General features: G+C 55.0%; 59 protein-coding genes and 1 tRNA gene. 34 read left to right on the top strand and 26 right to left on the bottom strand.

The annotated features are described in order from the left end of the window. Window positions 1-41: 41 nt before the first annotated feature. Together VGM55_RS12650 and VGM55_RS12645 are read right to left on the bottom strand one after the other, a co-directional pair. Window positions 42-665 carry a LysR substrate-binding domain-containing protein gene (locus VGM55_RS12650; protein ID WP_331635642.1) on the bottom strand — a complete coding sequence of 208 codons (624 nt, stop codon included), beginning with the start codon at window positions 663-665 and terminating at the stop codon, window positions 42-44. Beyond that, the gene (locus tag VGM55_RS12645; RefSeq protein ID WP_331635641.1) at window positions 649-978 is read right to left on the bottom strand and encodes a LysR family transcriptional regulator; all 330 of its coding nucleotides are present in this window, start codon (window positions 976-978) and stop codon (window positions 649-651) included. The genes VGM55_RS12650 and VGM55_RS12645 overlap by 17 nt, the downstream gene beginning before the upstream one ends. A 156-nt stretch (window positions 979-1,134) precedes the next feature. On the opposite strand from VGM55_RS12645, the gene VGM55_RS12640 reads away from it, so the two are divergent. Continuing rightward, on the top strand, window positions 1,135-1,821 hold the full coding sequence (locus VGM55_RS12640) for a glutathione S-transferase family protein (protein ID WP_331635640.1): 687 nt from the start codon (window positions 1,135-1,137) through the stop codon (window positions 1,819-1,821). Between the two features lie 41 nt (window positions 1,822-1,862). On the opposite strand, the gene VGM55_RS12635 is transcribed toward VGM55_RS12640, so the two are convergent. Next, complete coding sequence (locus tag VGM55_RS12635; RefSeq protein ID WP_331635639.1) at window positions 1,863-2,216, bottom strand: hypothetical protein; 354 nt, start codon at window positions 2,214-2,216, stop codon at window positions 1,863-1,865. Window positions 2,217-2,398: 182 nt separating this feature from the next. On the opposite strand from VGM55_RS12635, the gene VGM55_RS12630 reads away from it, so the two are divergent. After that, complete coding sequence (locus tag VGM55_RS12630; protein ID WP_154185295.1) at window positions 2,399-2,737, top strand: DUF1294 domain-containing protein; 339 nt, start codon at window positions 2,399-2,401, stop codon at window positions 2,735-2,737. Between the two features lie 327 nt (window positions 2,738-3,064). On the opposite strand, the gene VGM55_RS12625 is transcribed toward VGM55_RS12630, so the two are convergent. Both VGM55_RS12625 and VGM55_RS12620 read right to left on the bottom strand, forming a co-directional pair. Beyond that, window positions 3,065-3,637 (bottom strand): hypothetical protein, encoded by a 573-nt coding sequence (locus VGM55_RS12625; RefSeq protein WP_331635638.1) that lies wholly within the window; start codon window positions 3,635-3,637, stop codon window positions 3,065-3,067. Between the two features lie 187 nt (window positions 3,638-3,824). After that, a tRNA-Arg gene (locus VGM55_RS12620) sits at window positions 3,825-3,901 on the bottom strand. Between the two features lie 196 nt (window positions 3,902-4,097). On the opposite strand from VGM55_RS12620, the gene folD reads away from it, so the two are divergent. The 5 genes from folD to VGM55_RS12595 all read left to right on the top strand — a co-directional run bounded on the left by folD (window position 4,098) and on the right by VGM55_RS12595 (window position 9,232). Beyond that, window positions 4,098-4,964 carry a bifunctional methylenetetrahydrofolate dehydrogenase/methenyltetrahydrofolate cyclohydrolase FolD gene (gene folD / locus VGM55_RS12615; RefSeq protein WP_154185293.1) on the top strand — a complete coding sequence of 289 codons (867 nt, stop codon included), beginning with the start codon at window positions 4,098-4,100 and terminating at the stop codon, window positions 4,962-4,964. Between the two features lie 2 nt (window positions 4,965-4,966). Then, entirely contained in the window at window positions 4,967-5,179 is a 213-nt protein-coding gene (gene ybcJ / locus VGM55_RS12610; protein ID WP_038474910.1) for a ribosome-associated protein YbcJ, read from the top strand. A 295-nt stretch (window positions 5,180-5,474) separates the two neighbouring features. Next, window positions 5,475-6,974, top strand: coding sequence for a PTS transporter subunit EIIC (locus VGM55_RS12605; RefSeq protein WP_154185291.1), 1,500 nt, complete (start codon window positions 5,475-5,477; stop codon window positions 6,972-6,974). A 70-nt stretch (window positions 6,975-7,044) separates the two neighbouring features. Then, the gene (gene malI, locus VGM55_RS12600) at window positions 7,045-8,061 is read left to right on the top strand and encodes a Mal regulon transcriptional regulator MalI (protein ID WP_154185290.1); all 1,017 of its coding nucleotides are present in this window, start codon (window positions 7,045-7,047) and stop codon (window positions 8,059-8,061) included. 178 nt (window positions 8,062-8,239) lie between these two features. Then, window positions 8,240-9,232, top strand: a complete 993-nt coding sequence (locus VGM55_RS12595) for a lysozyme inhibitor LprI family protein (RefSeq protein ID WP_154185289.1) — start codon at window positions 8,240-8,242, stop codon at window positions 9,230-9,232. A 451-nt stretch (window positions 9,233-9,683) separates the two neighbouring features. Here VGM55_RS12595 and VGM55_RS12590 read toward each other — a convergent pair whose 3' ends face one another. The 7 genes from VGM55_RS12590 to VGM55_RS12560 are packed head-to-tail and all read right to left on the bottom strand — an operon-like array spanning window position 9,684 to window position 15,805. After that, a complete protein-coding gene (locus VGM55_RS12590) occupies window positions 9,684-11,783 on the bottom strand; it encodes a flagellar biosynthesis protein FlhA (RefSeq protein ID WP_331635637.1) in 2,100 nt (699 codons plus the stop codon). Beyond that, complete coding sequence (gene flhB, locus VGM55_RS12585; protein WP_331635636.1) at window positions 11,770-12,909, bottom strand: flagellar biosynthesis protein FlhB; 1,140 nt, start codon at window positions 12,907-12,909, stop codon at window positions 11,770-11,772. The genes VGM55_RS12590 and flhB overlap by 14 nt, the downstream gene beginning before the upstream one ends. Further along, a complete protein-coding gene (gene fliR, locus VGM55_RS12580; protein ID WP_154185286.1) occupies window positions 12,909-13,682 on the bottom strand; it encodes a flagellar biosynthetic protein FliR in 774 nt (257 codons plus the stop codon). The genes flhB and fliR overlap by 1 nt, the downstream gene beginning before the upstream one ends. 3 nt (window positions 13,683-13,685) lie before the next feature. Next, entirely contained in the window at window positions 13,686-13,958 is a 273-nt protein-coding gene (fliQ, locus tag VGM55_RS12575; protein ID WP_154185285.1) for a flagellar biosynthesis protein FliQ, read from the bottom strand. Window positions 13,959-13,960: 2 nt separating this feature from the next. Next, entirely contained in the window at window positions 13,961-14,731 is a 771-nt protein-coding gene (gene fliP / locus VGM55_RS12570) for a flagellar type III secretion system pore protein FliP (protein ID WP_154185284.1), read from the bottom strand. Continuing rightward, the gene (gene fliN / locus VGM55_RS12565; RefSeq protein WP_154185283.1) at window positions 14,728-15,129 is read right to left on the bottom strand and encodes a flagellar motor switch protein FliN; all 402 of its coding nucleotides are present in this window, start codon (window positions 15,127-15,129) and stop codon (window positions 14,728-14,730) included. Before fliN ends, fliP begins: the two co-directional genes overlap by 4 nt. Continuing rightward, window positions 15,116-15,805, bottom strand: a complete 690-nt coding sequence (locus VGM55_RS12560) for a FliM/FliN family flagellar motor switch protein (protein WP_331635635.1) — start codon at window positions 15,803-15,805, stop codon at window positions 15,116-15,118. The genes fliN and VGM55_RS12560 overlap by 14 nt, the downstream gene beginning before the upstream one ends. Before the next feature lie 704 nt (window positions 15,806-16,509). On the opposite strand from VGM55_RS12560, the gene VGM55_RS12555 reads away from it, so the two are divergent. Genes VGM55_RS12555 through VGM55_RS12515 form a run of 9 tightly spaced genes read left to right on the top strand, consistent with a single transcriptional unit; the run spans window position 16,510 to window position 25,526 of the window. Then, window positions 16,510-17,553, top strand: coding sequence for a sigma-54 interaction domain-containing protein (locus VGM55_RS12555; RefSeq protein ID WP_154185281.1), 1,044 nt, complete (start codon window positions 16,510-16,512; stop codon window positions 17,551-17,553). 19 nt (window positions 17,554-17,572) lie between these two features. Then, entirely contained in the window at window positions 17,573-17,935 is a 363-nt protein-coding gene (gene fliE / locus VGM55_RS12550; protein ID WP_154185280.1) for a flagellar hook-basal body complex protein FliE, read from the top strand. Window positions 17,936-17,945: 10 nt separating this feature from the next. Further along, window positions 17,946-19,616, top strand: a complete 1,671-nt coding sequence (gene fliF, locus VGM55_RS12545) for a flagellar basal-body MS-ring/collar protein FliF (protein ID WP_414648260.1) — start codon at window positions 17,946-17,948, stop codon at window positions 19,614-19,616. Further along, window positions 19,585-20,619, top strand: a complete 1,035-nt coding sequence (locus VGM55_RS12540; protein ID WP_154185279.1) for a flagellar motor switch protein FliG — start codon at window positions 19,585-19,587, stop codon at window positions 20,617-20,619. The genes fliF and VGM55_RS12540 overlap by 32 nt, the downstream gene beginning before the upstream one ends. Window positions 20,620-20,621: 2 nt before the next feature. Then, window positions 20,622-21,368, top strand: a complete 747-nt coding sequence (gene fliH, locus VGM55_RS12535) for a flagellar assembly protein FliH (RefSeq protein WP_154185278.1) — start codon at window positions 20,622-20,624, stop codon at window positions 21,366-21,368. Then, window positions 21,361-22,680: a flagellar protein export ATPase FliI gene (fliI, locus tag VGM55_RS12530; RefSeq protein WP_154185277.1), complete on the top strand. Its 1,320-nt coding sequence runs from the start codon at window positions 21,361-21,363 to the stop codon at window positions 22,678-22,680. Before fliH ends, fliI begins: the two co-directional genes overlap by 8 nt. A gap of 6 nt (window positions 22,681-22,686) precedes the next feature. Further along, window positions 22,687-23,124 (top strand): flagellar export protein FliJ, encoded by a 438-nt coding sequence (gene fliJ, locus VGM55_RS12525; protein WP_154185276.1) that lies wholly within the window; start codon window positions 22,687-22,689, stop codon window positions 23,122-23,124. 10 nt (window positions 23,125-23,134) lie between these two features. After that, window positions 23,135-24,547, top strand: coding sequence for a glycosyltransferase family 2 protein (locus VGM55_RS12520; RefSeq protein ID WP_154185275.1), 1,413 nt, complete (start codon window positions 23,135-23,137; stop codon window positions 24,545-24,547). Between the two features lie 34 nt (window positions 24,548-24,581). Continuing rightward, complete coding sequence (locus VGM55_RS12515) at window positions 24,582-25,526, top strand: hypothetical protein (RefSeq protein ID WP_154185274.1); 945 nt, start codon at window positions 24,582-24,584, stop codon at window positions 25,524-25,526. A 50-nt stretch (window positions 25,527-25,576) separates the two neighbouring features. On the opposite strand, the gene VGM55_RS12510 is transcribed toward VGM55_RS12515, so the two are convergent. The 5 genes from VGM55_RS12510 to flgA form a co-directional block, all read right to left on the bottom strand. Further along, window positions 25,577-26,239, bottom strand: coding sequence for a glycosyltransferase family 25 protein (locus tag VGM55_RS12510; protein WP_331635634.1), 663 nt, complete (start codon window positions 26,237-26,239; stop codon window positions 25,577-25,579). A gap of 14 nt (window positions 26,240-26,253) precedes the next feature. Continuing rightward, window positions 26,254-27,402 carry a hypothetical protein gene (locus VGM55_RS12505; RefSeq protein ID WP_331635633.1) on the bottom strand — a complete coding sequence of 383 codons (1,149 nt, stop codon included), beginning with the start codon at window positions 27,400-27,402 and terminating at the stop codon, window positions 26,254-26,256. An 8-nt stretch (window positions 27,403-27,410) separates the two neighbouring features. After that, window positions 27,411-27,848 carry a flagellar export chaperone FlgN gene (gene flgN, locus VGM55_RS12500; protein ID WP_154185271.1) on the bottom strand — a complete coding sequence of 146 codons (438 nt, stop codon included), beginning with the start codon at window positions 27,846-27,848 and terminating at the stop codon, window positions 27,411-27,413. A 3-nt stretch (window positions 27,849-27,851) separates the two neighbouring features. Beyond that, the gene (gene flgM, locus VGM55_RS12495) at window positions 27,852-28,124 is read right to left on the bottom strand and encodes a flagellar biosynthesis anti-sigma factor FlgM (protein WP_154185270.1); all 273 of its coding nucleotides are present in this window, start codon (window positions 28,122-28,124) and stop codon (window positions 27,852-27,854) included. A gap of 138 nt (window positions 28,125-28,262) precedes the next feature. Next, a complete protein-coding gene (gene flgA / locus VGM55_RS12490; protein ID WP_331635651.1) occupies window positions 28,263-28,610 on the bottom strand; it encodes a flagellar basal body P-ring formation chaperone FlgA in 348 nt (115 codons plus the stop codon). Between the two features lie 255 nt (window positions 28,611-28,865). On the opposite strand from flgA, the gene flgB reads away from it, so the two are divergent. Genes flgB through VGM55_RS12430 form a run of 12 tightly spaced genes read left to right on the top strand, consistent with a single transcriptional unit; the run spans window position 28,866 to window position 38,621 of the window. Beyond that, a complete protein-coding gene (gene flgB, locus VGM55_RS12485) occupies window positions 28,866-29,216 on the top strand; it encodes a flagellar biosynthesis protein FlgB (protein WP_038474859.1) in 351 nt (116 codons plus the stop codon). Window positions 29,217-29,238: 22 nt separating this feature from the next. Next, a complete protein-coding gene (gene flgC / locus VGM55_RS12480) occupies window positions 29,239-29,664 on the top strand; it encodes a flagellar basal body rod protein FlgC (RefSeq protein ID WP_154185267.1) in 426 nt (141 codons plus the stop codon). Window position 29,665: 1 nt separating this feature from the next. Continuing rightward, the gene (gene flgD, locus VGM55_RS12475; protein WP_331635632.1) at window positions 29,666-30,340 is read left to right on the top strand and encodes a flagellar hook assembly protein FlgD; all 675 of its coding nucleotides are present in this window, start codon (window positions 29,666-29,668) and stop codon (window positions 30,338-30,340) included. Window positions 30,341-30,374: 34 nt separating this feature from the next. Further along, window positions 30,375-31,568, top strand: a complete 1,194-nt coding sequence (gene flgE / locus VGM55_RS12470) for a flagellar hook protein FlgE (RefSeq protein ID WP_331635631.1) — start codon at window positions 30,375-30,377, stop codon at window positions 31,566-31,568. Then, on the top strand, window positions 31,568-32,299 hold the full coding sequence (locus tag VGM55_RS12465) for a flagellar basal body rod protein FlgF (RefSeq protein WP_176982998.1): 732 nt from the start codon (window positions 31,568-31,570) through the stop codon (window positions 32,297-32,299). The genes flgE and VGM55_RS12465 overlap by 1 nt, the downstream gene beginning before the upstream one ends. Before the next feature lie 18 nt (window positions 32,300-32,317). Further along, a complete protein-coding gene (gene flgG / locus VGM55_RS12460) occupies window positions 32,318-33,103 on the top strand; it encodes a flagellar basal-body rod protein FlgG (RefSeq protein WP_154185263.1) in 786 nt (261 codons plus the stop codon). A 27-nt stretch (window positions 33,104-33,130) separates the two neighbouring features. Beyond that, window positions 33,131-33,796: a flagellar basal body L-ring protein FlgH gene (gene flgH, locus VGM55_RS12455; RefSeq protein WP_154185262.1), complete on the top strand. Its 666-nt coding sequence runs from the start codon at window positions 33,131-33,133 to the stop codon at window positions 33,794-33,796. A 12-nt stretch (window positions 33,797-33,808) separates the two neighbouring features. Next, entirely contained in the window at window positions 33,809-34,900 is a 1,092-nt protein-coding gene (locus VGM55_RS12450) for a flagellar basal body P-ring protein FlgI (protein WP_154185261.1), read from the top strand. Between the two features lie 9 nt (window positions 34,901-34,909). After that, a complete protein-coding gene (locus tag VGM55_RS12445) occupies window positions 34,910-35,299 on the top strand; it encodes a rod-binding protein (protein WP_154185260.1) in 390 nt (129 codons plus the stop codon). A gap of 3 nt (window positions 35,300-35,302) precedes the next feature. Next, on the top strand, window positions 35,303-36,673 hold the full coding sequence (gene flgK, locus VGM55_RS12440) for a flagellar hook-associated protein FlgK (RefSeq protein ID WP_331635630.1): 1,371 nt from the start codon (window positions 35,303-35,305) through the stop codon (window positions 36,671-36,673). A 20-nt stretch (window positions 36,674-36,693) separates the two neighbouring features. Beyond that, window positions 36,694-37,611 (top strand): flagellar hook-associated protein FlgL, encoded by a 918-nt coding sequence (flgL, locus tag VGM55_RS12435; RefSeq protein ID WP_154185258.1) that lies wholly within the window; start codon window positions 36,694-36,696, stop codon window positions 37,609-37,611. A gap of 2 nt (window positions 37,612-37,613) precedes the next feature. Continuing rightward, window positions 37,614-38,621, top strand: coding sequence for a hypothetical protein (locus VGM55_RS12430; RefSeq protein ID WP_154185257.1), 1,008 nt, complete (start codon window positions 37,614-37,616; stop codon window positions 38,619-38,621). Window positions 38,622-38,696: 75 nt separating this feature from the next. Here the strand turns inward: VGM55_RS12430 and VGM55_RS12425 are convergent, their stop codons facing one another. From VGM55_RS12425 to VGM55_RS12410, 4 genes are all read right to left on the bottom strand, one after another. Continuing rightward, complete coding sequence (locus VGM55_RS12425) at window positions 38,697-39,488, bottom strand: phosphate/phosphite/phosphonate ABC transporter substrate-binding protein (protein ID WP_154185256.1); 792 nt, start codon at window positions 39,486-39,488, stop codon at window positions 38,697-38,699. Beyond that, window positions 39,481-40,482 (bottom strand): fatty acid desaturase, encoded by a 1,002-nt coding sequence (locus tag VGM55_RS12420; RefSeq protein WP_414648259.1) that lies wholly within the window; start codon window positions 40,480-40,482, stop codon window positions 39,481-39,483. The genes VGM55_RS12425 and VGM55_RS12420 overlap by 8 nt, the downstream gene beginning before the upstream one ends. Window positions 40,483-40,670: 188 nt before the next feature. After that, window positions 40,671-41,090: a VOC family protein gene (locus VGM55_RS12415; protein ID WP_331635628.1), complete on the bottom strand. Its 420-nt coding sequence runs from the start codon at window positions 41,088-41,090 to the stop codon at window positions 40,671-40,673. A 162-nt stretch (window positions 41,091-41,252) separates the two neighbouring features. Continuing rightward, complete coding sequence (locus VGM55_RS12410; protein WP_034809523.1) at window positions 41,253-41,426, bottom strand: YfgG family protein; 174 nt, start codon at window positions 41,424-41,426, stop codon at window positions 41,253-41,255. A gap of 358 nt (window positions 41,427-41,784) precedes the next feature. Here VGM55_RS12410 and VGM55_RS12405 point away from each other — a divergent pair, with 358 nt between their 5' ends. Continuing rightward, a complete protein-coding gene (locus VGM55_RS12405; RefSeq protein WP_154185253.1) occupies window positions 41,785-44,043 on the top strand; it encodes a sensor domain-containing phosphodiesterase in 2,259 nt (752 codons plus the stop codon). A gap of 4 nt (window positions 44,044-44,047) precedes the next feature. Here VGM55_RS12405 and ppx read toward each other — a convergent pair whose 3' ends face one another. The 4 genes from ppx to purM all read right to left on the bottom strand — a co-directional run bounded on the left by ppx (window position 44,048) and on the right by purM (window position 49,676). Further along, complete coding sequence (gene ppx, locus VGM55_RS12400) at window positions 44,048-45,589, bottom strand: exopolyphosphatase (protein WP_154185252.1); 1,542 nt, start codon at window positions 45,587-45,589, stop codon at window positions 44,048-44,050. A 23-nt stretch (window positions 45,590-45,612) separates the two neighbouring features. Continuing rightward, entirely contained in the window at window positions 45,613-47,673 is a 2,061-nt protein-coding gene (gene ppk1, locus VGM55_RS12395) for a polyphosphate kinase 1 (protein WP_331635627.1), read from the bottom strand. A gap of 327 nt (window positions 47,674-48,000) precedes the next feature. Then, a complete protein-coding gene (gene purN, locus VGM55_RS12390; RefSeq protein ID WP_331635626.1) occupies window positions 48,001-48,639 on the bottom strand; it encodes a phosphoribosylglycinamide formyltransferase in 639 nt (212 codons plus the stop codon). After that, window positions 48,639-49,676 (bottom strand): phosphoribosylformylglycinamidine cyclo-ligase, encoded by a 1,038-nt coding sequence (gene purM / locus VGM55_RS12385; RefSeq protein ID WP_331635625.1) that lies wholly within the window; start codon window positions 49,674-49,676, stop codon window positions 48,639-48,641. Before purM ends, purN begins: the two co-directional genes overlap by 1 nt. 224 nt (window positions 49,677-49,900) lie before the next feature. Here purM and upp point away from each other — a divergent pair, with 224 nt between their 5' ends. From upp to VGM55_RS12370, 3 genes are all read left to right on the top strand, one after another. Further along, complete coding sequence (upp, locus tag VGM55_RS12380) at window positions 49,901-50,527, top strand: uracil phosphoribosyltransferase (RefSeq protein WP_038480095.1); 627 nt, start codon at window positions 49,901-49,903, stop codon at window positions 50,525-50,527. Between the two features lie 84 nt (window positions 50,528-50,611). Then, window positions 50,612-51,898, top strand: a complete 1,287-nt coding sequence (gene uraA, locus VGM55_RS12375) for a uracil permease (RefSeq protein WP_331635624.1) — start codon at window positions 50,612-50,614, stop codon at window positions 51,896-51,898. A gap of 97 nt (window positions 51,899-51,995) precedes the next feature. Next, window positions 51,996-52,697, top strand: coding sequence for a DnaA inactivator Hda (locus tag VGM55_RS12370; RefSeq protein WP_218167095.1), 702 nt, complete (start codon window positions 51,996-51,998; stop codon window positions 52,695-52,697). A 31-nt stretch (window positions 52,698-52,728) separates the two neighbouring features. On the opposite strand, the gene VGM55_RS12365 is transcribed toward VGM55_RS12370, so the two are convergent. After that, window positions 52,729-53,889 carry a pyridoxal phosphate-dependent aminotransferase gene (locus tag VGM55_RS12365; RefSeq protein WP_331635623.1) on the bottom strand — a complete coding sequence of 387 codons (1,161 nt, stop codon included), beginning with the start codon at window positions 53,887-53,889 and terminating at the stop codon, window positions 52,729-52,731. 149 nt (window positions 53,890-54,038) lie between these two features. Here VGM55_RS12365 and mtnC point away from each other — a divergent pair, with 149 nt between their 5' ends. Together mtnC and VGM55_RS12355 are read left to right on the top strand one after the other, a co-directional pair. After that, entirely contained in the window at window positions 54,039-54,722 is a 684-nt protein-coding gene (mtnC, locus tag VGM55_RS12360; protein WP_154185247.1) for an acireductone synthase, read from the top strand. Next, the gene (locus VGM55_RS12355) at window positions 54,719-55,261 is read left to right on the top strand and encodes a 1,2-dihydroxy-3-keto-5-methylthiopentene dioxygenase (protein ID WP_038480110.1); all 543 of its coding nucleotides are present in this window, start codon (window positions 54,719-54,721) and stop codon (window positions 55,259-55,261) included. The genes mtnC and VGM55_RS12355 overlap by 4 nt, the downstream gene beginning before the upstream one ends. Window positions 55,262-55,829: the final 568 nt, after the last annotated feature.

The following is a 55,829-nucleotide window of genomic DNA, read 5'->3' as shown; positions in this document are numbered from 1 at the left end:
GGCTTCGTGCATGAGTCACTGGCTTAGGGGAGTCACTTTTGTTAACGGGGCTGTTCCGCCAGAAAATCATCGGCACTAATACCGTTTCGCAGGTGCGCGGTGGCATAGTTAACAAAGGCTTTTAGCTTAGGCAGAGACTGGTGGCGGCTGGGGTAATAAATACTGAGTCCCGGCACGCTACGGGCGTTGCTTTCCAGTACGGTTTCCAGCTGCCCTTGCGCCAGGTAGTGGGCAACCAGCGAACGCACCGTGTAGATCATCCCGACCCCGCGCAGGCCCGCCTGAATCAGACTTAGCGGATCGTTAATGATAAGCGGGCCATCCACTTTCACCTTAATTGGCTGACCATTTTGGGTCAGTGTCCAGCTGTGTACGGTCTGATTATGACGACTGATCAAGACGGCCGGCAGCTTCTGAAGATCTTCTATTTTCTGCGGTTTGCCGTAACGCGCAAGCAGGGAAGGGGCACAGACCACGAGGTATTCGTCCGGCGGTGTCAGCCAGACAGAAACCATATCCATTTCCACCACGTGACCGAGCCGGATCCCGGCATCAAAGCCGCCCTCGACGATATCAATAAACTCATCCTCGGCCCGAATTTCCAGCCGGATGTTCGGGTACTGCTCGTGAAATCCGGGCAGCAGGCGGTTAATCAGCAGCGGCATGCTGGGACGGGTCGTGTTTATGCGTAGGTTGCCGCCCGGCTTGTTCGCTCAGCTCCCTTGCAGACTCCAGCCCGGCCAGAAACATATCTGCCGCCGGTTTCGCATGCTGAAGCAGGCGCTGACCGGCCTCGGTTAAGCCAACGCTGCGCGTGGTGCGAGAGAACAGCGGGGCGCCAATACGCTTTTCCAGGCTGCTTATCTGCTGGCTGACCGCCGAGGCAGTCAGCCCAAGGCTACGGGCCGCGGAGCGAAATCCCTGGTGTTCCGCAACCGCAAGAAAAATGGCGATACCGTCCAGCTCTGTTCTCTTCATTGTTAATCCTTGCTGCACAAGCCGATCACATTGTGGAATATTATCAAACAGTCTGATGGGTGTAATACTCCTCTGCACCTACAAAAGGAATACCCCCTTACGCGATTCCTTATCGGGCTTACGGTTTGCCGTTAAGCATAAACAGAAGAGTCAATCATGAAACTATACGATCGCCCTGGTTTTCCAAATCCTGCACGAATCCGCGTTGTCATCGCTGCAAAACGGCTTGAGTCTGCCATTGAATTTATTTCGGTGGATTTAATTGGCGCTGAACATAAACAGGCTGAATTTCTTAAAAAGAACCCTCTCGGCGTATTACCGGTACTGGAACTGGATGATGGCACGTTAATTAGTGAGTGTACGGCTATCACCGAATACCTCGATAATATTGACCAGCGGCCTTTATTAACCGGAAAGACGGCCAAAGAAAAAGCCGTTATTCATATGATGCAAAAACGGGCTGAAGCAGGGGTGATGGATCCGATTGGCCTGTTCTTCCACTATGCGACGTCCGGACTGGGTGAGGCATTACAGGTTTTTAAAGAGCCGGACTGGGAAGCTCGTAAAGCGCTGGGATTACGGGCCGGAGAGCAGATAAAAGCGGGGCTGAAATATTTTGACCAGCTATTAAGCAACCAGCCCTTCCTTGCCAGTAACGCATTTTCAATGGCCGACATTACGCTTTATTGTGGCCTGACGTTTGCCGATGTGCTTGGTTTTGTCAGCGAGGAATTTAGCACATTAAAAACATGGATGAACAACATCGCAGAAATACCCTGCGTGCGGCAACGCAGCGGCCAGCAGTTTGTTTATGACGATCTCATACGCATGGGGTTGGTCTGAATCCATGAGCGTGCAGCAAAGGCAATTGCACATGTATTGATTTACGCCAGTATGGTTTGCACCCAGTCTTCCCAGCAGGTGCAGTTCAGTGCCGATTCCAGTGTACCCGGGCGGGATGCAATCGACCCTGCTTTGACCTCGGCATATTCTGTTTCGTTAAGAGAAAAAGGGCGCCACTGATCCATTCTTCCGTCCTGGTCGCACGGATCGGAACCCGCCATTAAAAACGTGTTCAGAAAGACTAATGGCGGGAAGTAGCCCGAGGCATCAATCATGCCAAAAAGGCCATAAAGCACGTTTGTGTTCTCTCCCGGTATCTGCTGCGCTTTGGTTGCATTATTCAGCGCCAGCCTTTCTTCACGCTGGCGCTTTAGTATTTTGTAGAATTCAATCATTGTGTTTATTTCGCCGCCGTGGCTGTTGGACGCGATTGCTGACTCAGCGGGTTGCAGCGGTTAAAAAACGGTGCAACCTTTGTTGCTTTCGCAGGATTATTACATAAAACACCGAGCTATCCGGGGGCCGTATTAGGTATAATTCCGCACCTTCTCTGACGGTATGTCCTGCGGCTAATCTGATGAATCTTAATCGTTTTTGTTATTTACTTCTGATACTGGCTGCTTCAGGTAGCGCGTTTATGCCAAACCCTTTCGTTATGTGGTTTCTGCTGGTGAATGTGCTCACCATGGCCGTTTACGGTGGGGATAAGCTGGCAGCGGTTAAATCCTGGCGGCGCGTGCCGGAAGCAACCTTGCTGACGTTTGGCATCGTGGGGGGCTGGCCGGGGGCAATTATCGGACAGCGACTCTTTCGCCATAAAACTCATAAGCAACCGTTCAGAACAGGGTTTGCGGTTAGCGTGATAGTGAATTTGGTCGCCGTTTCAGCGGCGGTATACTGGATTTGTTTTCGTTGAGTGGTCAAATAATATTCGACTTTCTGGTCATTAATTTTGAATTTGTATTCTTTGGGAAATAGCCATCGGGATCGTTAGGGCTAGCGAAATACGTGGTAATAACGCCATGGTCACATTGCTGCTCTCAATTTCTGATCCGCAATACTATCAGCCACTGAAAATAACCGTTACGAAGGCGCTAACGCCATGAGGTTTGAGGAATATTAGCGATGGCCGGTGTCGGCCCGTTATTGACTCTGTTTTCAGGGGGAGCGGTGAGGGTTCCTGCGCCGGCTATGAGAGGCGGAATGGAACTTAACTTTTTTGCTATTTCAAAATGTTGAGTGCTTAAATCGAAGTGTTATGCGTTCTATTCCCTGCGCTTCGACGGATGGCGCTTAGCATTCGTAATCTGATCAGCCCGCTTACCGGCCGGATTAGATACCAATATGGCGCAAGCTTTCTTCGTGCTTCTTTATCCAGGCAGAGCACGCGCGTTTCTGTCGTTAATTGGGTATGGGTTTCATCCAGCTTCTCTGCCGTGAAGCTAAGCACTAACTTTGCAGCTGATGGCGCGGAAAAGGCCAGGAATGCCTCGGCGTCTATTACTTTCTCTTGCCCGTAGTCAGACTTCCAGAATCTCCCGGCTAAGCCGAATGCCAGTTCCTGATTATCTCTTTGCTCAAGTAATGTGAAGTTATCCATGCCGAACGGCTGTCGGGGCATACCCGTTCGACGCTGCATCCGGTCTAATATTCGTATGGGTAACTCGCGGAGGATGATTGCACATCGGAAGAACGGGTCTTCCCCCGGTTGATAATCCCGTACTGCAGCCATGACGTCCGCTTGTGTCGCGGAAATGTTGAGCGCATGCTTTTCGCTGAAATGATAGATGGGCAGATATTTTTCGTTAAGATGCAAAAAAATACACTCCAGAGTCACCGGCTCATACTGTTTTATAGCAAAGAACTTACAGCGAAGACAGAAACAACAGCATTGTGGCTTTAAGCTGGTCGAATAACGGATGTTATGATTGAGCAGGTAGCGAAAACATCAACGCGTTTCAGGGAATATAAAGTAGGTAACGTGGGGGAGGTTGACATCGAAATGGTACGCCCTACAGGGTTCGAACCTGTGACCTACGGCTTAGAAGGCCGTTGCTCTATCCAGCTGAGCTAAGGGCGCACTGAGTAATGTCGATGTACATTACGGCTTGATGCGGGTTGGATTATACGGTCAGCACCTTTCGAGTCAATGGCTTTTCAACCACCTGCGCGACAATTGAGCATAAACCCACATCAGAGCCTGACAGCGGGGCGCGCATCTGACAAAATAGAAGCAACCCCCTTCCTTTAAGTTTACAGATGGAATTCTCTCTCTGATGGCAGCAAAGATTATTGACGGTAAAACGATTGCGCAGCAGGTACGGCTTGAAGTTGCTGAAAAAGTAAGAGCCCGAATTGCCGCAGGAAAACGTGCCCCTGGTCTGGCCGTTGTATTGGTGGGAGCGAACCCTGCATCCCAGATTTATGTCGCGAATAAACGCAAAGCCTGCGAAGAGGTGGGGTTCGTTTCCCGCTCTTACGATTTGCCGGAAACCACCAGCGAAGCGGAGCTGTTAGGGCTGATTGATGACCTGAACGCCGACGCTGAAATTGACGGTATTCTGGTGCAGCTGCCTCTGCCTGCCGGCATTGATAACGTCAAAGTCCTTGAGCGTATCGATCCGGATAAAGACGTTGATGGTTTCCATCCGTATAACATTGGTCGTCTGTGCCAGCGTGCGCCGCGCCTGCGTCCGTGCACGCCGCGCGGCATCGTTACGCTGCTTGAGCGTTACAACATTGATACCTACGGCCTGAACGCGGTGATCATTGGCGCGTCCAACATCGTGGGCCGCCCAATGAGCATGGAGCTGCTGCTGGCCGGCTGCACGACCACCGTGACGCACCGCTTTACTAAAAACCTGCGTCAGCACGTTGAGAACGCTGACCTGGTGATTGTGGCGGTGGGCAAACCGGGCTTTATTCCGGGCGAGTGGATTAAAGAAGGCGCTATCGTGGTGGACGTCGGCATTAACCGTCTGGAAAGCGGGAAAGTGGTTGGCGACGTGATTTATGATGAAGCGGCCGCCAAAGCCTCGTATATTACGCCGGTTCCGGGTGGCGTTGGCCCAATGACGGTTGCCACCCTAATCCAGAATACCTTGCAGGCCTGCGAGGAATATCATGATGTCGATGGAGAGTAATAATGGCGACCTTCTCATTAGGTAAACACCCCCACGTTGAACTGTGCGACCTGCTCAAGCTGGAAGGCTGGTGCGAAAGCGGCGCACAGGCAAAAGCGGTGATTGCCGAAGGCCTCGTGAAGGTGGACGGCGAAGTCGAAACCCGCAAGCGCTGCAAAATTGTTGCGGGTCAGACCGTAACGTTTGAGAGCCTGAGCATTACCGTTCAGCCTTAAGCCCGTCCGGCCCTGCCCTGAGCGGAAAGGGCTGGAATCGACTCTCCTTGCCGCGTCAGGGAGGAGAGTTGAACGAGCCTTCGTTCTTCAGCAAAAATCCCTGTCAATACCAGGCTTAAAAACCTGCGTCACTTCAAATATTCGATAACAATATGGCAACAGCGCAGATTTCAGTTGCGGGGCAAAAACCGTTTCGGCACTCTAGGTAGAACGTTCTAGTAGAACGTTCTACCTACCATAAAAACGCGTAAATAGACAAAGCGCGGTTACTGCGTCTGCACCGGGGGAAACGTCCATGAGTCTGTTGTCCAGTGTTGTAAAATCGTTATCAAAGCTTTCCATGATTGGCCGCGCGTTGATGCTGCCTATCTCTCTGCTGCCCGCCGCAGGCTTACTATTGGCATTCGGTGATAAGTTTCACTTACCGCTGATGATGAACGCGGGTGGGGTCATCTTTGATAACCTGCCAATGCTGTTTGCCATCGGTTCGGCCGTTGGCCTGGCCTCGGAGTCCGGAATTGCCGCGCTATCCGCGGCGGTTTCGGTGTTTATCATTAACATCACCATCGGCACCGTAATGCACATTACGCCGGAAATGGCCTCTGCGGGCGGTAAATACGCCATGGTGGTCGGGATCCCGACGCTGCAGATGGGCGTGTTCGGCGGGCTTATCTCCGGTATCCTGGCGGCGTGGTGCTACAACAAGTTCCACACCATGCAGCTGCCGGAGTTTCTGGGCTTCTTCTCCGGTAAACGGTTTGTCGCCATTGCAACGGCGTTTCTCTCGTTCCTGCTGGGGATGCTGCTGCCGTGGGTCTGGTCATACATTCAGTCCGGCATTGATGCGCTGTCGGTGGTGGTGAACGGCGATAACCAGGCCGCATCGACCTTTATCTTTGGCCTGGTCGAACGTGCGCTTATCCCGCTCGGCCTGCACCATATCTGGTATCCATCCTTCTGGTACTCCTTCGGGGAATACACCACCCACACCGGGCAGGTTATTCACGGTGACCAGACTATCTGGTTCAAAATGCTGGAAGAGGGCGTGAAGTCCTTCAGCAGCGACAGCTACCACAATGCCGGTAAGTTCATGCAGGGCGAGTTCCCGCTGATGCTGTTCGCGCTGCCAGCGGCCTGTCTGGCGATGTATCACGAAGCCAACACCAGGAATAAGAAAATTGCCTCCGGTATTCTGTTCTCCGCGGCGCTGACCTGCTTCCTCACCGGGATAACGGAGCCGGTAGAGTTCACCTTTATCTTCGTCGCCCCGATCCTGTACGTGTTCAACGCGGTGATGGCCGGCTTGTCCTATATGTGTATGTACCTGCTGCATGCCCATATTGCCAAGTCGTTCTCCGCCGGGATGATCGACTACATCTCCTTCGGTATCTTGCCGTCCTTCAACGGCTACCAGACTAACTTCCTGATGGCGGTCGTGGTCGGCGTGCCGATGGCGCTGATTTACTACTTCACCTTCCGCTTCGTGATTCGCCGTTTTGACGTGAAAACGCCGGGCCGTACCGAAGTGACCGCTAACGCCGGGGATAAAACCGATACCGAACTGGCCGGCGATATCATCGGCCTGCTGGGCGGAGCGCCAAACATCAACTCCGTAGGTTCCTGCATCACCCGCCTGCGTCTGGAAGTGGACGACAGCTCGATGGTCGACAAAGATGGGCTGAACAGCCTGGGCGCACGCGGCGTAGTGTTTGTCGGCGATTCGGGTATCCAGGTGATATTTGGTGCCAGAGCGCAATTTATTGCGCAGACAATGTCGACGATGATCGGTAAATAATGTAATACCTTTCAGCCTCCTGTATGTTTCAGGAGGCTGAAATTTATGGATGTGCGGTTGCAGGGGTGGAATGAAAAAGGTCAACATCATTGATGTCGCGGAGCTGGCGGGCGTATCGGTCTCGACGGTTTCGCTGGTGCTGCGCCAGAAAGGCAAGATCTCTGAGGCAACCATCGAGAAGGTCAACGCCGCCATCAAAACGTTGGGCTACGTGCATAACGTTGCCGCGGCTAACCTGCGTTCCAGCACGTCTAACCTGATTGGCCTGATCATCCGCGACTTCAACGACTCCTTCTCGGTCAACGTCACCGCAAGCGTCGTTCAGCAGCTTGAGAAACAAGGTTATATGGTGTTTCTCGGCCAGCCACGTGACGACGAGCAGCAGTTGTGTAACTGTCTGACGTCGTTTAGCCAGCAGGGCGTCGCCGGGGTGATTTATCTGGCTGCCGATTGCCATTCGGCTGAGGTGCCACAGGCGATTACTGAATGCCCGTTGCCCACGGTGGTTATCTCTGAATCAACCATCACCAGCACCCGCGATGTTATTGGTCGCGATAATCGCCAGGCCGGTAACCAGGCCACGCGCTTTCTTATTGAGCGCGGGCACCGCAATATTGCCTGGCTTGGCGGCACAAAAAACTGCCTGATCCGCGGTGAAAGGCTGTCAGGCTATCGCAGCGCATTACAGCAATATGGCCTGCCGTTCAGAGCTGAGTGGGCGCCGGAATGTGCGGACGATACCTCGGCGTCGGCGTTTGCCACGCGACTGATGCTGGAAAAGAGCAACCAGATTACCGCGATGCTGTGCCATTCTCCGGCGGCCATTATTGGGGCGATTACCGGTATTCAGCAGGTCGGCCGCACGGTTGGGAAGGATGTCTTCTTAACCCAGCAGGTCTCGCTGATTGGCTTCGAAGATATGATGTACATTAATCTCACTTCGCCGAGTTTTACCTATGTTTCTGCATCAAGTGAAGAGACCGGGCGGCAGGCTGCCTCATTGATTGTCAGCAAAATCAAACAGCCGGATTTACCCGCGCAGCGAATTATTATTTCCGGCGAACTGGTCCCGCGTGAATCCGCGTAGTGGGAATATTAATCATTTCTTAGTCATTATTCTGTTATTAATCTTTTCATAGTTAATGGATTTTATTAACGCATTATTTTCATTTTAATTTCAATTAATGATGAAATCAGCTTGAGATTGCAAAATAAATATATTCTGGTCAAAATAGCATCCCCTGATCCGGAATTTTTTATTAAATATGCTAAAGCGCATTCTTTTCACCTTATTGTTTCTACTGGGTTTTCATACCGGTAGCGCCGTGGCGGTCAATTGCCAGCGTGCTGCTACGCCGCTGGAAAATACTATCTGCAATAATGACAACCTGCACTGGCTGGACAGTACAATGAGCGTGATTTATCGCGCAATGCTGGTGAAATACGACGCGCCATCGGTGCATAAAGAGTATCAGGAATGGGAAAAATCGCTTGAAAGCTGCACGTCGGACAGCTGTATTGAACGTGCTTATTATGAAGGCATCAGCCGAATTTCCGGTGTGAATGAGGACTTTGACTGGCAGGGGAAATGGTGGAATACGGTGGCGGCAAACCGTAGCGGCGGCACATTAACCTTTAGCCGTAATGCCGAATGGTCATTAACCGTTGACATCCGCGCCTGGGCGGGGGCGAATCATGATGATTTCACCGCAGAAGCCAGGAAAATCTATGGTATGGCGGTTGTGGAAAAAGTTCAGGACACCAGTAACTGCAAGCTGCTGTTCATTCCGCGTCAGGATGGCTCCATTCAGGTACACAGCAACGCAGACTGGGGCTGTAGCCTGTCGATGCCTACCGGTGTCTTTGTTGATGGCCGCTATGTCAAAAGCCCAACGGACCCGCGGCCTAAGGCCACGCTGCTGTCAATCGGCGTATTCCCTGATGCTGCGACCGATGCACGTTTCAGAGAGATGGTGGGGAACGACTATCAAAACTTTGTGGATGCAGCGAATGTGTATATCTATCAGGATGATATTGACAATATTGGCGCGAAGGTCATTGCCATGTGGGTGCGTGGAGAAGCTAACCGCCATACGGCTATTGTGATGTATACGCCGGAAGGGAAAATGTGGGCGGCGCGGACTTCTCCGGGCAAGAACGGTATTCAGGAAGCGAAGTTTTACCGCTCGAAGGGGAATGAGAATGGTCCACTTCCGCGTACGCTTCAGAGCTGGAAGCTACGGTTTTTAGATAAGTAGTTTTGCTCGCGCTAGTTCTTTCCGAGGGGAAGTGTCCCTGATGCATAAACACTGACGACTATATACAGTCAGAGATGATTCCGTTCACTTCCAGTCCTGCTTCACATGCCACCACAGAACTTGTGAACGACTCGGGGAAGTCACCGTCACTTCCCCGAGACCCCGGACTCCCGGCGAAATAAATCGACCGCTGAAGCGGCAGACCTCCGTTTTATCTCCCAGTCCTGGGTCGGCTGAGATGCGTTCCCGACGCTCTCAGCCTCCGGCCAGTCGGAGAGAAAACGGAGGCGATTTAAGCCGGAACCGTGCCACGCTTTTCACCCGCAGCCACACATAACGTCACAGTCGCTTCAAATCTCACAGCCACGTTCACCGTGCTCTGGTCGTAAAGGGAGAGCCAATTTACAGGTGAACGGAAAACGGCAGGCTAATAAATTCACTTTTACCTCTGTCACGCTAATGTCCCGACAATCTTCAAATCGCTGTCGTCCGGCACCTCATTATACGAAAGCACATGTAGCCCGGCGCTGAACAGGCGGCCATAGCGTGCCAGAATCGGGCGCAGCTGGGGCGCGACCAGCAGCAGCGGCGGCAGGCTTTTCGCCTTCATCTGCTCGTAAATCATCGGCATCGTATTTTGCAGCTGAGTCAGGATATTCGGGTCGACCGGGAAGCTGTCCAGCGCCACTTTTCCCGCCTGCTGAGCCTGGTTCAGGGCGTTTAGCAGCAGGTTCTCCAGCGCGTTATCAATGGTGTAGGCGGCAAGCTGCCTGCGGTCGCCGTTGATGTTATGCAAAATGGCGCGGCGCAGCGCGTAACGCACATCGGCACAGAGCAACTGGGGGTCTTTGGTCACCGCAGAGCTTTCCAGCAGCGTGGCGGCAATCGTGACAATATCTTTCAGCGACACCTGCTCCAGCAAAAGCTGGCGGTACACTTTCAGCAGTTGGCTGAAATTCAGCGCATTGTTTAAATCTTCCGCAAGCTTAGGCGCCTGCAGCGCAAGACGTGCATGCAGATGCGTAATATCGTCATAGTTGAACAGGTCCGGCAGATGTTGACGCGCCACCTTGTTCACGTGGGTTGCCACCACGCTGGCACAGTCCACCACCTGATAGCCGAGATTTAACGCACGCGCCTTTTGGTCAGGATCAATCCAGACGATGGCCATGCCGTAGGCCGGGTCGGTGTCCAGTACGCCGTCTATCTCGCCGTACAGTTCGGTGCCGGGGATCGCCATCAATTTTTCCGCGTTCACCTCGCCCAGTGCCACGCGAATGCCGTTGATGTGGATCGCGTACTGGGCGGGCTTGAGGCGGAAGTTTTCGCGAATGCGGATCTCCGGCAGCAGCACGCCGCAGGTTTCCGAGATAACCTGCCTTGCACCGCGAATGCGCTGCGAAAGCGGGCTACCTTTGGCGGCGTCGACCAGTGAAACCAGCTTGTAGCCAAGGTTCAGGCCAATCGGCTCGACCAGAGGAATGCTCTCCCAGCTGACGCTCGGCTCCGTGTCCGGGGCGAGTGCTTCCTGAATGGCCTCCATGTCGTCATCCTGCTGCGTTGCAGGCTGTACCACTTTGCTTTGCCGCCAGGCTGCAAACAGTAACAGCGCGGTGAAGCTCAGGAAGGCAACGTGCGGCATCCCTGGCACAATGGCCAGGATGAACATTACAAACGCGGCGGTATACAGCACGTTCGGGCGAGCGAGCAGCTGAGTCTTAATTTCATCGCTGACGTCACCGCCGTCGCTAACGCGGGTCACGATAATGGCCGCGGCGGTCGCCAGCAGCAGGGATGGGATCTGTGCGACCAGGCCGTCACCGATGGTCAGCAGCACGTATTGCTGGAAGGCGTGGCTGGCATCGAGATCGTATTTGAAAATACCAATACAGATCCCGCCGATCACGTTGATGATAAGCACCATGATCCCGGCGATAGCATCGCCGCGCACAAACTTTGAGGCCCCGTCCATCGCGCCGTAGAAGTCGGCTTCGTTCGCCACGTCCTTACGCCGCGTTTTAGCCTGCTGCTGATTGATTAAGCCGGCGTTCAGGTCAGCATCAATCGCCATCTGTTTACCGGGCAGGGCGTCGAGGGTAAAACGTGCGGAGACTTCGGAGATACGCTCGGCACCTTTGGTGACGACCACGAAGTTGATGATCATCAGAATCACGAACACCACGAAGCCGACCACAAAGTTCCCGCCGATAACCACCTGGCCGAAGGCCTCAATCACCTTACCGGCTGCGCCTTCACCTTCATGGCCGTGCAGCAGCACCACGCGCGTGGAGGCCACGTTGAGCGTCAGACGCATCAGCGTGGTGATAAGCAGCAGCGTAGGGAAGACCGCAAAATCCAGCGGACGCTTACTGTTTACCGCCACCAGCAGCACGATGACCGCCAGCACGATGTTAAAGGTAAACAGGATATCCAGCACCAGCGGTGACAGTGGCAAAATAATCATTGCCAGCACGCTGAGCAGCAGAACAGGCACGCCAACGTGCGTTTGCCTTAGCAGGGTAACGGCCTGGGTTAACTTACTGTTCGCCATTGGTTTTTAATACCTCTTTTGGAATATCGATCTGCCTGTTAAGGCGGGGTTTTTGCTCAACGTTGCCCGCACGCCAGGCTTTCACCTGCATCACGTAAGTCAGGACATGAGCAATGGCGCGAAACAGCTGCGCCGGAATTTGTTGGTTAACGCGGGTGGTGTAGTAGACCGCACGGGCGAGCGGCGGGAACTCGACGATCTCCACGCCGTGGTTCTGCGCGACTTCACGGATAAACATCGCCACGTCGTCAACGCCTTTCGCCACGATGTAGGGCGCTTCGGCTTTGTTCGGGTCGTACTTCAGGGCGACAGCATAGTGGGTCGGGTTGGTGACGATAACGTCTGCCGAAGGCACCGTTTTGTTGATTTGCCCCATCGCCATCTGGCGCTGGAGCTGGCGAATACGCCCTTTAATTTGTGGGTTGCCGTCATTGTTCTTATGTTCTTCCTTCACTTCCTGCTTGGTCATGCGCATTTTTTTGGTGAACATAAATTTGCTGAGCGGCACGTCCAGCAGGGCGAAGATAACGATGACCGCGACAAAGTAGCTGATGACATGGTGAAAAATATCAAAGCCGTTGCTGATGGCCTGGCGCAGGTAGAGCTGCTGCAGGTAAAGCAGCCCGTCCAGCGAGTCGTTCACCATGGTGTAAAGCACGGCAAGGATCACGCCGCACTTCAGCAGCATCTTGCCGACCTCGACATAGTGGCTGCCGGACACCATGCGTTTAAATCCACCGATCGGGCTGATTTTTTTAAAATCCGGCAGCAGCTTGTTGGGGGTAAAGATCCAGCCGCCTGGGATCAGGCTCGAGAGGACGCAGGCTACCGGAATGGGCACCAACGTTGCGATAAATTTCAGAATAACCAGCACGTTAAGCATCATGAACTGGCTCAGCGCGCCGCTGTCATCCAGCCATCCGGCCATGCGGCCCACGGATAAAAACGACTCGCTTATCAGCGACTTGTAATAGGGGAAGAAGCTGCTGATGGTCACGAAAGAGGCCACCAGCCCCACGGCCATCGTCAGGTCTTTTGAGCGTGGAATATCCCCTTTCTGGCGGGCTTTACGCAGCTTGCCTGCCGTGGGTTTTTCACTCTTATCTCCGCTTGAGGATGAGGACATCACTGTACCCTTATTGCGTCAAGCCGGGCGAGGATCTCATTGGTCAAATTGAGGTAATGCTCCGGAATATGAGAAACGATCATCGTGATGCACAGCAGGCCGAACAGCATGCTGATTGGAAAACCGAGCGAAAACAGGTTCAGGGTCGGCGAGACCCGGTTCAGCAGACCAAAGCCGCCCTGGACAATCAGCATCACAAAGGTGGTTGGCAGCGCAATTAGCGTGGCGGACGCCATGATCCAGCCCAGACTCTGTGCCAGTTGTTTAAGCGTGGGTTCGTTAATGGCCTGGCCGATGGGCCAGTAGCTAAAGCTCTTAAACAGAATGGTCACCACCAGCAGGTGGCCGTCCATAATGAAGAACAGCAGGGCGCAGAAAATAAAGATGATCTGCGAGATAACCGTGGTGGAGCTGCCGTTGACCGGGTCGTTCATCATCGCCATCCCCAGGCCCATATTCATTGACAGAATATGGCCGGCGGTTTGCAGCGCGACAAACACCAGCTGCAGCGTCATGCCGAACAGTAATCCCCAAAGCAGCTGCTCACCGATGAGTAAAATGGCGCGCATAGACACCAGTTCGTTGAGGACAACGGTGTGCGGCAGCATCGGAGTAATCAATGCCGTCAGCGTCAGCGCGGTAGCGATTTTAATGCGCCGGGAGAAGGCTTTGTTGTCCAGCACCGGACAGAAATGCACGAATGCCAGAATGCGCACAAACGGCAGGATCATCGCCATCAGCGGATTAAGCAGATCGTGAATGTTAATTCCCATGCGTCAGCCAACCAGCGAAGAGGCCTGATGGAAGATTTCCGTGGTGAAGTCCACCAGTCGGGTCAGCATCCATTTACCGCCAAAAATCAGCACCAGCAGCGTGACGACAAGACGCGGCAGGAAGCTCAGGGTCTGTTCATTAATCTGGGTGGTTGCCTGGAAAATACTGACGCACAGGCCAACCAGCAGGCTCGGCACGATGGCCACGGCGGAGATCAGCAGTACCAGCTGAATGCCGGAGGCCATGATGTCACCGGCGGTATCCATGTTGATCATCGCTAAAGCCCCTGGACGCTTGAGGTCAGGGTGCCAACAATCAGCGTCCAGCCGTCGCACAACACGAACAGCATCAGCTTAAACGGCAGCGAGACAATCAGCGGCGACAGCATCATCATCCCCATGGCCATCAAAATACTGGCAACAATAAGGTCAATGACCAGAAAGGGGATGTAAATCATAAAGCCAATCTGGAAGGCCGTTTTCAGCTCGCTGAGCAAGTAGGCAGGCGTGACGACCGTTAAGTCCTGCTCACGCGCGTCGCCGGAAACCCCGGCAATGCTCATCATCTGCGACATTGCCTTGTTGTTGGTCTGCGCCAGCATAAACGTCTTTAGTGGCACTTCGGCGGTGGCCAGCGCCTGGTTCAGGGTGATTTTGTCGTTCTGAAACGGTACCACGGCGTCGTTATACACCGTGGTCCACACCGGACGCATTACCAGTAGCGTCAGGGCAAGGGCGATGCCGGTAAGGATTTTGTTTGGCGGACTCTGCTGCAAACCCAGCGCCTGGCGCAGAATAGCCAGCACGATGATAAAGCGGGTAAAACAGGTCATCATCAGTACCATGATCGGCAGCAGGCCGAGCAGGGTCATCAGGATCAGGATTTCAATTTTAACGTTATAGTCCTGGCCCGCGTCGGTGTTATTCGCGCTGAATAAGGTCACCTCGCCGTTGGCGGCGAACAGCAGCGGTGAGAAGCACAGGCCGAGCGCCAGCAGCGCCGCCAGGCCGCTTTTTCTGCTCGTCAGGCTGCGTAGCAGGCGCTTCATCCTGCCAGCTCACCCAGGTTTTTGTTGTTGAACTCGATGATGCGCAGCCCATATTTGTCGTTCAGCACCACGACCTCACCTTTGCCAAACAGAATGCCGTTGACCTTAATATCCAGCGGTTCACCGGCGAGTTTGTCCAGCTCAACGACCGAATCATTGGTCACCGACATTAAATCTGCCAGAGAGATTTCCACCGACGCCACTTCCAGGGTAAGCGTGACGGGAATGCGGCTAAACAGCGACATTTTGCGGATCTGGTCCATGGGATTCGCGCGCGGCGTATTGTCCTGCAGATCCATGCGGATGTTGCCTTCCACCGTCTCTTCCTGCGGGGCTTCACCGAAGTTCAGGTCGTCCAGATCCAGCGTCTGGCTCAGGTCTTGATCAATTTGACTCATAATGCTTCTCGACAGTCTTATCGTTAAATTCACTCAGCAGCAGCTTGCCGCGATCTTCCGCAATTTCTGCGGTAAAAATCTGTTCTTTGCCAATAAATACCGGCATAGGTTGGTTCAGTGAGATCGGAATGATGTCCCCTGGTTCAATATCGGCAATTTGCGCGACGGTGAGGTTCAGCGAGGCCAGGCGGCCATTCAGCTTCAGCGGCAAATCGTAGAACAGCCGTTCGATTTGCCCGGCGCTCAGCACGGGCTCTTTCTCGCCTTCTCCACCATCCGGTGCTCTCAGCTTCGCCAGCATACGATCGACATGCAGGTGGTCGAGCAGGATAGTGAACCCACCTTGCTCGTAACCTTCCAGGCTGAACGTAATGCACCAGGACCACTGGCTAATGACCGTGGAATAGTCATTCTTTATATCCAGGTCCTCACCGAAGGTTTCTTTATTGACGATCAGCGCAGTCAGTTCCTGGCCTAATTTATTTTTTAGCCGTTCTTCCGTTTTTGAAATCGGCTGAGATAAATCCGGTACGACATGGGCGCTGTCTTTACTCAGGCCATAGTAATCATGAAGAATATTCAGCAACAAAACACGATCAATATCAAAAGCGAGATTGCCGTAGGCGGTAGAGAATATTTGTGTGTTTTTATAATTTTTATCGATAGCAAATGTCATATTCTTTAACATGACATTAACTCTAAATTTTTTGAGGAAATAAATGCTCAGCCTTGCATCGAGTATATCGAAGCAATCATTCATTATTTTTGGCAGCTTATGCCATGGACGGCCAAGTTTATTTACTTCCAGCTTCACCAGGTCGGGAAGCCGATCGCGGTGATGGATTCTGAGTCGTTGTATTACAGGCTGCATAATTCTTCCGCATAACCATGAAATCTGGCGATGTTAGCGATGAGCTTCACTATTGATTCATCGCTCGCCAAAGAAAAATTTTACCTGGACATTTAAGTTACGAGAATGAGGTGGCGCTCTTTGTTAGCAGCGGGTCAATAATTTGAAAGCATCTCATCACTTTTTTTCAGGAAGGTGATTAGACCTGCTTATGCGTACTGTTGCAATAGCGGTGGGCTTATTAATCTGTTATTTAAAAACTGCATTGTCGATTGATATTTCATCATAACTATTTGTATTTTAATGATTAATGTTTTAATACCCATTAAAAAAGAGACAATGTAGACTCCCTCCGTATACTCGTTCTCACTGATGGCCGTAGTTCTGTTTTACCTGCGGCTAAATAGCCTGGCGAATGACGCTGAATTTAAACGGCCTTAATGTTTGCTTTCTTCTTTATGAATAAAGGACACATTAAGTCGGTTTGCTGTCCTCGTTAGTCAGATTCTACTCTAAGTTGGTGAGGCATAATGAATATGTTTATGGATCATAGTGCAGGCAATATGAATGGTTTTGTTGCCAGTGCGCCTTCCAGTGTTAGTGTATTTGCGCTGGCGCGCCGTGTGGCAAATTTTAATGTTTCAGTGTTGGTGACCGGTGAAACGGGTACCGGTAAAGAATGTGTGGCTAAATATATTCATGAACAGGCTACGGGAAGTGATGCGCCGTATATAGGTGTGAACTGCGCAGCCATTCCTGAAAGTATGCTGGAAGCGATTTTATTTGGCTACGAAAAAGGGGCTTTTACCGGTGCGGTGGCAAGCGTTGCCGGTAAATTTGAACAGGCTAACGGTGGCACATTATTACTTGACGAAATTGGTGATATGCCGCTGGCGCTGCAGGCGAAGTTATTAAGAGTACTGCAGGAGCAGGAGGTTGAGCGTCTGGGAAGTCATAAAAAAATCCCACTTGATATTCGGCTTATTGCCTCTACGAATAAAGACTTGCAGCTTGAAATTGCCGAGGGCCGTTTCCGCCAGGATTTGTTTTACCGTATTTCCGTGGTGCCTATTCATATTACGCCGTTGCGTGAACGTCAGCAGGACATCATCCCGCTGGCACAGCGTTTTATTACCAAATATCACGCTTTTCACCAGGGCAAAATCCAGCTGGCTGACGATGCCCGCCACGCGCTCTTGAGCTACAACTGGCCCGGCAACGTACGTGAGCTGGAGAATGTTATTCAGCGAGGCTTAATTCTCTGCAACGGCAGCGAGATTACGGCAAAAGACTTCGGCCTTACCCCGGTAGCACCGCCGCAAAGCGTCGGCGTCGGCGTGATGCCAGCCTGGCATGAAACCACTCGCCGTGCTGAGAGCGGCGCACCGGCGGCAATACGTAACGTTAAGCTGCATGGCCGTATGGCGGAGTATCAGTACATTATCGACCTGTTGAAACGCCATCAGGGTAATAAATCGAAAACGGCCCAGTTCTTAGGCATTACGCCGCGCGCGCTGCGTTATCGACTGGCTTCGATGCGCGAAGAGGGCATTGATATTGAGTGTTACTCCTGAAAGGGGAAAGGAGACCGCAATGGATAAGATTTCAGGATTGGGCATGCCGATGGGGCAACAGGAAATGCTGATGCGGCTGCAGCACACGGCGGCAAGCGCCGGTGCCGGGGCTATCGCTGCACCACAAACGCTCGCGCCCTCTCTTACCGGCGCGGCACAGCCCGTCTCATTTGGCAACGTTCTTAACCAGGCAATTAACAGTGTTGACCAGATGCAGCACGTTGCCAGCGCCCGCCAGGCTGCGATCGACACCGGCCAGAGCGACGATTTAACCGGCGCGATGATCGAAAGCCAGAAAGCCAGCGTGGCATTTACGGCAATGATGCAGGTGCGCAACAAGCTCACCACCGCGCTGGATGAAGTGATGAATATTGCGCTCTAAGGGTCTTACCGTGTTAATCAAAACTCAGCTTGCGGCGATGCCGTTGCCGCAGGGAAAACATAAAAAATGGCTTATGGGCGCCGCAGCCGTGTTGCTGACCGGCGCCATTGTTGCCTCACTGTGGCGCAGCGGTGGCGGCTATGTCGCGCTCTATGGCGCTCAGGAAAACCTGCCAACCGCCCAGGTTGTAGAAGTGCTGGGCGCAGAGAACATTGCCTATCGGATTAACCCGGACAACGGGCAAATTCTGGTGGCCGAAAACAAACTGTCGAAGGCGCGCATGGCGCTGGCAGCAAAAGGCATCAGTGCGGCATTGCCAGAAGGCTACGAGCTGATGGACAAAGAAGAGATGCTCGGCAGCAGCCAGTTCGTGCAGAACGTGCGCTACAAGCGCAGTCTCGAAGGGGAGCTGTCAAAAAGCATCATGGGTCTGGAGCCGGTAGAGCTGGCGCGAGTACATCTGGGGCTGAGCGAAGCGAGTTCCTTCGTCATGAGCAATAAGCCGGAGAGCAGCGCGTCGGTTATCGTCCAGCTTCGGCACGGAAAAAGTCTTGATGAGCAGCAGGTTGCTGCCATTGTTCAACTGGTTTCCGGCAGCGTTCCTGGCATGAAAGCCAGCAGCGTGCGGGTGGTCGATCAAAGCGGCAACCTGCTCTCCGAAGGCCTGCAAAACGGCGGCAGCCTGGCCGGTATTCGCCAGGCCAATGACGTTGTGCAACGTATGAAGGCGGACACCGAAAAGAATATTTCCGGTCTGCTGACTTCGTTGGTGGGGAGCAACAACTTCCGTATCAGCGTTGCGCCTCAGGTGGATATGAGCAGCGTGGAGGAGACCCAGGAGCGCCTCGGAAAAGATGCACGCGTTAGCGACGAAAATATCAGCCAGGAAAATACCACTAACGAACTGGCGATGGGGGTGCCGGGGTCGCTCAGCAACCGCCCGGTCAATCAGCAGCCAGCGGCAGCGAATGCGCCAGCAAACGCCAATGCCAACACGACTCAGGCCAATACGCCACAGTCCCTGAGCAGCCGCAATTCGGAGCAGCGAAAATACGCCTACGACCGTGATATCCGCCATATCCGCCACCCCGGCTACCAGCTTGAGAAGCTGCGCGTGGCCATTGCCCTGAACCAAAGTGCGCCTGCGCTGGAGAAAATCACGCCGGAAAAACTGGCGGGACTGACGCGGCTGGTTGAGGATGCGGCGGGCATAGATAAAGCCCGTGGCGACTCGCTGACGCTGGACGTTATGGCCTTTACGGAACCCGAAGCGACGGCGCTGCCGGTACTGAAATGGTGGCAGGATCCGCACATGCAGTATTGGGGACAAACCGGCGGCATTGGCCTGCTGGCGCTGCTAACCCTGCTGTTTGGCGTGCGTCCGGTCGCGCAGCGCTTTAGCCGCCGTGAAGTAACGGTGGCCGATGCTGCCAACGAGCCCGTACTGGGCAGCGGGGCGCTGCTTGAAAACGAATTAATGACGACTGATGAAGGCCTGAGCCCGGGGTTGCCGAAATCGTCGTTCCAGAATGATGACAACCTGCCGCCGCAGAGTTCTGGCCTTGAAACCAAAGTCGAATACTTACAGATGCTCGCCCAGAGCGAAACCGAGCGCGTGGCGGAAGTACTGAAACAGTGGATTAACAGCAATGAGCGAACCAACAGTAAGCAAGAGCAGTAAAAGCAGTACCGGTAACGGGCGGTCGCGCATCGAACAGGCGGCCATCCTGCTGTTGAGCGTAGGGGAAGACGCCGCTGCTCAGGTGATGCAGAAACTGAGTCGCGAAGAGGTGATTTTGCTGAGTGAAACCATGGCGCGGCTGCACGGTGTGAAAGTGACTCAGGCGCGCCAGGCGATGAATAACTTTTTTCAGGACTACCGGGAGCAGAGCGGCATTAACGGTGCCTCACGTACTTACCTGCGCAGCATTCTGGAAAAAGCCCTTGGTGGGGAAATTGCGCGCAGCGTGATTAACGGCATCTACGGCGATGAGATTCGCTACCGCATGGCCCGTCTGCAGTGGGTGGATGTCCCGCAGCTGGCGGCGCTTATCGAGCAGGAGCATCTGCAGCTGCAGGCGGTGTTCCTCGCGTTCTTACCGCCGGACGTGGCGGCAAGCGTGCTCAGCGTGCTGCCGCAGGAACGTCAGGACGAAATCGTCTACCGCATTGCCAAGCTGGACGACGTCAACCGCGATGTTATCGACGAGCTGGACAGGCTGATTGACCGTGGCGTAGCGGTGCTTTCAGAGCACGGCTCTAAAGTGACCGGCATCAAGCACGCCGCCAACATCGTTAACCGCATTCCGGAGAATCAGCAACTGCTGCTGGACCAGCTGCGTGAACGGGACGAAGACGTTGTGGACGAACTCAAAGATGAAATGTACGAGTTCTTCATTCTCAGCCGACAGAATCAAAACACGCTACAGCGCCTGATGGAAGAGATCCCGATGGAAGAGTGGGCGGTAGCGCTGAAGGGCACCGAGCCGGTGCTGCGCCAGGCCATTTGTAACGTGATGCCGAAACGCCAGGTGCAATTGCTGCAAAGCACAACTTCGCGTCTTGGCCCGGTGCCGGTCAGCCGTATTGAACAGGTGCGCAAAGAGATTATGGGCACCGTACGCCAGCTGGCAGAGGACGGCGAAATTCAGGTTCAGCTGTTCGCTGAGCAGACGATGGAATAACCATGTTCAAAAATGCAAAAGCCGCTACGCTCGGCAGCCTGACCACCCGCCGTCAGGGGGTTATCAAACCCAGACTGCATAAATTCCCGCCGCTGCGCAAAAGCTGGCAGCAGGCAAGCCTCGAACAGTCAGGCCAGACGCTCGACCCGGACGCGTACCAGCAGCAGCTGGTGCAGGGGTTTCAGGATGGCCTGAACCGGGGGTTTGCTCAGGGGATGGAAGAAGGGAAAGAAGAAGGGTATCAGGAAGGCGCTCGCCTCGGTTTTGAAGAGGGAATGCGTAAAGGACTGGAAGAAGGGAAACAGCACGCTCGCCAGCTGTTTCTGGATGCCGCCGGGCCGCTGGACGGCGTCGCGAACGAGCTACGTCAATACCTCAGCGCCTATGAACAACGCCGCCGCGAAGAGCTTCTACAGCTGGTGGAAAAAGTGACTCGCCAGGTTATTCGCTGCGAGCTGGCGCTGCATCCTACGCAGATGCTGACGCTTGTTGAGGAAGCGTTGAACGGCCTGCCGCAGCTCCCGGAACAGATTCGCGTATTGCTCAGCAATGACGAATACCAGCGTATTAGCGAAGCCGAGCCGGAAAAAGCGCGTCACTGGGGGCTGTGCGCCGATCCGGATCTGGAGCCCGGTGAATGCAGAGTGATTACCGATACCAGCGAGATGGATATTGGCTGCCAGCACCGCCTTGACCAGTGTATGGATGTGCTGAAAGAAAATCTGCTGCCGGAAACCCAGGATGAGTGATCTGGACTTCGAACAGGCGCTGCGCTCCATTGAAAATATCAATCTTGCTCGCGTGGCGGGCAGGCTGGTGCGCGTGAACGGCATTCTGCTTGAGTGCGTGGGCTGCCGCCTGGCGGTCGGGCAGATGTGCCGCGTGGAAAGCGCCGATAGCGAACTGATTGATGCGCAGGTGGTGGGGTTTGACCGCGATCTGACCTGGTTGATGCCGTTCAAACATCCTACCGGCTTGATTGCTGGCGCCCGCGTTTTTCCGGCAGATAAACAGGAAGGCGTGATGATTGGCGACCGCTGGCTTGGCCGCGTGGTCAACGGGCTGGGGGAGCCGCTGGACAACAAAGGCAAACTGGTGGGCGACACGCCGCTGCCGCTGCATTTGCCCCAGGTTCACCCGCTAACGCGGCAGGGCGTGGAGCAGCCGCTTGACGTTGGCGTGCGCACCATCAACGGCCTGCTGACGATTGGCAAAGGCCAGCGTGTTGGCCTGATGGCGGGCAGTGGCGTGGGTAAAAGCGTGCTGCTTGGCATGATAACCCGCTACACCCAAGCTGAAGTGGTGGTGGTCGGGCTGATTGGCGAGCGCGGGCGTGAAGTGAAAGAGTTTATTGAAAACTCGCTGCAGGCCGAAGGGCTGGCAAAGTCGGTGATCGTTGCCGCACCCGCCGATGAATCGCCGCTGATGCGCATCAAAGCCACCGAGCTCTGCCACACCATCGCCAGCTACTATCGTGATAAAGGCAAAGACGTTCTGCTGCTGGTGGACTCTCTGACCCGCTACGCGATGGCCCAGCGAGAAATCGCCCTCTCCCTGGGCGAACCGCCCGCCACCAAAGGCTATCCGCCTTCTGCTTTTGGCATGATCCCGAGGCTGGTCGAAAGCGCAGGCAACAGTACCGGCAGCGGTACGATGACCGCGATTTATACCGTGCTGGCAGAAGGGGATGACCAGCAAGACCCGATTGTCGACTGCGCCCGAGCGGTGCTCGATGGCCACATTGTACTCTCTCGCCATCTTGCCGAAGCCGGACACTATCCGGCTATCGACGTCGGGCAGTCCATCAGCCGCTGTATGAGTCAGGTTACCGAACGTTCTCATCAGCTTTCGGCGAGAACGCTTAAGCAGCTGTACGCCGAATACCAGAATATTAAACCGCTGCTGCCGCTGGGGGGCTATGTGGCGGGAGCCGATCCGCTGGCTGACCGCGCGGTGAAACTGGCCCCGGCGATAACGCAATTTCTTCAGCAGGAGGTGCACGACCCCGCGCCGCTTGCCAAAACCATCAACGATTTGTGCCTGCTGGCGCAGGCGGGATAACCGGCGATGAGCAAACCGATCGCAACGCTTGAGCAGCTGCATATGTTACGTCACCGGGCGGTAAAAGAGACCGGTGCGCGGTTGAATGCCCAGCAGCAGCTGTGCCAGCGCTATGAAAAAAATATCACCACGCTGACGTCGCTTGCGGCAGGGCTGACCCAGGCGGAAGGCACCTCCGCTTTACAGATGAGCAACCACTCCGGCTACAAGCGTACTATCCAGCGCGTTATTGACTGGCAAAAGCAGGAGCATGCGTTAGCCGAGCTGGAAGCCCGGCAGCTACAGGGCGCTTTACTCCGGGAGGCGAAGCGTGAAAAAAGCCTGGAAGTGATGCTCGACGCGAAGCGTAGTGAACGCCATGCAGAACAAGAGCGACGTGAGCGGAAAGCGACGGATGCCGTTTCCGCACAGTGCTGGCTGCGCCAGCGACTCGCCCACCGTTAAGAGTTAATAGATGAAACCTACCGCTAACCGCAGCACATTGCTGGATAACCTGCTAAAGCGCCAACGGGCCACCGCGCCGCAAAAAATGCCGTTTGTCAGCGTGGTCTGCCCGACGTGGAACCGGCGCGAATTTCTCCCGTACCTGCTGTATATCTACCAGTACCAGGACTATCCGGCGGATAAACGTGAGCTGATCATTCTTGATGATTCCGCGCAGAGTAACCAGGATCTGATCGACATGATGGTCGACCCGTTGCTGCACAACGTGCGGTACATTCACAGCCCGGAGCGCCTGCCGTTGGGCCGCAAACGTAACATGCTAAACGAGCTGGCGACCGGGGAGTACATCATCAGTTTCGACGACGATGATTACTACCCTCCGGAAAAAATCTCGCATCAGGTCACTGAGATGCGAAGCCACAATGCGCTTTTTTCCGGCAGCGATCGGATCTATGTCTGGTACAGCCATCTCGACAAAATGTACCTCACGCACCCGTTTGGCCCGCACCATGCGCTGAACGGCACCTTTGGGCTGCACCGTAATCTGTTGAAAAGAAACCGCTATCAGGATGATGCCACGCTCGGTGAAGAGCAGGCTTTTCTCAATAACTTCACCACGCCGGTACTGCAAATCGCTCCTGAAAAGGCCATCGTCTGTATCTCCCACAGCACGAATACCTATGACAAAGACTTCATTATGGGGAGCAGTACCCCGGTGGATCTGCGTCTTGACGATCTGGTTAAGGATCCGAATCTGCTGGCGCATTACCGCCGCTTAAACCGTGCGCCGCTCAACCAACCGGTGCAGTGGGCGATATTCGACAAAGTGGCGGTTATCTATGATCCTCAGCGTGAGGCGGAGCTTGAGGCGCAGTGTCGGGCGCTCGTCGATTTCGGTTTTTCCGCCAGCCAGCTGCAGCCGGTGGCGCTTCATCAGAATGAAAACGCCGGGCTTGCCGAGCTGCAAACCCACGGCGAAGTCCTTGAGCGAGCCCGGCAGGAGGGCTGGCGTAACGTTGTGCTGCTGGATGCGGCAGTCCACTTTGTAAAGAAAGAGAATTCGGTGCAGCAGGTGAATGCCCTGTTGAGCAGTCTTCCCCATATTGACTGGCAGGTGCTGATGCTGGGCGGGAAATACAGCGAGCTGCGGCTGATGAAGTCCCTGTCGGGCGTTGTACGCGTGCGTGCGGCAGAAAACGGCTGCGCCTATGCCGTTAACGCCAATTTTTACCCCACCTTGCTGGCGGCCTACCGCGAAGCCATTAGCGCCGCGCAAACCCGCGACGATGCATGGCAGCCTTTATTTGAACAACACTGTTGGCTCGGCTTTTACCCGAGTTTCGCGTTTATTCAACAAACGCGGGATCGCCAAAGCGGCAAGCCGGTCGACTGTACCCACTGGTTTTTCCGTAAACACAGCTAAGTAAGGGAGGGCTAATGCCGTCCCGGAGAGAGAAATGGATATCATCGAACGTTATCAACCTGAATTTGTCACCCGCCACGCCACCCTGAGCGAGACCTGCTCTTGCCCGGCCTGTCGCCGCGGATCCGAGGGCTGGCCGCAGGCCAGTGTTCACCTGGCGACCCAGCTGCGCGAAAGCCTGGATCCCGGTTGTGAAAGTGTTGCCCGCGAACTGCTGCTTAACCCGCAGGCGTTTGCTCTGCACATTTCGCAAGGCGAAGTACAGGATGCCGTCCAGTTCACGGCATGGGATGAAATGCTCAACCAGCAGTGCATTAATCTGGCCGTGCATCCGGCGCTCTCTCTGGAAGTGAGCCTGTATGCCCTTGGCGTGCTGCTGAGTAAAGCACAGCAGTATCTTGATGATGACAATCGCGATCCGGCGCTGTTGATGTCGATGGGCGAGCAGCTTGCTCAACTGGCCGAACATGGCGTGCTGGAAGAGCAGTTAGCCATGCTGCCGCCCATTAAAGAAAACGGCCTTGCCGCGCTGAAAGCGATGGGGGCCATGCGTCTGAATCTCAATCTGCCGATGGTGGAGAAAATGAGCGTAATGCTGAAGCTGAGCGAATTAGGCATCATGCCCACAAGCCGCCTCAGCGAGCGCCTGGAGGAGCTGCAGGGCGGCCTTCAGCGCTGTGCGCTGTTAACCGGGCAGCCATACATTTTACGTAACGTGCTGATTTACCGACTGTACCACGACGTGTTTCCCGGCGTGGGCTGCGAAAACTACGGCGCGGCAATGTTCTCGCTGGCGCAGGACTTCTTTCAACTGAAGATGCTGCTCGCGATAGCGATGGGTGAGGAACAAACCCTGGCGGAAGATAAGCTGATTACGCTGTTCAGCGCGTGGTATAGCTGGCGTCAGGTCAACCCGATGCAGGTAGACGCGCAAAACAGTGCGGATTACAGCCTGCTTTGTGGGCTGTCTTTGCTGTAAAAAAAACCTTTCCGGCGCCTGTTGTTCAGGGAGCCGGAACGTCGAACGCGCTAGCTGATGGCCGCCAGGGGCTTAAAGAACAGCGGACGATAATCCACCGTTCGTTGTTCGATATCGCTTTTGTCGGCGCGCTGATACGCCACGTTTGGAAACACTCCCAGCCAGCAATCTCTCGCCATTAGCGAATGCCAGTGAACATCCAGCGCAAACTGAGACTGCTCAGCGCCTTGAGCGAGGGCGTAGAGGCTTTCGCGGAAGTTCTCCAGCAGCACCGGCATGTAGTGCCGGTTAACCAAATAGGCACACGCACACCAGGCCTGGCGTGCACGAACAAGATAATCAACGCTGTTCAGGGCGGTAACTGAGTGGTAGTTAGCGCCCAGGAAGGCGACGTCCCAGCGTACATTTTTCAGGGTCGAAAAGTATTTATTCAGCCGGGTTTTATCTTCATCTGTGGTGCAAAAAGCAATATCATCCTCAAGGATCAGGACATTTTCCCACCCTTCGGCAATCGCCATTTCAAGTACAGCAATGTGGGATCGCACGCAGCCAAGGTATCCCGGAGAGGCCTCAATTGCCTCAAAACGTAGGATTTTGCTTTTCTCAGCCGCGATTTCAGCCAGCTGCTTGCGTACCCGAACATTACGGTCGCGGCGGCGCCGAAGATTGATATAGACAATTTTATTCACCCACTGCCAGTCAACGCTCTTCATAAATGTCCGGTTGGTTAACGTGCCAGGAAAGCCAGGGCGACATCGCGTGGGATGTCCGAAGCCGAACGCACTTCCACGCCGGTAAACAGATAGTGGTGAATATACTTCTTCATGTTTTCCTTGTTCATTTGCTGATAAAAACTGCGTCCGAGTATTTCTAACGGTTTGTCATACAGCATGGCCTCAAGGCCGACAGTCGAGTTGATGGTGAGCACTTTGCTCGACCTCTTGATCAGCTGAACGGTGTTCTCCTGGCTGATCTTGAAGCCCAGTTTATTTTTGAGTTGAGCAAGGGTTTCCAGCTCGTGCGGATCGCGCTCGGCAGGGTGAATTTTGACGACCAACATTTTGTTTTCTTGCCCGGCGAGCTTTGCTGCGTAATGGATGGCATCGGCGTTGCGCTTGTCCGCGTTGATCCACAGCTGAGTGTCGGCAGAAACCTGTAGCGGCAGGAAGATGAAGTCCCGACTATAGCGAGTCAGCACCTTATCGCTGGAAAGCAGATTGATGATGTTGGCGCAGGGGTTATTCATCGCCTGAAGCGGTATGCCTTTTTTCCCCTTCTCGTATTCGTCCATCCAGGACTGATGAAATTCGTCGCTAACCGCAGGGTATTTGTCGAGAAGCTCAGGATGTAGCGCTAATTCGGAGCGCGCGTTGGCGCCTAACCGGTCGATAAAAACCTTGTTGGGTAAATTCGAGAGTTCGATAAACCGAGTTTCTATTCCGCGCTGGCGGCAAACCATCGCCATTGCCTTTTCCGCAATGCCGTTGCCGGAGCAAAGGATCATTTTTTCAATGCTGTTCAGTGTCTCAGCCTGTAAGGCTGAATAGAGCACATGGAAATAGAGATTCCAGCAAACGCTGTATTCAACCTTGTTGACCAGGAATTCGCGGCTAAGGCGAATGTCACTATCAATTTTTTGAAACAGGACTGGTTTACTGTGGCAAAAATCCTCGGCTGCAGGTGGCGTATGCGCCTGAGAGAGCAGAGTCAGCGGACCGTGCTGGAGTGTTTGCGCCAGGTATTCCGTCACGTGGGGCCACAGAGAAAACGCGGTGATTTTTTGCTGCTCGTCAGCGGAAAGCCCTTTGATAACACGGCAATAAAAGCGCGTGTTCTCAATGGTTTCCATAAAGAAACCGATCTCAGAGGAAAGCATGATAAGCGTCAAACCTGCTGATAAAGCCAGTTTTCTGGCTCGCTGCTGTTTATCAGGCTCTCAAGGATCTCTTGCTGCATGCCGAGCAGTAACCCATTCCCTTCATTGGCCGTTTTACAGCGGGTGGCCTGGGTTTCCAGGTCTTCCCAGAGCGCGTTAACCTGGCTCTGGTGTGAAGTCGGGAGGCGTGAAAATAATGCTTTAATGCCCTGCGGGCCGGCGGGGACGCCCAAACCAGCCAGCGTGGCGTAACGCTGTTGGCTACTGGCGGCAAGGTGTTCATAAATCTGAATCAGTTTGCCGTTAAGTTCATCCAACGCGACCGACTGACGGCCAACAATCAGCTGGCGCTGCTGCTCCAGGAGGGCGTTAAGCTCGGTGTAATATTTACGATCGGCAATCATGTCTTCAATTAACTGCTTCACGCCCTGGGCTGCATTGCTCATAACCTACCTCTGATAGTATTTCTGCATCGCGCCGGTCAGTTCATCCAGGTTGATGCTGATTTTTCCCGCGCTGATGGCTTCTTTCATTGCTTCAACGCGTGCCATATCCACTTCCGGCATCGCGGCCATATTGTTCTGTGCCTCACCCAATACCGGGTCGACCGGGTGCGTTTTCTCGACGTTTCCGCCTTCTTCTGCCTGAGGACGAGTCTGCCCGGCGGCGTTAGCGCTAAGCGTTGCTACGGTCTGGCTGTATTGGGTTGGGTTAATTTTCATCGCTGTTCTCCGGTTGCTCTACGGTTCTGTTTTTATTGGGTTGCAAGGTGAGTCCACGGGGAGGAAAGCCTTTTTCCCATTCCCTTATCGGTGTAAGGCGACCCGGCAACAGCAAAACTTTAATCGCAAAATTAAAAATTATTTTGTAACGGTGTTGAGCATGCGCACCAGACCCGTGTCGGCAACCACGGCGCTGACCACGCGCTGACTGCTTTCGTTTTTTACTTTAATCACTTCGCCTTTACGCCCCTTTTTCATTGCTTCCCCAAACGTTCTTGCTTCAATGCCGTCCTGCATGGCAACCATCAGCACGCGCTGGCCACGCTCAACCAATACCGGGGAGTCGAGGTGCGCGCGGGTAATCGGCTGGTCGGCGCGCAGGCGTCGTTTTAGCGTCATGCCGGTGGCTTCTTTGGGGTCGGTTAAATAGCGGGTACGGGCTCCGGAGATCTGGATTGTTTTCATCTGGAGGTCCGCATGGGTCAGAACATGTCCGCGCTCAAGCGCGCTTTTAGCGGCCACGACTTTCTGTTCCGCGGCGTGAAGCGCTGGGGTCAACAGCAGTAAACCCAGGGCCGCGACGAGGCGGAAGGTAAAGGGGAAATCAGGCTTCCCTTTGCGGAGAGATAATTTGGTAAAACGCTTTGTATTCATGATGTTAAAACTCTGGCACGGTAATTGCTATACAGGGATGTATTAGCGATTTTTTGCCGTTGTTTTTTCATCACGAGGATGTGGGCTGTGAGTATTTCTTTTGACAAAGCATTGGGTGTTCATCCGCAGGCAGTAGCACTTCGACTTTCCCGAGCAGAGCTGCTATCCGCCAACCTGGCTAACGTCGACACCCCAAACTTCCAGGCTAAAGATATTGATTTTGCCGCGGAGATGCAACGTTCAGCGTGGAGTTTTTCAACTGACCCTTCGCCACAGGAAAAATATCGCGTGCCGTATCAGCCTTCTTCCGATGGCAACACCGTCGCCTTAGACGTGGAGCAGGCTGAGTTTTCGAAAAATGTTCAGGACTACCAGGCAAGCCTGGCGTTTTTGAATATGAAATTTGTTGGCCTGAAAAAGGCTATCGAAGGGAAATAACGGACTTAGGTAACCATGCAAGATGGCATTTAACAATATCTACCGTGTCTCAGGCTCGGCTATGACGGCGCAGACCGTTCGCCTGAACACCATCGCCAGCAACATGGCGAACGCCGACGCCCCCTCAGCGACGGAAAATGGCGTCTACAAAGCGCGTCGCCCGGTGTTTGCCTCGGTTTATCAGAACGATGAGCTGATGGGTAACCGGGCGCTGACCGGCGCAAGAGTGCAGGTCATGGATGTGGTTGAAACCGGCAATGCGGTACAGCGTTATGAACCGAACCATCCCATGGCCGATGACCGGGGCTACGTCTACTACCCGGATGTGAACGTAGTGGAAGAGATGGCGGACATGATGTCGGCCTCACGCAGTTTTGAAACCAATGTTGACGTGCTTAACAGCGTGAAAAGCATGCAACAAAGCCTGCTGCGCCTTGGAGAAGTGTGAAATGAACGTAAATAACGACGCGAGTACCTTTAGCGCCAGCGGCGGCAGCAGCGTGGCAAGCAACGGCAGCGCCGCCGGTATGAACAGCCTGTTTATGCAGCTGCTGGTTGCGCAGATCCAAAATCAGGATCCGTTAAACCCGACGGACGGCACCGAATATGTCAGCCAGCTGGCGCAGCTCACTCAGGTGCAGTCAATGGAAACCATGTCACAGCTGATGGCCAATAACTCGGTGTTAATGGACAACCTGCAAACGCTGACCACCGGTAACCTGGTTGGACAAAAGGTGATGGTACAGAGCGACAGCTTTAGCACCGACGGGACAACGACCGTAGACGGACGCCTGACGCTGGAACATGCCGCAGGTGTTGTCACCGTTATCGTCAAAGACTCAGCCGGTTCCGAGCACAAAATTGAGCTGGGCAAACAAGAAGCCGGGCAGGTGGATTTTGCTATCGATCCGGAAGCGCTGGGTCTGGCGGAAGGGAAATACACGCTTAGCGTGGTGACCGATACCGGGGAAGAGAAAGTTCCGGTCGAGCTCGGTGGCATTGTCAATAACGTGCGCATCCCGCTGGACGGCAGCCCGACCATGCTGAACATCTCGGGGCTGGGCGAAATTGCCTACAACTATATCACTCAATTTGGACAATCTGCCCCTGCTGTAAAGGCATGAGCCGGGTCAGAAGCATTAATCAGGAAGACATAACATGAGCTTTAGTATTGCCACCTCCGGCCTTAACGCCATCACCGAACAGCTGAATGCGATTTCTAACAATATCGCTAACTCCGGTACCGTAGGGTTTAAGTCCGGTCGCGCGGAGTTTGCCGCACTGTACGCCCAAAGCCAGCCGCTTGGCGTGGGCGTGACCGGCATCACCCAGAGCATTACCCGTGGTGGGGCTATCAATGCCACCGGTAATGGTCTGGATTTGGCTATCTCCGGCAACGGTTTCTTCGTCGTGCGCGATAGTGCGGGAACAACAGCCTATACCCGTGCGGGCTATTTCGGCACCGACAGCAACGGAAACCTGATCAACAGCTCCGGCATGAACCTGCAGGGCTATCCGGTGGATGCGAACGGCGTGCTGCAGGTGGGCAGCATCGGCAATTTGACCATCAGCAGCGGCTCTATCCCGGCTAAGCCTACCGACGGTTTAGATTTTACCGCTAACCTCGATGCCCGCGCGGAAAAGCCTGTTACTGCCACATTCGATCCTAAAGACAACACCTCTTATAACAACACCTATGCGACCCAGGTATACGACTCGCTGGGCCGTGAGCACACCATCAACCAATATTTTGTTAAAACCGACGAAAATACCTGGGAAGTTTATTACTACATGGACGACCAGCCGCTGACTAACCCGGCGAGCCAAACCCTGACCTTCAGCGATCAGGGCATTCTGAGCGCGCCAAACGGGGCCGTTGAGCTGTCTATTGATATTCCAGGCGCACAGTCGCTGTCTGTCGACCTGAACTACACCGGCACCACGCAGTACGGCTCTGATTTCTCGGTCAGCAAAAACAAGGGTAACGGTTATGCGTCCGGCGAGAAAACCGGCCAGCAGATTGATGAAGACGGATCCGTCTATGCCACCTTCTCCAACGGTGAGCGCATGCTGCAGGGGCAGCTGATTTTAGCGAACTTTGCTAACCCTAACGGGCTTGCCGCGCAGGATGGCACCACCTGGATGCAGACCGTGGCTTCCGGTACGCCACTGACCGGCGCACCTGGCAGTGGTTTGCTGGGCGCAATCAAAGCCGGCGCGCTGGAAGCGTCAAACGTTGATTTGACCTCGGAACTGGTTGGGCTGATGAGCGCCCAGCGTAATTACCAGGCAAACACTAAGGTTATCAGCACCAACGACAGCATGATGAACGCGCTGTTCCAGGCCGTGTAATGGATCACTTAATTTACACCGCCGTCAGCGGCGCAAACCGCAGCCTGTCCCAGCAGCAGATCCACGCCAACAACCTGGCGAACGTGAATACCCAGGGGTTTCGTAGCGATCTGGAAAGCGCTCAGGCGCAGCAGATTGAAGGCGCGGGGTATGACTCGCGCTATCTGGTGCAGCCGACCAACGGCGGCGTTGATATGACGCCGGGCGCGATGAAGCAGACGGGCCGTGACCTCGACGTTGCCCTGCGCGGGAGCGGCCTGATAGCCCTCAGCAGCGGTAATCGCGAAGTCTATACCCGCAACGGGCAAATCGACGTTGGCCCGGAAGGCGACCTGACGATTAACGGCCTGCCGGTGGAAGGGGACGGCGGACCTATCGTGCTGCCGCCATTTTCACAAATCTCTATTGCCCAGGACGGGGTGATAAGCATTGTGCCGGACGACGGCGGCCCCGCCATACCGGTGGAAATCGATCGCCTCAAGCTGGTGGATATTCCTGCCGGACAGCTGCAGAAAAACAGCGCCGGGTTCCTCGTCACGAACGCGCTGAACAATCCGCGCAACGAAGAAGTCATGGTGGCCTCCGGGCACCTGGAAAGCGCCAACGTTTCGGCCATCAGCGAGATGGTGTCGAGCATTGCGCTGAACCGTCAGTTCGAAGCGCAGATCAAGATGATGAAAGCGGCGGAAGATCTGGCCACGGCGGGCAATCGCCTGCTGCGCGGCAGTTGATTACAAGGATAACGAACGATGAATCCAGCTTTATGGATAAGTAAAACCGGGCTCGCGGCGCAGGACGCCAAAATGGGCGCGATTTCCAATAACCTCGCCAACGTGAATACCTCCGGATTTAAGCGCGACCGCGTAATGTTCTCGGATCTGTTTTATCAGAACCAGCGTACGCCGGGCGGCCAGCTCGATCAAAACAATACCGCGCCAACCGGCATTCAGTTTGGCAGCGGCGTGAAAATCGTCGGCACGCAGAAAGAGTTCTCTACCGGCAATATCCAGAACACCGGGCAGGATCTGGATGTGGCGATTACCGGGCAGGGTTTTTTCCAGGTGGAGACGCCGGATGGCGAAATCGCCTATACCCGCGCCGGAAACCTGCAGCGTAATCAGGAAGGGGTAATAACCAACGCCGCTGGCCTGCCGCTGGTACCGCAAATTGAGCTGCCGGCGAACACCAAAGAACTGCAAATCGCAAAGGACGGCACCGTGATGGCGCAGGTTGGCGGGGAAACCGATCCGGTTGAGCTGGGGCAGATTACCCTGGTGAACTTCGTCAATCCGGCCGGCCTGGAAGCCGTAGGGGGCAACCTGTATCGCGAAACCGCTGCCAGCGGCGAAGCGGTGGAAGGGATCCCCGGCGAAGAGGCGTTTGGTCAGCTGGAGCAAGGGTCGCTTGAAGGATCTAACGTGCAGGTCGTTGAAGAGATGGTGGACATGATAACCGTTCAGCGTGCCTACGAAATGAACGCCAAGATGGTGTCCGCCGCCGACGATATGCTCAAGTTTGTCACCCAGACGATGTAATGATGGGTTAATGAAGTGAAGAGAGTCATGAAAAAGCAGGGTGTTATCGGTTTACTGGCATTGATGCTGGCCGGGTGTGAAAGCCCGGCTTTGCTGGTGCATAAAGACGATGCGGCCTTTGCGCCGCCGGAAGATTTTGTCATGCCGGATACGGCGGTGCAGGGCGGCGGCGTCTACAACGGCGGCTATAACTGGTCGCTGACCCAGGACCGTCGTGCCTATCGTGTGGGGGATATTCTGACCGTACGTCTCGATGAGTCTACCCAGGCCAGTAAGCAGGCGCGAACTAACTTTGGCAAGAAAAATGACGTCACGCTTGGCGTGCCGCAGGCTTTTGGCCATTCGGTTGAGAAGCTTAGTGGTTCCGTCGACGGCGATCGTAATTTCAACGGCAACGCCAGCTCCCAGCAGCAAAATAGCCTGCGTGGCTCGATTACCGTCGCGGTGTTCAAAGTGCTGCCAAACGGCGTGCTGGCGGTGCGCGGCGAGAAGTGGCTCACCCTTAACCAGGGCGACGAGTACATGCGCGTAACGGGTCTGGTCCGTGCCGATGACGTGGAGCGTGATAACACCGTTTCTTCCCAGCGTATCGCCAATGCCCGAATCTCGTATGCAGGACGCGGCGCGCTGAGCGACGCGAACGCTGCGGGCTGGTTGACGCGTATCTTCAACCACCCGCTGTTCCCTATCTAACCGGAGCCGACGATGCGTAACGTAGCGCTTTTCCTCATGCTCCTGTGGAGCACCTGCCCGCTTGCCGAAACGCTGGGCAACATCGTGGATATCCAGGGTGTGCGAGGCAACCAGCTGGTGGGCTATAGCCTGGTGGTCGGCCTTGATGGCTCCGGCGATAAAAACCAGGTGAAATTTACCAGCCAGTCGGTGACGAACATGCTGCGCCAGTTTGGCGTGCAGCTACCAACAAAAATCGACCCGAAGGTGAAAAACGTTGCGGCGGTCGCTATCAGCGCCACGCTACCGCCGGGCTACGCTCGTGGGCAGTCGATTGACGTTACCGTTTCTTCCATTGGCGACGCCAAAAGCCTGCGCGGCGGCACGCTGCTGCTAACCCAGCTCCGGGGCGCCGATGGCGAAGTCTATGCCCTGGCGCAGGGCAACGTGGTCGTTGGCGGCGTGAAGGCAGAAGGGAACAGCGGCTCAAGCGTCACCGTGAATACGCCAACGGTAGGGCGTGTGCCGAACGGCGGGTCCATTGAACGCGAGATCCCAACCGATTTCCAGGACAACAGCCAGGTGATGCTTAATCTCAAGCGCCCAAGTTTTAAAACCGCCAATAACGTTGCCGTAGCGCTAAACAGCGCCTTTGGCGCGAACACGGCGACCGCACAAAGCGCGACAAACGTGGCGGTAAGGGCACCGATGGATCCGGGCGAGCGCGTGAGATTTATGTCGATGCTGGAAGACGTGCAGGTAAACGCCGGGAAACAGCCTCCGCGCGTGGTGTTTAACGCCCGTACCGGCACGGTAGTTATCGGCGATGGCGTGGTGGTACGTGCCGCCGCCGTTTCTCACGGTAACCTGACGGTCACCATTCGTGAAAGCAGTAACGTCAGCCAGCCGGGGGCGTTGAGCCAGGGACGCACCGTGGTTACGCCGGACAGCGACGTCAACGTTAATCGCGGGCGCGGCCAGATGGTCACTATTCCGGCCGGAACCAGCCTGCGCAGCATTGTGAGCACCATTAACAGCCTGGGCGCGGCACCGGACGACACGATGGCGATTTTACAGGCGCTGCATGAAGCCGGCGCGCTGGATGCCGAGCTGGTGGTGATTTAAGGACCCCACATGATCAATCCGATTAACCGTCAGCAAACCATCCTGCCCGGCGACATGACCGGGCAGGCAAAACCGCAAAACATTGAGCAGGCTGCCGAGCAGTTTGAAGCGATGTTCCTGCGTTCGATGATGCAGCAGATGCGCAAAGCCTCGGATGCCATGGCCGCCGAGGACAGCCCCTTCAACAGCAAGCAGCAGCGCATGATGCGAGATTTTTACGACGATCGCCTGGCCTCCGAGCTGGCCTCGCAGCGCAGCACCGGCATTGCCGGGATGATTATTGCCCAGCTGGCGCCCGCCGGCGTTAAGGAAGAGGCGAAAAGTGCCGCTTTACCGCAGCAGCCCTCAGAATTATCTACCCCGGTCATCCCCGTGATGCGTCGCGGTCAGGAGTTATAACAGATGAGCATGATTAATATCGCCTACAGCGGCATTCAGGCAGCACAAACGGGGATGAGCGTCACCTCGATGAACATTGCCAACCTGTTGACGCCGGGCTACAGCCGCCAGGGCCTGCTGCAAAGTTCGATGGGGCCAATGGGCCAGGTCGGTCTGTCCGCAGGAAACGGCGTGCAGGTGGACAGCATTCGTCGTATTTCTAACCAGTACCTGGTGAATCAGGTCTGGCAGACGAACACCAAAGCCAGCTATTTCACCTCGGGGCAGCAGTATCTTGGCGCGCTGGAAGAGGTGATTGGTACCGACTCTACGAGCCTGGGTAACGGACTGGACGAGTTTTTTGGCGCCCTGAGCGCGATGACCACTCAGCCAGAATCTCCGGCGCTGCGCCAGCAGCTGTTAAACCAGGCCAGCTCCCTGGCCACGCGTTTTAACAGCATGAATGACTTTATCACTAGCCAGAAAAATTCACTCTCCACCCAGCGTAACGCGGCGGTGGAAAGCATCAACTCGCTAAGCTCCGGTATTGCCAGCTACAACCAGAAAATCATCGAACTGGAGTCTACCGGCGGCAACAGCAGCGTGCTTCGCGATCAGCGCGATGAGCTGGTGAAAAAGCTCAGCGAGCTGGCGGACGTGAAGGTTACCGAAGACGGCAGCGGGAGCTACACCGTGGCCCTGAAGGGCGGCCAGCCGCTGGTTAGCGGCAAAACGGCCGGTGAAATGAAAGCGGGCGTGGATGCCAACGGCAACAGCACCCTCAGCCTGAAGTTTTCCACCAGCGAATTCAGCCTCAATCCTTCGACGGGCGGCCAGCTTGGCGCGCTCTACGACTATGAAACGACCACGCTGAAAGAGATGCAGGGCGCGATTCAGGGCATGGCTGAAGCGGTCGCAGATCTGTTTAACAATCAGCTGGCTCAGGGGTTCGATCTCAACGGTAATCCGGGCAAGCCGCTGTTTGTTTTTGACCCGAGTAACAGCGCGGGCATGCTGCAGGTGACCGACCTGAAGCCCGATGAGATTGCGCTGTCCGGCGCTACGGGCGAGCCAGGCAACGGCGATAACCTGCAGCTTCTTATCGACCTGAAAAATAGCAAAACGAACATTGGCGGCCTGGGCAATATGAGCCTCAACGAGGGCGCTGCGGCGATTATTTCCCGCATCGGGATCGCCAGCCGCCAGAACAAAACCGAACAGGAAGCCGCTATTGCAGTTGCCAGTCAGGCTCAGAACCAGCGCGATAACCTCAGCGCGGTCAACGAGGACGAAGAGGCGATCAACCTGCAGATTTACATGCAGTCCTACCAGGCCAACCTGAAAGTGATCGCCACGGGCGACCAGATCTTCAGCGATCTGCTTAACCTGTTCTAACGAGGATTGAGATAAACACTATGCGAATCAGTAGCCTTTACAACTCCTCGCAGATGCTCAGCCAGCTGGGCAAAAACAGCGAGAGCATCAGCAAGCTGATGCAGCAGCTCTCTACGCAGAAGCGAATTAATGTGCCGTCGGACGATCCGGTGGCTGCCAGCCGACTGGTGCAGCTTAACCGCGAACAGTCGGCAATCCAGCAGTATCAGAGCAATATCACCAGCATTAGCGGAACGCTGGCAAGCCAGGAGTCTCACCTGCAGGCAATGAACGATCAGCTGCTGGCGCTGAATGACAGGCTGCTTGCCGCGGCTAACGGCACCAATAGTCAGCAGGATATGGCGAGCTACGGTGCGGAACTTGAGTCGATGCTGGACTCGCTGGTGGCGTCGATGAATGCACAAAATGAAAACGGCAGCTATCTGTTTGCCGGTACTAAAACTGGCACCAGGCCGGTACAGTGGGATGAAACGGCGAAAACGTTTGTTTTTGCCGGTAATGATGGCTCGCGCGAGACAACCGTCGCGAATGGTGTAAGCATTAAGGAAAATACCAACATTGCCAGCGCATTCTCCTCAGGCAATGACGATCTGGATATGCTGAACAAGCTCAAAGCGCTGTCGCAGAAGATGCAGGATCCGGCCATTCCAGTAGAGGATTACCAGAGTGAAATAGACGACATGCTGAAATCCGCTACCGCCACGCGGGATAACGTGTCGGCTATCTTTACCGATGTGGGGGGCCGCCAGAACCATTTAACGCTGCTGAGCAACGCACATACCGACGTCAGCGCGGCAAACGACCAGGTGGTACGCGATCTTGCATACAGTGACCCGGCGACCGCGACGGTGAACCTCAAACTGTTTATGAATTCCGTACAGATCTCCAACCAGGCTTACAGCATGATCGGTAAGCTCTCTTTGTTTAGCGTGATGTAGCCATGCAGGTTGGTTTAGCCACAACAACATCTTCCCAGGCCGCCGCGCTTAGCCGCGGCAATATCGATGCCCCACAGTCCGTTCAGCGTCGTAAGGTTGAAGATGCCGCTTCATCCCGCAGCCCGTTTCCTGAAGCGGCACTGCTGTCCACTCGTCCCCTGCGCTACAACGTCCAGCTTAACCAGCAGCTGACGGCGGTTCAGCAGGCGGACAGCTATCTCTCCAGCACCGAAACCCAGCTTTTGCAGCTTCGCCATGCGGCGAGCCAGGGAAAAGGCCAGGCAGAGGCGGCCGGGCTTGAACGCCTGCTTTCGCGCCGCACGGCGCTATCCGGCGGTACGATTGACCGCCAGTTTAACGTTAAGCTGCAAAGCCAGTCGCAGGTGAATTTCACCCTGCCCGGAAGCGAGAAGGTACTGAACTCGCCGGGTGGTGAAACGCTGATCTTTATGTTGGGCGGCGCAAAGCGAGAGCTGGCCGCCGTTGCCTTGCCCGCAGAAGGATCGCCTCGTACCGTGTTGACTCGTCTTAACATTGGGCTAGGCCGGATGGGCATTCACGCCAGCCTCGACAGAAGCGGGCAGGTGAATTTCAGCGTCGATGAGTCCCGCTGGGAGCAGGTCAGCCAGCAGCTCAGCGTGCGTGGGGAAGGGCATAATTTCCCGTCTGATTCATTTACCTTGCTGGCGGCGCAGCCGGAGATGGCTCAGCAGGAAGCGTTGGTGCAGCTGGCGGCGCGTCCGGATAGCAGTCGTGACGGGCAATTACGCCTGCAGCAGGCGCTGGAGCAAATAACACTGCAGCGCGGCAAGCTGCGGGCGCATCAGGATCGCGTTCGTTCACGTATTGATGAAATGGCCACGCCGTATAGCCCACAGCAGGCGCAGGAAACGGCGCAGGCGCTGGGCGGCGTGCTGGAAAAAAGCGGCGACAGTTTTTCCACGCTTAACCGCGCGCTAGGGGCGCAGGCGAATGTGCAGCTTGCAACGGTAAAGAATTTGCTCGGATAACGTAGGTGTTTTTCCCCTCTCCCTGAAAGAGGGAGGGGACAGCGAGCGTGTCGGGATGAGGGGAAAAGCCATCACTTAAAGCGTCAGTAACCCGCTTGCCGCCGCTTGTTGGGCCGCATCGGAAATCGGCTGGTAATCCTCACGCCGGGTAACGCTGAAATCCTTAATCAGCAGCGCCTCGCGCACTTCACGCCATTCAGGTTCGCTCACCAACCGCTTCAACGCACTCCGCAATTTTTCCAGCTCAACGGCAGAAGTGTGCGCCGAGGTTATTATGGGTAACCCCGGGACCAGAGCGGTCGTGCCGATAGACACAAGGCCCTCTACGCGCCCTGGCTCGTGGCGAGCAACCAGCGCCAGGGTAACCGCATCAATGGCCGCAATATCGCTCGTGCCAGCCTGTACCTCGGCCAGCGACTGGCGGTGGCTGCCGCTAAACGCGATGTCCGAGAAGAACTTACCGTCTTTTTGTCGTGGTGCGACGAGGCTGCGCAGGCCGTGATAGCCGGACTGGGAATCGTCACTGTTGCAGACGACCCGCTTGCCCCGAAAATCTGCCAGCGTATTTCCTGCATCGGCTTCCCGAACAATCAGCTGGCTGCTGTAGTTAAATCCTTCGCAGCCTCGAGCCTGATAATGAAACGTACCGACGACCTGCACATGGGGCAGCAGGGCGCGCAGCGGATAACCGCAGGTTTGGCTGAGCAGCAGTTGCGGCTCCTGCCAGTGGGTCAGGCGGTCTTCGGGTTCGCTATAAATCAGGCCGTCCAGCCCCTCTTCACGCAGCAGCTGTCGCAGCGCGGCTAACAGCGCTTCGGTATCGGGATGGTACACGTCGTACATCGGCAGAGAGAGAAGCTTACTCATGGGCTTTCTCCTGCTGCACGGTATCCTGGGCCAGGCGACCGTCCGGGAAAAATGGGTTAATTTCCACCTGAATCGGTTTTATCAGGTGCTCACGCATCAGTTCGCCGTAGCCGTTCACGAAGAAGCCCTGATTACGCTTCAGGTATTCCTCTTTGTAGGAACGGTAAACCGTCGGCAAGCCGTACCAGGGAATGCGCGGCAGGTCGTGGTGTACCGAATGATAGTTAAGGTTTAAGAACAGCAGGCGCCAGAACATTCCGGCTTCGTTAATGACCGTGCGCGCTTGCGGATCCTCCGCCGCGCGATGCTCAAAGAAGGAACGAACTTTGGTCATTGCCAGCATCGGCCAGGTGACCACCAGAAGATAGTGGATGACGGAGAAATCATGCTGAACCAGCCAGCCAATAACCGGGATAAGCAGCAGTATATGTACCGTCCACATGATCATTGCCGGGCGATTAGCGCTGCGGAAAGATTCCCAGATATTGACTACCGTCCAGCGCATAGTCAGCATCGGCGTTAACAGCAACCTGCCGGGGAAGGTATTGCGCAGGCGCACCAGCAGGCGCTGAATGCCGCTAAAATGCTGCCAGCGTCGGCGGGTAAAATAGTAGCTCTCCGGATCGGTTTCCGGGACGGTTAAATCTTCATCCTGATGATGTTTAAGATGCAGATCGCGATAAGTTCCGTACGGGTACCAGATAGAAAAAGGCATTAGCCCGAACAGCTGGTTAAGGCGAGGGAAACGGGTCGGGTGCCCGTGCAGCAGTTCATGCTGCAGCGACATATACCAGGTGGCGAGCCAAATAAGCAGCAGCGTTGCCGGGAGCAGGCCAAGGGTTTTCCACCAGGCAACGGTGGCAAACCATCCGCCATAGATAGTGATGATCAGCAGCCAGGTCGGCAGCTCCGTGCGCCACAGCCAGGAACGTTGCAGTTTGTGCACAAATTCCCGCTGTTCTTGATGTAAATAAACTGACGATCTTCCACTCATTTAACCAACCACTGCCCACAATTAACCGATTAATTGAGCAGAGAGTAAATCGTCGTCACTAAAGCCCATAGGAATATAAATTGCTATGCTTAGAACAGAAAATGCTTAACAAAAGGGGAGGGATCGCCGGGGCGTTTGGGGATGCAAGAACAAGAAAAACAGGGCGATGTTCTGCCGCCCTGAGTGCACTACATCGACTCAATTCCCACTCGCTGACCGTAGGATAATTCAAGCGTGTTGCCGTCCGGATCGGCGAAGAAAACAAAGTAGCCCACCGGGTCACCCAGCTGCTCCGGCGCTCTGCGCAGTACGCCTTCTGCTCTTGCCATTTCGGTTTTCCCATCAATCTCCGCTTTCGTCGCGCAGGCCACGCCGAGATGACCAAAATTCCCCAGAGGGGTGTCGGTAGGCGTATCCGCCTGCACCAAAACCAGCGCAAAGGGACGGGTGCGATCGCTTAGCCAGGCGACCTTGCGCGCATCAGGCAGGTTGGGTTCGCGGTGGTGAATCACCTTCATTGCGGTGTAGCGGAGGTAGAAATCAACGCTTTTATCCAGGTCCTTCACCATAAATGCGACGTGGGTAAAGCCAACATCAATGTGTTCCATAGTTCGCCCATTCAGCTGTTTTTGATGGCGCGACTTTACAACCTCAAGTCAACTTTAGGTCAAGGTTGGGGAGCTTGTGAATTGGGGCTTGAGCACTTTTGAACAAGTCAAAAGAGCAGCCAGAGAACTGAAGAGAAGGCAAATCCCGAAGGGGCGCACGGACTAGCGGTTAGCGCTGTCCACCTGCTGGCTGCTTTGTTGGGTTTCCGCTTTTTTATCCTGATGGTGATACCACGCGCCAATGGAGGAATAAATAAAACGACCAAAAAAGAACAGAAAACTGATGAGCAGAATGATGCGGGTCATGCGATTATTAAAGCGGTTTCGTCTCTGCATAGTCGTAACCTGTGTCACGCAAGGGTCCTTAGAGTTGGCCCGGCAACGGCGGGCGACGGGGTTATTTAGTCACACTGAACAACTCAGGTCAATTATTCATCATGCGAAAATAGGCTGGTTGAATGATTAGTGGGCACTTCATATGTGAGATGAATTTATTGAGGACGACGCTGAACCGTGTTCAGTCTGAATTTTACCCTCGGCGGCGTTTCAATTGATTGATACTGATGTACATCAATTATTATTGATGTTAGCTAACTAAAATTTGCCCTCCATTCCGTAGAAATATGGGCCGCGGTTAACCGGAAAGGATATCCGGGAGATACCCGAAGAGGGATAGGGATTCTGGCGAAGATGTATGCAACTGGCTACCTGGTATAAAAACTCAAAAAATAAATGGTGGGCGTTGCCCCTGGTTCTCCCCAGCCTGCTATTGCCGCTGGTGGCGATGTTCAACGCACAAACGGTGCTGGAAGGTGGGCGAGTCTTCCTGCTGTACATGTCGCTGGCGTTACTGACCGCGTGCGTTCTGCTGTTTGGCCGGGCGGCGTTTCCCGGCATAATTCTGGCCCTGTTGATTCGCTATCTTCCCTCACTGGGCGCGCAGGTTTCGCTGCTGGCCCTTTTCCATTTTATCCTGCCGATAGCCATTAGCTGGTGCTGTTACCGCTACTTTGTGCCGCGGCGCAGCGCGGTGACCTTTGGCATGCTCCAGCTGATAACTCAGCGCATGTTTTGGCTGGTACTGGTTAACGCCATACTATTTCTGATGTTCTATGAGCTGGGGTTATATTTTGGCTGGTACGACCGAACCTTCTCCATTCTTGCCGCTACACCGTGGAGCATCCGTACATTAATTAATTTTCAGGCCGTGCTGGTCGGGGGGTTAACCGGGCTGCCGTTTTTTTATTTCATTTTGCGGATGGTAGTGAACCCGCGGTTTATCAAAAGTTTCTGGTCACGCATGCGGGCACAGCGGCAAAAGGGCGTGACGAAAACAGAAATGCTGATGTGGGTGGCGACTGTCGGGCTGCTTATTTGGCTGCTGTTGTTCCCTATTAGCCAAAGCAAAACCATTTTTAATACGGACTATACGCTGACGCTTATTCTGCCGGTGATGTTATGGGGGGCGATGCGATTTGGCTTCCTGTTTATCACCAATGTCTGGACCGTGGTGCTGATTATTCTGTGCGGTGGATTCCATAATTATCTGCCGCCGGATATGGGGTTCCAGCTGCACTTCGCGATAGCCTCATCCTGCTATGCGGTTTTTTCTATCACTATCTATCTGATGGCCGCGGTGACAACCCGCCAGCGCTTTTTGCACAACAAGGCACGACGCGTGGCGTTTATTGACCCGATGATGCAGATGCCTAACCTCCGTGCGCTGTGCCGGGACCTGGGAAATACGCCGTGGTCGGCATTGGGCTTCGTGTCTATTCCCGAACTGGAGCTGCTTGGGCGTAATTATGGCGTACTGCTGCGTATTCAATATAAACAGCAGCTGGCTGAGTTTTTGCGCGGCGAGCTGTCCCCCGGTGAGAAGGTCTATAACCTCTCCGGGCATGACCTCGCTCTACGCCTCAACTACGAGTCCCATCAGGAGAAAATAGAGTCTATTTATGAGCACGCCAGGCGGTTCCGTTTCATGTGGGACGGTATGCCGCTGCAGCCGCAAATCGGCATTAGCTATTGCTTCGTGCGCCACCCGGTTTCACACCTCTATTTATTGCTCGGTGAGCTGAGCACCATGGCCGGGCTGTCACTCTCCACTCAGCATCCTGAAAGTTTGCAGCAAAAGGGCTCAAATCACATACAAAATGCGGTAAAACGCAAAGTGGAGATGATGAACCGCCTGCAAAACGCGCTCGACGGTGACCGTTTTGTCCTGATGGCCCAGCGTATTGAGGGGCTAAGGGGTGACGTGTACCATGAGGTGCTTTTGAGAATGCGTGGCGACAACGGCGAACTGCTGTCGCCGGATCTGTTTTTACCGGTCGCGCATGAATTTGGCCTTTCATCGCGCATTGATCGGTGGGTACTCAATGCCTCCCTGCAGTTTATGGATCGCCACCGTGACCGACTGCCGGGGTGCAGGCTTGCCATTAACCTGACGCCCGCCTCGGTATGCCAGTCCCAGCTTCCGGAAGAGGTTCAGCATCTGCTGACGAAGTACCGCATTGAACCGTGGCAACTGGTCTTTGAGGTGACGGAAAGCCACTCGTTAACCAACCTTGAACAGGCCAACGTGACGCTGAAGATGCTGCAAAGAATGGGCTGCCGGATTGCCATCGACGATTTTGGGACCGGCTATGCCAGCTATGCGCGCCTGAAAGAGCTGAGCGCCGATATTCTGAAAATTGACGGCAGCTTTATCCGTAATATTTTGACCAGCAGCCTGGACTATCAGGTGGTGAGTTCGATATGCCAGCTCGCAAGGATGAAGAAGATGCAGGTCGTGGCGGAGTACGTTGAAACTGAAGCGCTTAGGGAAGCCGTGCGGGCAATGGGAATAGACTATGTCCAGGGGTATTTGATTGGTCGCCCGCAGCCGCTGGAGAGCCTTGTAGAGGAACAAAGCCCCCCCGCACCGGATGGCGTAAAGGGGCTTGAATAGTCTGTCAGGCGGAGAGTGCCGCTTCGGCCTCTTCCTCGATAGTCAGCTTCCATCCGGTCATGCTTTCCCAATACTGTTGCTCGCGCTCCAGATCGAGCTGTACCAGCGTGTTCAGGCTAAACCAGTCGTGCGGGAAGCGCAGCGTCCAGTGGTTATCGTCGGTTTCCAGCACCAGCGTTGGCGGCGTTGTTGTAGCCTGGCGCTGGTTATTCAGCAGCGTGGCGAGACGGATAATCTGAATCAGCGGCAGAAACTGTTTCTTTTTAAACAGCGTAAAGCGCGGTAGATCGTCCAGCTTGATAGCCTTGCGGTGGTAGCGCACCAGGGAAGCCATCAGCATCTGCTGCTCCTGATTGAAGCCGGGCAGGTTGCTGTTTTGCAGAATGTAGGCAGAGTGACGATGCATCCCGCTGTGGTTGATGCTCAGCCCGACCTCGTGCAGCATCGCGGCCCACTTCAGCAGCGCGGCCATTTGCGGGTTAGCCAGTTTGTGATTCTGCTTTTCCCACTGCTGATAAAGCAGTTCTGCGGTTTCCAGCACCCGACGAGCCTGATCGCTGTCGATATGGTACTGTTCCGCCAGGCTTTGCGCGGTGCGAATACGGATATCCTGATGGCGGAAACGGCCTTCCATTTCGTACAGCACACCTTCACGCAGCGCACCGTCTGAAAGACGCAGCTCGCGAATGGCGAGCGCGTCAAAGACGCCGCACAGAATCGCGAGGCCCGGCACAAACACCGCTTTGCGCTCTTCGGACAGTCCCGGCAGGCTCAGGGCGTCGAAGGTTTTAAACTTCAGCACTTCCTGCTGCAGCATTTCCAGACGTTCCGGAGTGATAGTCCCGTCTTTCTCGCCCATTTCAATCAGCACTTCATGCGCCGCCTTGATAGAGCCGGATGCGCCCAGCGCGACCTTCCAGCCCTGCAGGCGATACTGCCAGGCAAGCGTTTCCAGCTTCTGGATAGCCGCCATACGCGCGCGCTTAAAGCTTTCCGGCGTGATGACCCCGCCGGGGAAGAAGTTTTGCGCAAAGCTGACGCAGCCCATACGGCGGCTTTCGACCAGCATCGGCTCAAAATCTTCACCAATAACCAGCTCGGTGGAGCCGCCACCGATATCAATAACCAGCTTGCGGCCACGCTCTGGCTGAGTGTGTTCGACGCCCATAAAAATCAGGCGCGCTTCCTCGTTCCCGGGAATAATTTCAATCGGGTAGGGGATGACTTTCTCAGCACGTTTCAGAAACTCGGCGGCATTGGTGGCCTCGCGCAGCGAGTGGGTGCCCACAATGCACACGTTGTCGGCTGCAAATCCCTGCAGACGTTCGGCAAACAGCGCCAGACAGGAAAGCCCACGCTCCATGGCCTCCTCACTTAACTTATTATCGGGGCCGAGGCCGTCCGCTAGGTGCACGCGCTGCTTCAGGCGGCCAATGATTTGCATGGCGCCATCGACCACACGGGCTATGACCATGTGGAAACTGTTGGAGCCGAGGTCGACCGCAGCGAACTCCTGCGGCCGTGGAGCATGGTTTGATATCGGCATAATTTTATCTTCGCCTGAGAGCGTTAGTCAGGTTGTTCCAGAGATTTAATATAATCGTAGATCGCCAATTGCGAACGCACTTTACGGCGATTGCCGCGCGGTACATAGCGATTACTCAGTTCTTTGTCGATGATACGCGCTTTCACCGTGTCGTTAAGCTGGATATCAATGATATCCAGCATGCGCTGCTTCAGGCGCGGATCGAGGACCGGTACGGCCACTTCAATACGGTAGTCGATGTTACGGGTCATCCAGTCGGCGGAAGAGAGGAAGACTTTCTTATCGCCGCCGTTTTCAAAGATATACACCCGGTCGTGTTCGAGGTAACGGTCAACGATGCTGAGTACGCGAATATTATCGCTGATCCCGTCCAGCTCTGGAATCAGTGAACACATACCGCGTACCAGCAGGTTAACCTTCACGCCGGAGCCGGAAGCTGCGTACAGCCTGTCTACCAGGCCTTTATCCACCAGGTTATTCAGCTTCAGCGTGATCCCGGCCGGCTGTCCTTTCTGGGCGTTAGCAATTTCTCGATCAACCAAATCATACAGCAGGCGGCGCGAGTTTTGCGGGGAAACCAGCAGATAGTCGAAGGTCACCGGGCGGTACGGGTTTTCGATAAAATTAAACACGCGGCGCACTTCATTGGTAATGCGCGCATCGGCGGTTAACAGCGAATAGTCGGTATAGAGACGGGCGGTTTTCTCGTTAAAGTTACCGGTTCCGATGTGCGCATAACGCACGATCTCTTCACCTTCCATACGCGAGATAAGGAACAGCTTGGCGTGGATTTTCAGACCCGGTGCCGAGAAGATAACGTGTACCCCGGCGGCGGTCAGGCGTTTGGCCCAGTGAATGTTGGCCTCTTCGTCGAAGCGTGCCTGTAGCTCAACCACCACGGTGACTTTTTTGCCGTTGTGGGCGGCATGGATCATCGAATCAATAATGCGTGAGTCTTTCGCCACGCGGTAGATATTGATTTTGATCGCCAGCACGCTGGGATCGAACGAAGCCTGACGCAACAGTTCCAGTACGTGTTCGAAGGTATGATACGGGTAGTAAAGCAGTACGTCGCGCTCGCGAATGGCATCGAAGCCGTTACGGAACTTATCGAACCAGATATGGCGAAGGCGCGGCAGCGGCTTGTTCACCAGGTTGGCTTTGCCAACGTTCGGGAAGCCGATGAAGTCTTTAAAGTTGTGGTAACGGCCACCGGGGATAATCGAGTCGTAATTGGATATGGTCAGCTTGTCGCGCAGCATTTCCACCATCGCATCCGGCATATCGCGCTGATAAACGAAGCGCACCGGCTCGGCGGTCAGACGCTGTTTCAGGCTGGAGGACATCAGTTCCAGCAGGCTGGATTCCATTTCGGTGACCAGATCGTACTCGGCGTCACGCGTCATCTTCATCGAGTAGGCGTTGAGCGCGTCGTAATCGAAGAACCCTTTGAAGATATCGTCCAGGCAGTAACGCAGGATGTTATCCAGCAGGATCATTGGCTTGCGGCGGCGCGGTGCTTCCGGCGGCAGGTTAACGAAACGCGGCACCTTGTCCGATGGGATTTCCAGCAGCGCATAGCGGATGGTATCCCCGCGGATAATTTCGACCGCCAGATAGGTGTAATCGTCCTTCAGAAATTGCACCAGGTCGGTGTCGCGGTTAATCAGGATCGGCGTGATGTGTGGGCGAAGCTGGTGTTTAAAGTAGCTGCGCAGCCAGCTTTGCTGATTTTCGGAGAGCTGACGCTCGTTAATCAGGAAGATTTGATTGCGCGCCATCTCCAGCAGCAAATCATTGTACAGGCCGTCGAACTCCTGATCGGCCTTCAGCACCCGGGCCTGAATCTTGTTCAGCAGGTGGCGCTGGTTGGAGGGGGAACCCTGTTCTTCACTGATTAAAATACGCCGCTTCAGTTCCGCGAAGCGTACTTTATAGAATTCATCGAGGTTATTGGAATAGATGCCGAGAAAACGCATCCTTTCAATCAACGGGTTGAGCTTGTCCGCCGCTTCCTGCAGAACGCGTTCGTTAAAAGACAACCAGCTCAGTTCTTTTTCGATATACAGCTTATCCTGACCCATTAGTCCTCACACTCCGTTTTCGTGGACGTGGCAATGCCGTCACCGTCACGTCAGTTATTATGGCGAGCTTTAGCGGAGAATGTCCAACTATGCAGATGAAACTCTCTCATCTGACCATGACAACTTTATGAGAGACAGACAAAAATGTAGAAGCGCTTTCAATCTGGTTAAAAACTCAAGTGAGAGCAAAACTTGCAGAAGGCATAAAAAAATAAACCTGGAAAATCAATTCATTGATTTTCAGCAGATAAACACAAAGAGGGAAAAACCACGTTTTTTCCCTCTTTGTTCAGAACTTAAAAGGGCCGAAGCCCTTTTTATCTCATATTACTCTGCAGCGTGGCCCTGCGGGGGCAGCTGCACGTCATCAAGCCAGGCGGCGTTGTGGCGCATTTTTAAACGACCATCGATGAACCAGCTCACGACCAGCGGGTAAATCGCGTGTTCCTGATGCTGAACGCGGGCGGTGATTTCGTCCTCGTCATCCCCTTCAAACACCGGCACTTTGGCCTGCAGAATAACCGGGCCGCCGTCCAGCTCGTCGGTGACAAAATGCACGGAGGTACCGTGCTCTTCGTCGCCGTTCTCCAGCACCTGGCGATGCGTATGGAGGCCGGGGTATTTCGGCAGCAGGGAAGGGTGAATGTTGAGTAAACGACCGCTGTAGCGGGCCACAAAAACCGGGCTGAGAATACGCATGTAGCCCGCCAGCACCACAACGTCCGGCGCCCAGGCATCGATCTCCTGCATCAACTGGCGGTCGAAGGCCTCACGGCTGGCAAATTCGCTTGCCGCCAGAGCATGGGCGGGGATCCCGGCTTCGCGGGCTCGCTCAAGGCCGAACGCGTCGGCCTTATTGCTGAACACCGCGCTGATGGTGCCGTTAATCTTTTTTTGCTGGCAGGCATCAATGATTGCCTGCAGATTGCTTCCGTTGCCGGAAATCAGCACCACAATGTGTTTCATTACTCGATAACCACGCGCTCTTCGGAATCAGATGCCTTGATGATACCGATTTTCCACGCCTTTTCACCTTTGGCCTGCATTAGCTCAACGGCTTTATCCGCCTCTGCTGCCGGCAGGGCAATGACCATGCCCACGCCGCAGTTAAAGGTGCGGTACATTTCGTGGCGGCTGATGTTGCCGGCCTGCTGCAGCCAGTTGAATACCGCCGGCCACTGCCAGGAAGATTCGGTGATAACGGCCTGAGTATTGTCCGGCAGAACGCGCGGAATGTTTTCCCAGAAGCCGCCGCCAGTCAGGTGGGCGATGGCGTGAACGTCCACGCTTTCAATCAGCGCAAGGATGTTTTTCACGTAAATGCGGGTCGGTTCGAGCAGGTGATCCGCCAGCGGTTTACCTTCAAGAATCGTGGTCAGCGGGTCGGTGCCGCTCACTTCCAGCACTTTGCGCACCAGCGAATAGCCGTTGGAGTGCGGGCCGCTTGAACCCAGCGCAATCAGCACGTCGCCGTCGGCTACTTTGGAGCCGTCAATGATTTCAGATTTCTCAACCACGCCAACGCAGAACCCGGCCACATCGTAATCTTCACCGTGGTACATGCCCGGCATTTCAGCGGTTTCGCCGCCAACCAGCGAGCAGCCTGACTGCAGGCAGCCTTCGGCGATGCCGGTAATAACGCTTGCTGCGGTATCCACGTCCAGCTTGCCGGTTGCGTAATAGTCGAGGAAGAACAGCGGCTCGGCGCCCTGAACCACCAGGTCGTTCACGCACATGGCTACCAGGTCAATGCCGATAGCGTCGTGACGTTTTAAGTCCATCGCCAGACGCAGCTTGGTGCCCACACCGTCGGTGCCGGAAACCAGAACAGGTTCGCGATATTTTTGAGGCAACGCGCACAGCGCACCGAAACCGCCCAGTCCACCCATTACTTCCGGGCGGCGGGTCTTTTTCACTACGCCTTTAATTCTGTCTACCAGAGCGTTACCAGCATCAATATCTACACCGGCATCTTTATAGCTGAGAGAGGTTTTATCGGTCACTGCTCGTTCCCCACGGGTGGCATAAAATAAAAAACGCGGCAATTCTAACAGTGCAGGCAAACGTTTGCGAGCCTCTTATCATCGGCAAGAAAAGAATTCCTGAGATAGAATCAATCCAGTCTGGTTGATCTCGATCATCCCATTAGCTGTAGCGCAGCGGCAAAAAAGCGGTATAATCCGGCGATTTTTTTTGTGGTAGCCAACTATCTCGGGGGAGAAAGAGTATGAAGATCGTGGAAGTGAAACACCCACTCGTCAAACACAAGCTGGGCCTGATGCGTGAGCAAGACATCAGCACCAAGCGCTTTCGTGAACTCGCCTCTGAAGTGGGCAGCCTGCTGACTTATGAAGCTACTGCGGATCTGGAGACTGAGAAAGTCACCATCGAAGGCTGGAACGGCCCGGTGGAAGTGGACCAGATCAAAGGCAAGAAAATTACCGTTGTGCCTATTCTGCGTGCCGGCCTGGGCATGATGGAAGGCGTTCTGGAAAACGTACCGAGCGCGCGCATTAGCGTGGTGGGCGTTTACCGTGATGAAGAAACGCTGCAGCCGGTGCCATACTTCCAGAAGCTGGTTTCTAATATAGAAGAGCGCATGGCGCTGGTGGTTGACCCAATGCTGGCAACCGGCGGCTCCATGATTGCCACCATCGACCTGCTGAAAAAAGCAGGCTGCACCAGCATTAAGGTGCTGGTACTGGTTGCCGCGCCGGAAGGCATTGCCGCGCTGGAAAAAGTACACCCGGACGTAGAGCTGTTCACCGCCTCTATCGATCAGGGGCTCAACGAGCACGGGTACATTATTCCTGGCCTCGGTGATGCGGGCGATAAGATATTTGGTACTAAATAATAAAATGAGCCGACTTCGAAAGTCGGCTTTTTTTTGATTTCAGCAAACACCGTTCGTTAAAAATAACACGTAGAGGAAAACAACATGACCCGCCGCGCTATTGGGGTAAGTGAACGACCGCCCTTACTGCAAACGATTCCGTTAAGCCTGCAGCATCTGTTTGCCATGTTCGGCGCGACCGTACTGGTACCGATTTTGTTCCACATCAACCCGGCGACGGTGCTGCTGTTCAACGGTATCGGCACGCTGCTCTACCTGTTTATCTGTAAGGGTAAAATCCCGGCTTACCTCGGGTCCAGCTTCGCGTTTATCTCCCCGGTGCTGCTGCTGCTGCCGCTGGGTTACGAAGTGGCGCTCGGCGGTTTTATTATGTGCGGCGTGCTGTTCTGCATCGTGGCGCTGATCGTGAAAAAAGCCGGGACCGGCTGGCTGGACGTGATGTTCCCTCCGGCGGCGATGGGCGCGATTGTGGCGGTTATCGGCCTTGAGCTGGCGGGCGTGGCGGCGAATATGGCTGGCCTGCTGCCGGCGGAAGGGGCTTCACCGGATTCCACCACCATTATTATCTCGCTGGTGACGCTGGCGGTGACGGTGTTTGGCTCGGTGCTGTTCCGCGGTTTTATGGCGATTATCCCGATTCTCATCGGCGTGCTGGCGGGCTATGCGCTCTCCTTCGCTATGGGCGTGGTGGACGTGACGCCAATCCGCGAAGCGCACTGGTTCGCGCTGCCAACTTTTTATACGCCTCGTTTTGAATGGTTTGCTATCTTCACCATTCTTCCTGCCGCACTGGTGGTGATTGCCGAACACGTGGGCCACCTGGTGGTCACCGCTAACATCGTGAAAAAAGACCTGATCCGTGACCCCGGCCTGCACCGCTCGATGTTCGCCAACGGTATCTCTACCGTGTTCTCCGGCTTCTTCGGCTCCACGCCAAACACCACCTACGGTGAAAACATTGGCGTGATGGCTATCACCCGCGTTTATTCGACCTGGGTTATCGGCGGCGCGGCAATTATTGCTATTCTGCTCTCCTGCGTCGGCAAGCTGGCGGCAGCGATTCAAATCATCCCGGTACCGGTGATGGGCGGCGTGTCTCTGCTGCTGTACGGCGTGATCGGCGCATCCGGTATTCGCGTGTTGATCGAGTCCAAAGTGGATTACAACAAAGCGCAAAACCTGATCCTGACCTCCGTTATCCTGATCATCGGCGTGAGCGGTGCGAAGGTGCATATCGGCGCGGCGGAGCTGAAAGGCATGGCGCTGGCAACCATCGTTGGCGTGGGTCTGAGCCTTATTTTCAAACTTATCAGCATACTGCGCCCGGAAGAAGTGGTGCTGGACGCCAAAGAGAACGACGCTCACCACTGATCGTTTAGCCACCGGGCGGATCCTCGCCCGGTTCTATCCTTCCCCAAAACTGTGATAGACTCATCGCGATTTTCTGCCTGTTATGGTTGAGGTACTTCTGAATACGCCGGCACAGCTCTCACTGCCACTCTATCTTCCCGACGATGAAACCTTTGCGAGTTTCTGGCCGGGTGACAACCCTTCTTTATTAGCCGCACTGCAGTCGGTACTCCGTCAGGATCACAGCGGGTATATCTATTTCTGGTCGCGGGAAGGCGGCGGGCGCAGCCATTTGCTGCATGCGGCCTGTGCGGAACTTTCCCAGCGCGGTGAAGCCGTGGGCTACGTGCCGCTGGATAAGCGCACCTGGTTTGTGCCGGAAGTGCTTGATGGAATGGAGCAGCTCTCGCTGGTTTGCATCGACAATATTGAGTGCGTAGCCGGGGATGAACCGTGGGAAATGGCGATTTTCAATCTCTATAACCGCATTCTGGAGTCAGGGAAAACGCGCCTGCTGATCACCGGCGACAGGCCGCCGCGCCAGCTAAATCTGCAGTTACCGGACCTGGCTTCCCGCCTGGACTGGGGGCAAATCTACAAGCTGCAGCCGCTTTCCGATGATGACAAGCTACAGGCGCTCCAGCTGCGTTCCCGGCTGCGGGGGTTTGAACTGCCGGAAGACGTGGGGCGCTTTCTGTTAAAACGCCTCGATCGTGAAATGCGAACCCTGTTCATGACGCTCGATCAGCTCGATCACGCCTCAATCACCGCCCAGCGCAAGCTCACCATTCCGTTCGTCAAAGAAATCCTCAGCCTGTAATTTTCCCCGTCCTGCGACGGGGAACGCTTTATTACACCTTACGTAATCTTTCTGCCGCTGCGTCCAGCGTCGCTTCCTGTTTGGCAAAGCACAGGCGAATCAGCTTGTGCGGGAAGGCATCCGCGCAGAACACCGACAGCGGGATTGCCGCCACGCCCACTTCTTTGGTTAGCCACTGGCAGAAGCTCACGTCATCGAGATCGGAAATGGCGCTGTAGTCCGCCAGCAGGAAATAGGTGCCTTCGCACGGCAGGATTTCGAACCGGCTGTCCGCCAGCGCCTCAACAAAGCGGTCGCGGCGTGCGCGGTAAAATTCCGGCAGTTCACGATAATGCTCCGGCTCGGCGCGCAGCATATCGGCAATCGCAAGCTGCGCCGGGGTATTCACCGCAAACGTCAGGTACTGGTGCACTTTACGCAGCTCCGCGCTGATGGCCGCCGGCGCCACGCAGTAGCCCACCTTCCAGCCTGTCATATGGAACGTTTTGCCGAAAGAGGACACAGAGATAGCGCGCTCGCGCAGCTGCGGGTGAGCCAGCACGCTGGCGTGGCCTTGTTCGTCGAAGCAAATATGCTCGTACACTTCGTCGCTCAGCACATAAACGTCGTGCTGCCCGATGGCCTGCCACAGCGCGGCAAAATCACTTTTGCGCCAGACGGTAGCGGACGGGTTGTGTGGCGTGTTAAGAATGACGAGGCGAGTTTTGTCGCTCAGCAGCGCAGCAAACGCCTGCCAGTCAACGCGAAAGTGAGGCGGCTGGAGCGAAATACGCTTGAGAATACCGCCGGAAAGCGTCACGGCCGGGGCGTAGCTGTCGTAGCTTGGGTCAAAACAAATCACCTCATCGCCCGGACGAACCAGCGCGGTGATGGCGGCATAAAGCGCTTCTGTTGCGCCAGCTGTGACCGTGATATCGGTATTGGCATCCGGCTTGTGGCCGTACAGGGCTTCGGTTTTCTCGGCGATGGCTTCACGCAGAGGCTGGACACCTGTCATCGGGGCATACTGGTTCGCGCCCTGGCTTACGTGAAACGTCAGGCGTTCCTGCAGGAAGCGCGGGCCGTCAAAATCCGGGAAGCCCTGGGAGAGGTTAATCGCGTTGTGCTGCTGCGCCAGAGCGCTCATCTGAGTGAAGATGGTGGTGCCGAGCGCGGGCAGTTTGCTTTCTGGAATCAAAGGGGAGTGGCTCATTATTCTTCGACCTTAACGTGATGCGTGTGTTTCCCTGTGTTGCCGGGACTATAACACGATGTTAAGATTTAGCAATCAAGACGCTTAGACGTCTAAATAATAATGACCTCAGTTGCAAACATAACGCAGCGCTAACGGCTGGAGAGATAATGATTCGCGCCATTGTTACCGATATTGAAGGCACCACCAGCGACATTCGCTTTGTGCACAACATCCTGTTCCCGTATGCCCGCGAACGCCTCGCAGGTTTTGTTCGCGCGCAACAGAATGAAATTGCCCCAATACTCAACGACCTGCGGGCGGAAATTAATGAACCGCAGGCGGATATTGATCGGCTGATTGAGACGTTGTTTAGCTTCATGGATGTAGATCGTAAATCTACCGCGCTTAAAGCGCTGCAGGGCCTCATCTGGCGCGATGGCTACGTGAATAGAGACTTCACCGGCCATCTCTATGATGACGTTCTGCCCGCGCTGAAGGCCTGGAAACAGCAGGGCATTGCCCTGTATGTCTATTCGTCTGGCTCGGTGGCGGCGCAGAAGCTGCTCTTTGGCTACAGCGACGCCGGGAATATTACCGATTTGTTCAGCGGCTATTTTGATACCCACGTCGGAGCCAAGCGTGAAGCGCAGTCCTACCGCAACATCGCGGAACAGGCCGGCGTGGCGCCAGAGGCGCTGCTGTTCTTGTCTGATATTCACCAGGAGCTGGATGCTGCGCGGGAAGCCGGTTGGCAAACCGTGCAGCTGATTCGCGGCGAGGCCGATGAAACAAGCAGCCATCGCCAGGTAAACCGTTTCGACCACATTAATCCGGAGTCGTTTTCTTCATGAGCGCATTGACCATTTTTACCGATACCGAAGCAAAGGAGCCGGTATGGCACAGCACGGACGCGCAAGAAATTCGCGAGCAGCTGAACGCAAAAGACGTGCGTTTTGAGCGCTGGGAAGCGAACCAGGATTTAGGAGCTAATCCGACGTCGGAGACGGTGATCGGGGCCTACCAGCACGCTATCGACAAGCTGGTGGCGGAGAAGGGCTATCAGAGCTGGGACGTTATCAGCCTGCGTGCGGATAACCCGCAGAAAGACGTGCTGCGCACCAAGTTCCTGTCCGAGCATACCCACGGCGAAGACGAAGTCCGTTTCTTTGTAGAAGGCGCGGGGCTGTTCTGCCTGCATCTGGACGACAAGGTGTATCAGATCCTGTGCGAGAAGAATGATTTGATTTCCGTCCCGGCCGGAACGCCGCACTGGTTTGATATGGGGTCAGAGCCGCACTTTACCGCGATTCGTATTTTCGATAATCCGGAAGGCTGGGTGGCTCACTTTACCGGTGATGCGATTGCGGATGCTTATCCACGTTTGCCGTAGTTGATGAGTTGAGTTGAGTTGAGTTTTTCCCTGGAAGGGCTGTAACTTAGTCACAAATTCCCGCGACGATGTAGGAGCGGCAAACATTCCGTTCACTTCCAGTCCTGTTTTATATGAAGCCCCCGTACCGGTTCACGGCTCGGGGGAATCACCGTCATTCCCCCGAGACCCCGGACTCCCGGCGAAATAAATCGACCGCTAAAGCGGCAGACCTCCGTTTTATCTCCCTGTCCTGGGTCGGCTGAGATGCGTTCCCGACGCTCTCAGCCTCCGGCCGTTCCCGACGTCCGGACCCTGGCCAGTCGGAGAGAAAACCGAGGCGATTTAAGCCGGAACCGAGCCTCGCTTCAAATCCGCAGCCACGCTGAAAGTCACAGGCGCTGCAAGTCCCACAGCCACGCCCTTGTCCCCGGCTCTCATCGCCCCCGGTTATGACCCAACTCAGGCGGGGTTGAGCTGCCGGGAGCAGCGAAAGAGAGCGATCGTCGGGAACGAATCGCGAACGACCCCGACTGTTTGGGTGATAGCCGGTGGGTTTACCGCTTCAGCGGCGATGAGCTCGCCGGGC

The sequence above is a fragment of the Cedecea sp. genome, assembly GCF_036500665.1.
Taxonomy (GTDB): Bacteria; Pseudomonadota; Gammaproteobacteria; order Enterobacterales; family Enterobacteriaceae; genus Cedecea.
This window is presented reverse-complemented; position numbering and strand designations above follow the sequence as displayed.

Coding starts and splice junctions, on each gene's coding strand:
- VGM55_RS12640 (WP_331635640.1), top strand. CDS start 1,135: ATGAAACTATACGATCGCCCTGGTTTTCCAAATCCTGCACGAATCCGC.
- flgG (WP_154185263.1), top strand. CDS start 32,318: ATGAATCCAGCTTTATGGATAAGTAAAACCGGGCTCGCGGCGCAGGAC.
- purN (WP_331635626.1), bottom strand. CDS start 48,639: ATGAAACACATTGTGGTGCTGATTTCCGGCAACGGAAGCAATCTGCAG.
- flhB (WP_331635636.1), bottom strand. CDS start 12,909: ATGTCCTCATCCTCAAGCGGAGATAAGAGTGAAAAACCCACGGCAGGC.
- VGM55_RS12420 (WP_414648259.1), bottom strand. CDS start 40,482: ATGAGTGGAAGATCGTCAGTTTATTTACATCAAGAACAGCGGGAATTT.
- flgC (WP_154185267.1), top strand. CDS start 29,239: ATGGCATTTAACAATATCTACCGTGTCTCAGGCTCGGCTATGACGGCG.
- flgL (WP_154185258.1), top strand. CDS start 36,694: ATGCGAATCAGTAGCCTTTACAACTCCTCGCAGATGCTCAGCCAGCTG.
- fliE (WP_154185280.1), top strand. CDS start 17,573: ATGGATAAGATTTCAGGATTGGGCATGCCGATGGGGCAACAGGAAATG.
- flgH (WP_154185262.1), top strand. CDS start 33,131: ATGAAAAAGCAGGGTGTTATCGGTTTACTGGCATTGATGCTGGCCGGG.
- VGM55_RS12630 (WP_154185295.1), top strand. CDS start 2,399: ATGAATCTTAATCGTTTTTGTTATTTACTTCTGATACTGGCTGCTTCA.
- upp (WP_038480095.1), top strand. CDS start 49,901: ATGAAGATCGTGGAAGTGAAACACCCACTCGTCAAACACAAGCTGGGC.
- VGM55_RS12365 (WP_331635623.1), bottom strand. CDS start 53,889: ATGAGCCACTCCCCTTTGATTCCAGAAAGCAAACTGCCCGCGCTCGGC.
- uraA (WP_331635624.1), top strand. CDS start 50,612: ATGACCCGCCGCGCTATTGGGGTAAGTGAACGACCGCCCTTACTGCAA.
- VGM55_RS12595 (WP_154185289.1), top strand. CDS start 8,240: ATGCTAAAGCGCATTCTTTTCACCTTATTGTTTCTACTGGGTTTTCAT.
- VGM55_RS12590 (WP_331635637.1), bottom strand. CDS start 11,783: ATGGCGAACAGTAAGTTAACCCAGGCCGTTACCCTGCTAAGGCAAACG.
- VGM55_RS12520 (WP_154185275.1), top strand. CDS start 23,135: ATGAAACCTACCGCTAACCGCAGCACATTGCTGGATAACCTGCTAAAG.
- VGM55_RS12555 (WP_154185281.1), top strand. CDS start 16,510: ATGAATATGTTTATGGATCATAGTGCAGGCAATATGAATGGTTTTGTT.
- VGM55_RS12605 (WP_154185291.1), top strand. CDS start 5,475: ATGAGTCTGTTGTCCAGTGTTGTAAAATCGTTATCAAAGCTTTCCATG.
- fliJ (WP_154185276.1), top strand. CDS start 22,687: ATGAGCAAACCGATCGCAACGCTTGAGCAGCTGCATATGTTACGTCAC.
- VGM55_RS12415 (WP_331635628.1), bottom strand. CDS start 41,090: ATGGAACACATTGATGTTGGCTTTACCCACGTCGCATTTATGGTGAAG.
- folD (WP_154185293.1), top strand. CDS start 4,098: ATGGCAGCAAAGATTATTGACGGTAAAACGATTGCGCAGCAGGTACGG.
- VGM55_RS12560 (WP_331635635.1), bottom strand. CDS start 15,805: ATGACATTTGCTATCGATAAAAATTATAAAAACACACAAATATTCTCT.
- malI (WP_154185290.1), top strand. CDS start 7,045: ATGAAAAAGGTCAACATCATTGATGTCGCGGAGCTGGCGGGCGTATCG.
- VGM55_RS12515 (WP_154185274.1), top strand. CDS start 24,582: ATGGATATCATCGAACGTTATCAACCTGAATTTGTCACCCGCCACGCC.
- VGM55_RS12410 (WP_034809523.1), bottom strand. CDS start 41,426: ATGCAGAGACGAAACCGCTTTAATAATCGCATGACCCGCATCATTCTG.
- flgN (WP_154185271.1), bottom strand. CDS start 27,848: ATGAGCAATGCAGCCCAGGGCGTGAAGCAGTTAATTGAAGACATGATT.
- flgM (WP_154185270.1), bottom strand. CDS start 28,124: ATGAAAATTAACCCAACCCAATACAGCCAGACCGTAGCAACGCTTAGC.
- ybcJ (WP_038474910.1), top strand. CDS start 4,967: ATGGCGACCTTCTCATTAGGTAAACACCCCCACGTTGAACTGTGCGAC.
- fliP (WP_154185284.1), bottom strand. CDS start 14,731: ATGAAGCGCCTGCTACGCAGCCTGACGAGCAGAAAAAGCGGCCTGGCG.
- fliH (WP_154185278.1), top strand. CDS start 20,622: ATGTTCAAAAATGCAAAAGCCGCTACGCTCGGCAGCCTGACCACCCGC.
- VGM55_RS12355 (WP_038480110.1), top strand. CDS start 54,719: ATGAGCGCATTGACCATTTTTACCGATACCGAAGCAAAGGAGCCGGTA.
- VGM55_RS12645 (WP_331635641.1), bottom strand. CDS start 978: ATGAAGAGAACAGAGCTGGACGGTATCGCCATTTTTCTTGCGGTTGCG.
- VGM55_RS12445 (WP_154185260.1), top strand. CDS start 34,910: ATGATCAATCCGATTAACCGTCAGCAAACCATCCTGCCCGGCGACATG.
- VGM55_RS12650 (WP_331635642.1), bottom strand. CDS start 665: ATGCCGCTGCTGATTAACCGCCTGCTGCCCGGATTTCACGAGCAGTAC.
- fliQ (WP_154185285.1), bottom strand. CDS start 13,958: ATGATCAACATGGATACCGCCGGTGACATCATGGCCTCCGGCATTCAG.
- flgK (WP_331635630.1), top strand. CDS start 35,303: ATGAGCATGATTAATATCGCCTACAGCGGCATTCAGGCAGCACAAACG.
- VGM55_RS12430 (WP_154185257.1), top strand. CDS start 37,614: ATGCAGGTTGGTTTAGCCACAACAACATCTTCCCAGGCCGCCGCGCTT.
- VGM55_RS12635 (WP_331635639.1), bottom strand. CDS start 2,216: ATGATTGAATTCTACAAAATACTAAAGCGCCAGCGTGAAGAAAGGCTG.
- fliR (WP_154185286.1), bottom strand. CDS start 13,682: ATGGGAATTAACATTCACGATCTGCTTAATCCGCTGATGGCGATGATC.
- VGM55_RS12405 (WP_154185253.1), top strand. CDS start 41,785: ATGCAACTGGCTACCTGGTATAAAAACTCAAAAAATAAATGGTGGGCG.
- VGM55_RS12450 (WP_154185261.1), top strand. CDS start 33,809: ATGCGTAACGTAGCGCTTTTCCTCATGCTCCTGTGGAGCACCTGCCCG.
- ppk1 (WP_331635627.1), bottom strand. CDS start 47,673: ATGGGTCAGGATAAGCTGTATATCGAAAAAGAACTGAGCTGGTTGTCT.
- fliN (WP_154185283.1), bottom strand. CDS start 15,129: ATGAGTCAAATTGATCAAGACCTGAGCCAGACGCTGGATCTGGACGAC.
- VGM55_RS12540 (WP_154185279.1), top strand. CDS start 19,585: ATGAGCGAACCAACAGTAAGCAAGAGCAGTAAAAGCAGTACCGGTAAC.
- flgE (WP_331635631.1), top strand. CDS start 30,375: ATGAGCTTTAGTATTGCCACCTCCGGCCTTAACGCCATCACCGAACAG.
- flgD (WP_331635632.1), top strand. CDS start 29,666: ATGAACGTAAATAACGACGCGAGTACCTTTAGCGCCAGCGGCGGCAGC.
- ppx (WP_154185252.1), bottom strand. CDS start 45,589: ATGCCGATATCAAACCATGCTCCACGGCCGCAGGAGTTCGCTGCGGTC.
- VGM55_RS12425 (WP_154185256.1), bottom strand. CDS start 39,488: ATGAGTAAGCTTCTCTCTCTGCCGATGTACGACGTGTACCATCCCGAT.
- VGM55_RS12465 (WP_176982998.1), top strand. CDS start 31,568: ATGGATCACTTAATTTACACCGCCGTCAGCGGCGCAAACCGCAGCCTG.
- fliI (WP_154185277.1), top strand. CDS start 21,361: ATGAGTGATCTGGACTTCGAACAGGCGCTGCGCTCCATTGAAAATATC.
- VGM55_RS12510 (WP_331635634.1), bottom strand. CDS start 26,239: ATGAAGAGCGTTGACTGGCAGTGGGTGAATAAAATTGTCTATATCAAT.
- mtnC (WP_154185247.1), top strand. CDS start 54,039: ATGATTCGCGCCATTGTTACCGATATTGAAGGCACCACCAGCGACATT.
- VGM55_RS12505 (WP_331635633.1), bottom strand. CDS start 27,402: ATGCTTTCCTCTGAGATCGGTTTCTTTATGGAAACCATTGAGAACACG.